At 41.8% G+C, this 57,671-nt stretch carries 50 protein-coding genes, 3 pseudogenes and 1 riboswitch (1 of these 54 running past the window's edge); of the genes and pseudogenes, 20 read left to right on the forward strand and 33 right to left on the reverse strand.

Annotated elements, in window-relative coordinates; all coding sequences use genetic code 11:
- Positions 1-128: 128 nt before the first annotated feature.
- Positions 129-1,742: a methionine--tRNA ligase gene (metG, locus tag H6G48_RS18280; RefSeq protein ID WP_190722756.1), complete on the reverse strand. Its 1,614-nt coding sequence runs from the start codon at positions 1,740-1,742 to the stop codon at positions 129-131.
- Between the two features lie 156 nt (positions 1,743-1,898).
- Here metG and H6G48_RS18285 point away from each other — a divergent pair, with 156 nt between their 5' ends.
- Positions 1,899-2,615: a lysophospholipid acyltransferase family protein gene (locus H6G48_RS18285; protein ID WP_190722757.1), complete on the forward strand. Its 717-nt coding sequence runs from the start codon at positions 1,899-1,901 to the stop codon at positions 2,613-2,615.
- A 149-nt stretch (positions 2,616-2,764) separates the two neighbouring features.
- Here the strand turns inward: H6G48_RS18285 and H6G48_RS18290 are convergent, their stop codons facing one another.
- A complete protein-coding gene (locus H6G48_RS18290; RefSeq protein ID WP_190722758.1) occupies positions 2,765-3,457 on the reverse strand; it encodes a Rho termination factor N-terminal domain-containing protein in 693 nt (230 codons plus the stop codon).
- On the reverse strand, positions 3,454-4,788 hold the full coding sequence (locus H6G48_RS18295; RefSeq protein ID WP_190722759.1) for an AAA family ATPase: 1,335 nt from the start codon (positions 4,786-4,788) through the stop codon (positions 3,454-3,456). The genes H6G48_RS18290 and H6G48_RS18295 overlap by 4 nt, the downstream gene beginning before the upstream one ends.
- Positions 4,789-4,872: 84 nt before the next feature.
- On the opposite strand from H6G48_RS18295, the gene H6G48_RS18300 reads away from it, so the two are divergent.
- Complete coding sequence (locus H6G48_RS18300; RefSeq protein WP_190722760.1) at positions 4,873-5,286, forward strand: GAF domain-containing protein; 414 nt, start codon at positions 4,873-4,875, stop codon at positions 5,284-5,286.
- On the opposite strand, the gene H6G48_RS18305 is transcribed toward H6G48_RS18300, so the two are convergent.
- The 6 genes from H6G48_RS18305 to H6G48_RS18335 all read right to left on the reverse strand — a co-directional run bounded on the left by H6G48_RS18305 (position 5,283) and on the right by H6G48_RS18335 (position 10,723).
- The gene (locus H6G48_RS18305; RefSeq protein WP_190722761.1) at positions 5,283-6,053 is read right to left on the reverse strand and encodes an FkbM family methyltransferase; all 771 of its coding nucleotides are present in this window, start codon (positions 6,051-6,053) and stop codon (positions 5,283-5,285) included. The two genes, H6G48_RS18300 and H6G48_RS18305, sit on opposite strands and share 4 nt — an antisense overlap.
- A gap of 200 nt (positions 6,054-6,253) precedes the next feature.
- Positions 6,254-6,982, reverse strand: a complete 729-nt coding sequence (locus H6G48_RS18310) for a hypothetical protein (protein ID WP_190722762.1) — start codon at positions 6,980-6,982, stop codon at positions 6,254-6,256.
- A gap of 109 nt (positions 6,983-7,091) precedes the next feature.
- Positions 7,092-8,285 (reverse strand): NAD(P)/FAD-dependent oxidoreductase, encoded by a 1,194-nt coding sequence (locus H6G48_RS18315; RefSeq protein ID WP_190722763.1) that lies wholly within the window; start codon positions 8,283-8,285, stop codon positions 7,092-7,094.
- Positions 8,286-8,849: 564 nt separating this feature from the next.
- Positions 8,850-9,140, reverse strand: coding sequence for a circadian clock KaiB family protein (locus tag H6G48_RS18325; protein ID WP_002752661.1), 291 nt, complete (start codon positions 9,138-9,140; stop codon positions 8,850-8,852).
- The gene (locus tag H6G48_RS18330; protein ID WP_004162829.1) at positions 9,137-10,003 is read right to left on the reverse strand and encodes a response regulator; all 867 of its coding nucleotides are present in this window, start codon (positions 10,001-10,003) and stop codon (positions 9,137-9,139) included. The genes H6G48_RS18325 and H6G48_RS18330 overlap by 4 nt, the downstream gene beginning before the upstream one ends.
- A 420-nt stretch (positions 10,004-10,423) precedes the next feature.
- Positions 10,424-10,723, reverse strand: a complete 300-nt coding sequence (locus tag H6G48_RS18335; RefSeq protein WP_002786792.1) for a (2Fe-2S) ferredoxin domain-containing protein — start codon at positions 10,721-10,723, stop codon at positions 10,424-10,426.
- Between the two features lie 186 nt (positions 10,724-10,909).
- Here H6G48_RS18335 and H6G48_RS18340 point away from each other — a divergent pair, with 186 nt between their 5' ends.
- From H6G48_RS18340 to H6G48_RS18385, 10 genes are all read left to right on the forward strand, one after another.
- Positions 10,910-11,611 (forward strand): NnrU family protein, encoded by a 702-nt coding sequence (locus H6G48_RS18340; protein WP_190722764.1) that lies wholly within the window; start codon positions 10,910-10,912, stop codon positions 11,609-11,611.
- Between the two features lie 88 nt (positions 11,612-11,699).
- Positions 11,700-12,041, forward strand: a complete 342-nt coding sequence (locus H6G48_RS18345) for a thioredoxin family protein (RefSeq protein WP_190722786.1) — start codon at positions 11,700-11,702, stop codon at positions 12,039-12,041.
- A gap of 450 nt (positions 12,042-12,491) precedes the next feature.
- On the forward strand, positions 12,492-13,148 hold the full coding sequence (locus H6G48_RS18350) for a vWA domain-containing protein (RefSeq protein ID WP_190722765.1): 657 nt from the start codon (positions 12,492-12,494) through the stop codon (positions 13,146-13,148).
- A 13-nt stretch (positions 13,149-13,161) separates the two neighbouring features.
- A complete protein-coding gene (locus H6G48_RS18355; RefSeq protein WP_190722766.1) occupies positions 13,162-13,920 on the forward strand; it encodes a PP2C family serine/threonine-protein phosphatase in 759 nt (252 codons plus the stop codon).
- Between the two features lie 115 nt (positions 13,921-14,035).
- Positions 14,036-14,245, forward strand: a complete 210-nt coding sequence (locus H6G48_RS18360; protein WP_190722787.1) for a BrnA antitoxin family protein — start codon at positions 14,036-14,038, stop codon at positions 14,243-14,245.
- Between the two features lie 113 nt (positions 14,246-14,358).
- On the forward strand, positions 14,359-14,592 hold the full coding sequence (locus H6G48_RS18365; RefSeq protein WP_002783562.1) for a FitA-like ribbon-helix-helix domain-containing protein: 234 nt from the start codon (positions 14,359-14,361) through the stop codon (positions 14,590-14,592).
- A 214-nt stretch (positions 14,593-14,806) separates the two neighbouring features.
- A complete protein-coding gene (locus H6G48_RS18370; RefSeq protein ID WP_190722767.1) occupies positions 14,807-16,606 on the forward strand; it encodes an SUMF1/EgtB/PvdO family nonheme iron enzyme in 1,800 nt (599 codons plus the stop codon).
- Between the two features lie 370 nt (positions 16,607-16,976).
- Entirely contained in the window at positions 16,977-17,366 is a 390-nt protein-coding gene (locus H6G48_RS18375; protein ID WP_190722768.1) for a nucleotidyltransferase family protein, read from the forward strand.
- Positions 17,353-17,697, forward strand: a complete 345-nt coding sequence (locus tag H6G48_RS18380) for a HepT-like ribonuclease domain-containing protein (RefSeq protein WP_061431994.1) — start codon at positions 17,353-17,355, stop codon at positions 17,695-17,697. Before H6G48_RS18375 ends, H6G48_RS18380 begins: the two co-directional genes overlap by 14 nt.
- A 129-nt stretch (positions 17,698-17,826) precedes the next feature.
- Positions 17,827-18,075: a type II toxin-antitoxin system HicB family antitoxin gene (locus tag H6G48_RS18385; protein ID WP_002795687.1), complete on the forward strand. Its 249-nt coding sequence runs from the start codon at positions 17,827-17,829 to the stop codon at positions 18,073-18,075.
- A 380-nt stretch (positions 18,076-18,455) separates the two neighbouring features.
- On the opposite strand, the gene H6G48_RS18390 is transcribed toward H6G48_RS18385, so the two are convergent.
- From H6G48_RS18390 to H6G48_RS18400, 3 genes and pseudogenes are all read right to left on the reverse strand, one after another.
- Positions 18,456-18,734, reverse strand: a complete 279-nt coding sequence (locus tag H6G48_RS18390; protein ID WP_159296268.1) for a hemolysin XhlA family protein — start codon at positions 18,732-18,734, stop codon at positions 18,456-18,458.
- 224 nt (positions 18,735-18,958) lie between these two features.
- Positions 18,959-19,927 carry a cysteine synthase A gene (locus tag H6G48_RS18395; protein WP_002755861.1) on the reverse strand — a complete coding sequence of 323 codons (969 nt, stop codon included), beginning with the start codon at positions 19,925-19,927 and terminating at the stop codon, positions 18,959-18,961.
- Between the two features lie 24 nt (positions 19,928-19,951).
- Positions 19,952-20,152, reverse strand: a pseudogene (locus H6G48_RS18400) (PhoH family protein); the annotation flags it as partial.
- 166 nt (positions 20,153-20,318) lie between these two features.
- Here H6G48_RS18400 and H6G48_RS18405 point away from each other — a divergent pair.
- A complete protein-coding gene (locus H6G48_RS18405; protein ID WP_190722770.1) occupies positions 20,319-21,239 on the forward strand; it encodes a hypothetical protein in 921 nt (306 codons plus the stop codon).
- A 272-nt stretch (positions 21,240-21,511) separates the two neighbouring features.
- Here H6G48_RS18405 and H6G48_RS18410 read toward each other — a convergent pair whose 3' ends face one another.
- The 6 genes and pseudogenes from H6G48_RS18410 to H6G48_RS18435 all read right to left on the reverse strand — a co-directional run bounded on the left by H6G48_RS18410 (position 21,512) and on the right by H6G48_RS18435 (position 28,791).
- Entirely contained in the window at positions 21,512-22,318 is an 807-nt protein-coding gene (locus tag H6G48_RS18410) for a formylglycine-generating enzyme family protein (RefSeq protein ID WP_190722771.1), read from the reverse strand.
- A 203-nt stretch (positions 22,319-22,521) separates the two neighbouring features.
- A pseudogene (locus H6G48_RS27650) lies at positions 22,522-22,773 on the reverse strand (PIN domain-containing protein); the annotation flags it as partial.
- A gap of 82 nt (positions 22,774-22,855) precedes the next feature.
- The gene (locus H6G48_RS18420; RefSeq protein ID WP_016515782.1) at positions 22,856-23,107 is read right to left on the reverse strand and encodes a UPF0175 family protein; all 252 of its coding nucleotides are present in this window, start codon (positions 23,105-23,107) and stop codon (positions 22,856-22,858) included.
- A 330-nt stretch (positions 23,108-23,437) separates the two neighbouring features.
- Positions 23,438-26,323, reverse strand: coding sequence for a formylglycine-generating enzyme family protein (locus H6G48_RS18425; RefSeq protein WP_190722772.1), 2,886 nt, complete (start codon positions 26,321-26,323; stop codon positions 23,438-23,440).
- Positions 26,320-27,279 carry an AAA family ATPase gene (locus H6G48_RS18430; RefSeq protein WP_190722773.1) on the reverse strand — a complete coding sequence of 320 codons (960 nt, stop codon included), beginning with the start codon at positions 27,277-27,279 and terminating at the stop codon, positions 26,320-26,322. The genes H6G48_RS18425 and H6G48_RS18430 overlap by 4 nt, the downstream gene beginning before the upstream one ends.
- A gap of 6 nt (positions 27,280-27,285) precedes the next feature.
- Positions 27,286-28,791: a VMAP-C domain-containing protein gene (locus H6G48_RS18435; protein ID WP_190722774.1), complete on the reverse strand. Its 1,506-nt coding sequence runs from the start codon at positions 28,789-28,791 to the stop codon at positions 27,286-27,288.
- A gap of 158 nt (positions 28,792-28,949) precedes the next feature.
- Between H6G48_RS18435 and H6G48_RS18440 the strand changes: the two genes are divergently transcribed.
- Both H6G48_RS18440 and H6G48_RS18445 read left to right on the forward strand, forming a co-directional pair.
- Complete coding sequence (locus tag H6G48_RS18440) at positions 28,950-29,132, forward strand: hypothetical protein (RefSeq protein WP_071590363.1); 183 nt, start codon at positions 28,950-28,952, stop codon at positions 29,130-29,132.
- 63 nt (positions 29,133-29,195) lie between these two features.
- Positions 29,196-30,311 (forward strand): fatty acid desaturase, encoded by a 1,116-nt coding sequence (locus H6G48_RS18445; RefSeq protein WP_190722775.1) that lies wholly within the window; start codon positions 29,196-29,198, stop codon positions 30,309-30,311.
- Between the two features lie 180 nt (positions 30,312-30,491).
- Here the strand turns inward: H6G48_RS18445 and H6G48_RS18450 are convergent, their stop codons facing one another.
- From H6G48_RS18450 to rpmI, 3 genes are read right to left on the reverse strand one after another with little or no spacing between them, the layout of a single operon-like run.
- Positions 30,492-31,448 carry a PhoH family protein gene (locus H6G48_RS18450; RefSeq protein ID WP_002772048.1) on the reverse strand — a complete coding sequence of 319 codons (957 nt, stop codon included), beginning with the start codon at positions 31,446-31,448 and terminating at the stop codon, positions 30,492-30,494.
- Between the two features lie 13 nt (positions 31,449-31,461).
- A complete protein-coding gene (rplT, locus tag H6G48_RS18455; RefSeq protein WP_002791991.1) occupies positions 31,462-31,809 on the reverse strand; it encodes a 50S ribosomal protein L20 in 348 nt (115 codons plus the stop codon).
- A 31-nt stretch (positions 31,810-31,840) separates the two neighbouring features.
- Complete coding sequence (gene rpmI / locus H6G48_RS18460) at positions 31,841-32,044, reverse strand: 50S ribosomal protein L35 (RefSeq protein WP_002781071.1); 204 nt, start codon at positions 32,042-32,044, stop codon at positions 31,841-31,843.
- 209 nt (positions 32,045-32,253) lie between these two features.
- On the opposite strand from rpmI, the gene H6G48_RS18465 reads away from it, so the two are divergent.
- Positions 32,254-33,429 carry a transaldolase gene (locus H6G48_RS18465; RefSeq protein ID WP_061432004.1) on the forward strand — a complete coding sequence of 392 codons (1,176 nt, stop codon included), beginning with the start codon at positions 32,254-32,256 and terminating at the stop codon, positions 33,427-33,429.
- A gap of 47 nt (positions 33,430-33,476) precedes the next feature.
- Here H6G48_RS18465 and H6G48_RS18470 read toward each other — a convergent pair.
- A pseudogene (locus H6G48_RS18470) lies at positions 33,477-34,312 on the reverse strand (RNA-guided endonuclease InsQ/TnpB family protein); the annotation flags it as partial.
- Between the two features lie 86 nt (positions 34,313-34,398).
- Positions 34,399-34,495: riboswitch (TPP riboswitch) on the forward strand.
- Between the two features lie 8 nt (positions 34,496-34,503).
- On the opposite strand from H6G48_RS18470, the gene thiC reads away from it, so the two are divergent.
- Entirely contained in the window at positions 34,504-35,886 is a 1,383-nt protein-coding gene (thiC, locus tag H6G48_RS18475) for a phosphomethylpyrimidine synthase (protein WP_190722776.1), read from the forward strand.
- Positions 35,887-35,972: 86 nt separating this feature from the next.
- Here the strand turns inward: thiC and H6G48_RS18480 are convergent, their stop codons facing one another.
- Entirely contained in the window at positions 35,973-36,512 is a 540-nt protein-coding gene (locus H6G48_RS18480; protein WP_002757172.1) for a phycobiliprotein lyase, read from the reverse strand.
- A 549-nt stretch (positions 36,513-37,061) separates the two neighbouring features.
- On the opposite strand from H6G48_RS18480, the gene H6G48_RS18485 reads away from it, so the two are divergent.
- A complete protein-coding gene (locus H6G48_RS18485) occupies positions 37,062-37,982 on the forward strand; it encodes an NAD(+) kinase (RefSeq protein WP_190722777.1) in 921 nt (306 codons plus the stop codon).
- Between the two features lie 239 nt (positions 37,983-38,221).
- Here H6G48_RS18485 and H6G48_RS18490 read toward each other — a convergent pair whose 3' ends face one another.
- From H6G48_RS18490 to H6G48_RS18520, 7 genes are all read right to left on the reverse strand, one after another.
- A complete protein-coding gene (locus H6G48_RS18490; protein WP_190722778.1) occupies positions 38,222-39,289 on the reverse strand; it encodes a ribonucleotide-diphosphate reductase subunit beta in 1,068 nt (355 codons plus the stop codon).
- A 53-nt stretch (positions 39,290-39,342) separates the two neighbouring features.
- Complete coding sequence (locus H6G48_RS18495) at positions 39,343-39,795, reverse strand: DUF29 domain-containing protein (protein WP_190722779.1); 453 nt, start codon at positions 39,793-39,795, stop codon at positions 39,343-39,345.
- 11 nt (positions 39,796-39,806) lie between these two features.
- Positions 39,807-40,259 (reverse strand): DUF29 domain-containing protein, encoded by a 453-nt coding sequence (locus tag H6G48_RS18500; protein WP_190722780.1) that lies wholly within the window; start codon positions 40,257-40,259, stop codon positions 39,807-39,809.
- An 11-nt stretch (positions 40,260-40,270) separates the two neighbouring features.
- Positions 40,271-40,723 (reverse strand): DUF29 domain-containing protein, encoded by a 453-nt coding sequence (locus tag H6G48_RS18505; RefSeq protein WP_190722781.1) that lies wholly within the window; start codon positions 40,721-40,723, stop codon positions 40,271-40,273.
- Between the two features lie 3 nt (positions 40,724-40,726).
- Positions 40,727-41,203 (reverse strand): DUF29 domain-containing protein, encoded by a 477-nt coding sequence (locus tag H6G48_RS18510; RefSeq protein ID WP_147069396.1) that lies wholly within the window; start codon positions 41,201-41,203, stop codon positions 40,727-40,729.
- A 38-nt stretch (positions 41,204-41,241) separates the two neighbouring features.
- Positions 41,242-41,733 (reverse strand): DUF29 domain-containing protein, encoded by a 492-nt coding sequence (locus H6G48_RS18515; RefSeq protein ID WP_242034693.1) that lies wholly within the window; start codon positions 41,731-41,733, stop codon positions 41,242-41,244.
- A 62-nt stretch (positions 41,734-41,795) separates the two neighbouring features.
- Entirely contained in the window at positions 41,796-45,155 is a 3,360-nt protein-coding gene (locus H6G48_RS18520; RefSeq protein WP_190722782.1) for a ribonucleotide reductase N-terminal alpha domain-containing protein, read from the reverse strand.
- A 485-nt stretch (positions 45,156-45,640) separates the two neighbouring features.
- Between H6G48_RS18520 and H6G48_RS18525 the strand changes: the two genes are divergently transcribed.
- The gene (locus H6G48_RS18525; RefSeq protein WP_190722783.1) at positions 45,641-48,634 is read left to right on the forward strand and encodes a plasmid replication protein, CyRepA1 family; all 2,994 of its coding nucleotides are present in this window, start codon (positions 45,641-45,643) and stop codon (positions 48,632-48,634) included.
- Positions 48,635-48,659: 25 nt separating this feature from the next.
- Here the strand turns inward: H6G48_RS18525 and H6G48_RS18530 are convergent, their stop codons facing one another.
- Complete coding sequence (locus H6G48_RS18530; RefSeq protein WP_012266995.1) at positions 48,660-49,151, reverse strand: GNAT family N-acetyltransferase; 492 nt, start codon at positions 49,149-49,151, stop codon at positions 48,660-48,662.
- Between the two features lie 158 nt (positions 49,152-49,309).
- Complete coding sequence (locus tag H6G48_RS18535; protein WP_190722784.1) at positions 49,310-55,447, reverse strand: translocation/assembly module TamB domain-containing protein; 6,138 nt, start codon at positions 55,445-55,447, stop codon at positions 49,310-49,312.
- Positions 55,448-55,905: 458 nt separating this feature from the next.
- On the opposite strand from H6G48_RS18535, the gene H6G48_RS18540 reads away from it, so the two are divergent.
- Positions 55,906-57,096, forward strand: a complete 1,191-nt coding sequence (locus H6G48_RS18540) for a DUF3747 domain-containing protein (RefSeq protein WP_190722785.1) — start codon at positions 55,906-55,908, stop codon at positions 57,094-57,096.
- Positions 57,097-57,452: 356 nt separating this feature from the next.
- Here H6G48_RS18540 and tnpA read toward each other — a convergent pair whose 3' ends face one another.
- Positions 57,453-57,671 carry the 3' portion of an IS200/IS605 family transposase gene (tnpA, locus tag H6G48_RS27555; protein ID WP_423202550.1) on the reverse strand. The gene runs 186 nt beyond the window's last position, so the window shows 219 of its 405 coding nt (coding positions 187-405); the start codon falls outside the window, past its right edge; it ends in the stop codon at positions 57,453-57,455.

A 57,671-nucleotide genomic window follows, 5' to 3' on the forward strand; every position in this document is an offset into this window, starting at 1 on the left:
AATGGCAGAGTTGGAAAAACAGATTAATCGACTTCCCCATTTGCCAAAGTGGTTTGTGGAAATCCCTTATCAAACCACTTGACTATTGGATCATCTTTTTTATGGAGTTCTCTTATTAAAAAATTCCTTTAGGAATCGTTTAACGGCAGTTCTAGTTTAGAAAAGATCGGTTCAGGTGTTCCTAGTTGTGGATTTGTGGGTAATCCCCATTGACAGTGTTGGGAAAAAGAGACACGCTCAGGGGAGTTTTCTCCGTCCTCCGACCTGAAAGTATTAAAATCAATAACAAAACCCAGTTGTTGATAAATTTTACTGCTCAAGGTCGGTATTATCGGTGAGAGTAGGTAGGCAGAGAGTCTTACGGATTCCAAAACTGCGTAGAGAACCTGTTCTACCGCTGCTTGTTGTTTCTGTTTAAATAAACTCCAGGGCGCACTCTCATCGATAAACTTGTTACTAGCGCGAATTAACGCCAATATTTCCTCACAGGCTTGATTAAATTGTAGCGCATCATACTTCTGTTCAACAATGACCCCTAGATTGATCCCCATATTCTTAAGATGATTGTCGTTGGGGATATCTACGCCAGTCAACTGGGGGGGGATATTTTGGCAGTATTTTTTAACCATGCCTAGGGTGCGATTGAGGAGGTTGCCTAAATCGTTGGCTAAATCCGCGTTAAGAATATTAACAAATCTGGTTTCCTGAAAATCGCCATCCTGTCCTAATTCAATCTCTTTGACGAAATAGTAACGGACGGCATCGGCCCCATAGCGCTCAACCAAATCGAAGGGATCGAGGGTATTACCGAGACTTTTGCCCATTTTCCGCCCGTCTTTGGTCAAAAAGCCATGGCCGAACACTCTTTTGGGCAAGGGTAAACCCGCCGACATTAGCATAGCCGGCCAATAAATGGCATGGAATCTTAATATATCTTTACCGATCAGATGCAGATCGATCGGCCACCATTTGGCCAAGGCATTTTCTAGGGTGGGTTGGTCTTCGGGGTCGAGAAGGGCGGTAACATAGCCAAGAAGGGCATCAAACCAAACGTAGATGGTATGCTGACCATCGTGGGGAATGGGAAACCCCCAAGCGACATTAACCCTAGAGATGGAGAAGTCCTGTAGGCCTTGGTTGACGAAGTTGAGAACCTCATTACGTCGGCTTTCCGGTTGAATAAAATTGGGTTGTTCTTGGTAAAGTTGTTCTAGTTGTGCTTGGTATTTAGAGAGACGGAAAAAATAGTTTTCCTCGTCGCGCCATTCGGCGGCTAGGTTAGTATGAATGGGACAACAGCCATTATCTAACAGTTCTCTTTTTTCCTTAAATTCTTCACAGGCGACGCAATACCAACCCTGTTGGCGATCGAGATAGATATCGCCCTTTTCCCAGACTCTTTCAAAAAATTCGTTAACAATTGCCTGATGACGGGGGGCAGTGGTGCGACTAAAGCGATCATACTGGATGTGTAGCTTTGCCCAGAGATTGGCAAAACTGGTGGCAATGCGATCGCAGTGTTCCTGGGGATTGAGTCCTTTGGCCGCCGCAGTCCGTTCGATTTTCTGTCCGTGTTCGTCGGTTCCTGTAATTAAGAGGACAGAATTGCCCTGTAACCGCTGCCATCGTGCCATAACATCCGCTACGATCGTCGTGTAAGCACTACCGATGTGAGGGATATCGTTGACATAATAAAGAGGTGTTGTCAAAGCAAATGTTTTTCGCTCATTCAAATCATTCATGAAATTTATTTTTTTTAAATAGACGAGGCTGCCCCGAGGCTGATCCGTAGATGATTGGGACATAATCCCTATATTTTATGATCCTCTAATTCTGTTTTATCCTTTAGTTGTGATCTAAGTCAATAAAAACAATCTTAAGGCCGATTTTTTTTTTCCATGAAGCTGCTTACCCCCCTATCCACCTCTCGTTTAATTCTTGATACCACGCGCACGGGTCTGTTTACCGTCGGTCAAGAAAATCTACCCGGCCAAGGAGTGGCGATCGTGGTAAGTAACCATCGTAGCTTTTTGGACGCGCCGATCTTAATTCAAGCTTTGGGCAAAACTCTCCCGATCGCCTGTCATCACTACATGGGAAAAACGCCGCTTTTGCGGGAATTAATCGGAGAATTAGGCTGTTTTCCCTTTGATACCCCCGAAAAACGCCACCAGACTTTTTTTCGGCAAGCAACGGATTTTTTACAGTCCGGACGATGGATCGGTTTATTTCCAGAAGGTGGATCGCCGATGTTAAATTTGACTCCTCCTCGTCAAATTAGCCGTTTTCAAAGCGGATTTGCCCATTTAGCCCTGCGTTGTCCCGTGGAGAATCTATCGGTCTTACCTGTGGCTATTCTCTCCGAGTCGGAAACTGCTATTAGTCCTTTTCCCGTGCGTTTGCTACGCTGGTTAGATACCACGGAACCTTTATTCGATCAAGATGGTTGGCATCCCGTTGTCTTTTATCATCGTGTCAAGGTGGCGATCGGTCGTCCCTACGGAATTACTGAGAGCGATCGCTCAGATTATCAAGGTAAACAAGGAAAAAAAGCCCTTAATCGTTTAATTAGTCATTGTCAGTCGGAAATTAGCGATTTATTGCTGAAGGGGTAAGTCAGGAGTCAGGAGACAGGAGACAGGAGACAGGAGACAGGAGACAGGAGACAGGAGACAGGAGACAGGAGACAGGAGACAGGAGACAGGAGACAGCTTTTTTTCTCCCCACTTCCCCACTTCCTAATTCATAATTCATGCTCCTTTTTCTATTGCGCTAATATTCTGACTAGCTCTGCTTTCTTCATCTTGCTTAAACCAACGATTCCTTTTTCTTTGGCTAGAGTCTTTAATTCAGAAACAGTCTTGAGTTTGAGAGTTTCTTCTGAAAACTCCTCAATCACTGCATCTTGTTGAGATTGAGGAGTGAGATAAAAGACAGTTTTGAGTAAATCTAATCCCTTCCCTTTTGTAATTCCACACTTGAGGGCAACAATTGAATCTAAACTCTTCCAGAATTGACGGGGAGCCTCATCAATCCTAGCAGTAGCAGTAGCTAATTTAACTGTTTTTAGGGGGCTATTCGGTTGTTCAATTAAGAACTGTAAAGCAGATTTAATTTCTTCTCTTGAAGCTGTTGACAGATTTAGTTTTGGGGTTTCTTCTCTTGCCAAAGCTCTGGATATATTCCTAGCATCTTCTGTTCCATCGGCAATAATACACCAAATTCTTTCTAGTCCAGCCCTTTCAGCCACAGCATAAACAAATGAGTTGCCGATAACTTCATAGCGATCCTCTGATAGTTCTTTGACGATTACAGGCAGCCAATTGCGTCCACCTGTCTGCTGTAATAGTTTGGCAGCAACTTCAATTAAAAAACTATCAGCATCGGTCCCATTGGTAATTTCTATTTCATCTAAGTAGAGATACTTTAAAGTACCAATATCGGTATATTCCATCATTGTAAAAAATACTCCTTTGCTAAGTCTTTGTAGTAGTCATAAACGGAACGATGTTTATAAACGGCTGGCACGCGCTCAAAAGCAGCACTGGCTATAATAGCGTATTCTGGCAGGTGATGAATATGTAAATCTTTTTTGGCATTAGTATATCTGGGATAAAAATAGTGTACAAGGTTTTTGTCATTTTTTAGTATTTGATTAATTTCTTTTTGGGCAAGTTCTAACTGTGGTTGAGTAATCTTCTCACCGTTGAAAAAAATTGGTAAGGCTATGGGAGTCCCATCTTTTTTTAATTCTTGCATTTGCGGCAGAAACTCCTTGATGGCAGTGGCTGCATTATTAAGGGAGAATGAATTGTTATGTTTTGTGGGTAAGAGGACAACATCGGCAGCATAAACAGCCAGCCGGCTAGTAAATCGCCAATTGGGAGCTGCATCTATAAAAATGTAATCATATTCATATCTAGCTAAGTCTAATTTTCTATGGAGAGTGGATATTGTCATTTTAGCATTATACTCCAATTCCACATACCCTGCTATTTTAGGATCAGCAGGAACAACATCGAAAGTAATTTGTCGTTTTGAATTCTTAAAAATATAGGGAATGATCACTGATTTTATATCAATATTGCGGTCAGTTAAAGCCTTTTCTAGTAGTCCATCTTGTGGTTTTATATTTAGGAGAGAGCTAGTTAAATCTCGTTGATTAAAATCAAAGTCTAAAACTAGAACTTTTTTACCTAAAAGGGCAAGGAAAGCTGCAAGATTTACGGTTGTGGTGGTTTTGCCTATACCGCCTTTATTGTTGTAAACAGTAACCGTTAGTGCTTTGGGAGTGCTGTCAATTTTTGTCTTGATCAGAGCTATAGTATCATCAATGTTCTCAGGAGTTAGCTCTGTGCAAGTAGTAGCAGGAAAAATGGTTTTACCATGTTTTCTAAATAACTGGATGTGTGAACTATTATTGATAATTCCCCATTGGGCTGCTTTACAGTTATTCCCTAATAACTGACGCTTTAACTGATTGACAGTTGCCTTATAACTTGGACTATTTTCAGTTAGGTTAATATCTCTACCCTTTAACTCTATCAGCAGAAAAGGATTACTCTTTGTCTGCAAAAAAATATCGTTTGCTAGGTTTCTCCGAGTGGCAAAGTCGGTAATCCCACCGCCTCCCGTGTCGTACTGTGGGATTATCTCCGTGGTTGAAAATCCTAAATATGATATCAGGTAACGTGCAAAGTTGGTGCTAACGATCGCTTCCGACGCATCTTGAGGCAAATGCTGAAGATAAGATTTGAGACTTGTTACTCTGGGGGTGTTATCTTTCATTTGAGTTCACAAACTATAGACTAAAGTTAATGAATCGCTGTTTTTTTGAGTATAACACTCTATTTCCTCAACCCCTAACCCATTATGGAAAAATTAACTAATCTCGATCGCATTGCTGAAGAAATTTTAGGTTTAATTCCAACAGAAACGGTTATCATTGCCGAATTTGACGGTGATAGTATTGATTATCGTGCGGGTGCAGGTAAAAACACCGGGGCAATTGTCGGCAAAAGGGGTGATATTGCCACGTCGGGATTGTGTGCGGTGGTTTACCGGGGTAGTTGTCCGGTGGTGGTGGGACAAACCCTAGGAGATAATCGCATTCGTCAGGATATAGCGGTCGCTTTGGGGATAAAAACGGCTTTAGCTGTGCCAATTAGAGTTAATAATCAGTTATTTGGCGCAGTAATGCTTTTAAACCGTCTCGATGGTCAGGGATTGACCGATCGAGATAGTTTGTTAGTGGAGGAATATCTTTGTTCTTGGCCAGATTTTTAGTAAAAGCGATTTTTGATCAGATTGGCATTGACGAATAAAGCGTTACAGTAAATTAGTCCTTCATAGGGATAGGGAGACCAATAGGATAAATCGTATAGACCATTAAAACGAAAGCCTTTTTGATACAATTGGTCGTAAATTTTTGTAAAAAATGTATGGCGAAAATCGGAGGGACGAAACCCAACTTCTGAAAGAATCATGGCAATTTTTCTTTCTTCTAGAAAATTGGTTGCTCCAGCTAAAACCTGTAGCTCATAACCCTCTGTGTCCATTTTAAGCAGGTCTATCCTATCTATCCCCTGAGCTTGACAAAAATTATCTAAGCTATCAATTGTAATTGTTTCTGTTTTGTCGGTGGATTGGCCTTGATTCTCGTCTATAGGCCGGTTTAAGGCCTCGGTGAGGGAGTTTTGTTGAGAATTAGAGTTTAAGATAATTGTTTTTTCTGAAGGTTGCTCGCCGAAAGCGATCGGAAAACAGCGAATTCGCTGATTATTAGCAAATTTTTGAGATAATTGGGTAAAAGTTTCCTTGATTGGCTCGAAACAAAGAATATCAGCTTGAGGAAATTTTTGATGAAAGTAACTACCTGTTTGTCCAATATTAGCCCCGACATCAAAAATAATCTTTGGTTGCTGGTGATGACAAATTCTTTCTATATCTGAGGCTACATCCCAACCAGCAGGGAAGGAATCGGGGGAAACTTTTTTGTAAGTCTCAAGACTCAATTCGTGAATCAAATTTTTCAGCCGGCTTTTAATGCTCATAATTCTTTTGTAAATTAGGAGGGTAATTGATACAGCCAATATAGCAATCAGAGTGACAAGTAACTAAAGTAAAAAAAGCCACTTTAATTCTCCCCCATCCCTGCAACTGCTACTCAGAGATGAGGGATAGAAGCGGTTGGGTAATCCAGTTGAATGCTACGGCGATTTGATGGTTGAGGGTGGGCAGACGGAGGCCCCTGCTACGAGGCGATGCGATCACCCTCTAAATTCGAGTCCGACCCCGATTTTTTGCTCCGCTGGCGCTGCCACGTTCGATAGACCAGAACCGAGACACCACTCAGGCCAAGCAGGCCAACTAAGCTGGAGGTGGATGGTTCAGCTACTGGTTGGGCGGTGGTAAAGGTGAGCAAGCCATCATACTGGGCAGAACCACCCAAGACATTATCGTCAAATTCGAGGATGGTTGTAAAACTATTATTTGCTGTAGGAAGTTGCACAAGTTGCAAGATTGATCTTGCGTTGATTACTTGCAGGGTAACAGAGATATCCTGGCTCGGAATGGCAGGAGTGAGACCTGTAAAGACAGAGGAAAATGTCTCGACACGGATCTCGTCGGGTGGAGGCAGGGGCCAATCAGGAATCCAGTTCACATGATCCATGACGAGGGTACCGTTGAGCGTTGTCCTAATGATAGTGGGTTCGTTGCGCCCTGAGTGACGGCCCACGGCAGCAAAATCAAAGTGATGCCACTGCAAAGTATCACCCTGAATGATTAATCGGTCTCGGCCATCGATCAAGGCCGAAATCTCCAGTGTAATGGAGCCGGCAAGCACCTGTCCCGCATGACTCAGGATCACGGGTAAGATCAGCACCGACCATCTTAAAGGGAAGGAATCGGGGGAAACTTTTTTGTAAGTCTCAAGACTCAATTCATGAATCAAATTTTTCAGCCGGCTTTTAATGCTCATAATTCTTTTGTAAATTAGGAGGGTATTTGATACAGTCAATATAGCAATCAGAGTGACAAGTAACTAGAGTAAAAAAAGCCACTTTAATTCTCCCCCATCCCTGCAACTGCTACTCAGAAATGAGGGATAGAAGGGGTTGGGTAATCCAGTTGAATGCTACGGCGATTTGATGGTTAAGGGTGGGCAGACGGTAGAGATAGACTAAGCGACGGGTAAGATGGGCAAGGGGACCGGCTAATTCTAGTCCTAAACCGCTAATCGTAGCTTCATCGACTCCGAGGGTCAACATTTCGCCTAAAGGTTGATAACGGAAGGGTAAAGCTGGTTTATCGTGGAAACTCGCCCAAATATTCCAAGCGCAGTAGTCGGACTGTTGAAGGGCCACTTGGGCCGTGGCAGCATAGGGTTTATCCTCTTGGTCGCGACTATCGGCCGCATCGCCGATCGCGTAGATGCTGAGGTTTTCGACAGTTTGTAAATATTGATTAACTTTTAGTAATTTGCGCTCATTATGTGCTAGAGGCAAATTAGCGAGCAGTGGAGAGGCGATCGGACTAACGGTCCAGAGAATTAGATCAACGGGGATATTGTCGATCTGTCCCTTGTAGTCAAGGGAGAGGCGATCAGCTTGAATGTCGGCGACGGTGGTTTCTAGGTCTAACCAAACCAGACGTTTTTCCAGGGCTTTTTTGGCGGTTTCGCGGTTAAATTGGGGTGAAAGGGCAATTATATCGCTATTTCTTTCGATCAGACGAATTCTTCCCCTTTCTCCGAGGCGATCGGCCAGCTTACAGGCTAATTCTACGCCGCTATAACCGCCCCCGATAATGGCGACCCGAATTTTATCGCGATCGGATTTTTCTAGGGTTTTGAGTCGATCCCGAAGACGATAGGCATCCTCGATACTACGAAAGGGGATAGCGTGGGTTCTGGCCCCGGGTAGGAAGTCAAGGGAGGATTGACCACCGAGGGCGATCACGAGGCGGTCATAGCATATATCGTTTTTATTGTCAAGGGTTATTTTATGATTATTAACATCGATCGCCGTGACGGTTCCCTGTTGGAAGTCAACGGGGGTATTAGCGAGCAATTCGCTGAAAGGGGGAGCTATTTCCCAGGATTGCAGTTCTGAGGTGACTAATTCGTAGAGAAGGGGAGAAAATAAAAAGCGATCGTTTTTATCAATTAAGGTAATTTGGGGGGGGTGTTGATCGGGCCAAGGCAATTGACTCAAACGTAAAGCAGTATAGAGTCCACCAAAACCACCACCGAGAATACAAATTTTTGGGATTGAGTCAGTCATATCGATCGCTGAGGGTTTTGTTTCTTATTTTGACACTCCCTGCCGTAAAATGGACGGGGAACCTTAAACCCAAATTTTCGGTAAAGCGAGGAAAGAAAAATAGTTTTTATTTATCTACTCAGCCAAATCGTCAGCAAAGCCATAATTGTAGCCAGAAAAAGGATATGATTCATCCAATCGTCGAAAGACCAATTTTTAAACATAATCACTATTAGCGTAGAAAACTTTTAAACCTACATCCAATCCTACACATCTTTTAGTCGGTTCTAGCGGTTTTGCATATTCCCGAATATCAACGCTTAGACAGAATTGGACATAATAAACATTTGAACGATTATTTTTCTGAAACTTAGGATAATCATTGTTTATCGACCTCAAACAACTACTTATATGCTAACCTATACAGCAGAGATTGTCAAGATTTAAGTCGTGCTTCGCTGTTTTATATTGGTTGGGGTTTCATCTCGTTAAAAGCGAGAGTCTTCACCCCGACATTTGAGATAAAATTAAGATTAGAGCCTATTAGAGAGGAAAAACCTAACCAGAAGAATTTTTAGGTGAATCCTAATTGAGATGGGAGTCTTTGGGAATAACATCCAAACCGAGGAGAACCTTTTGAGTATTGGACATATCGCCGATAATTCTTTGTAGGGGTGGGGGAAGTTGTTTGACTAAAGTAGGAGTTACGAGAATTTTATCCTGTTCCGCTAATTGGGGCTGTTCGAGAACATCAATTATTTCTACTGTATAAAGATCGGATAACTCCTCGCGACAGATACGAAAAATATTGGCGATCGCCCTCTGGGATTTACTTGAATCGCCCATAATGTAGAGTTTGAGAAGATATTGACTCATGATTGCGTGTTATTGAACAGTTTAATGTTGCTGAGACCGATATAGTATTTACGATAGAAAGAGACGAGATAACCCATCAATTCCAAGACCATGAGACGACCTTCGCTAACGTAGGCCTGCGCTTTGGCCAGGGTGACATCCTGATTTTTTTGGCGTAGGGTGGTGGTATGAATATCCACCACATCGCGAGGACTAGCTTTTAAGAATCCTAACTTATCGGCCAAGCTTCGCAGTCGTTCCGATAGATTATGTTCCACTTTGTATGCTTGTTCTTCTAAAGCTAAGTCTAATAACTCTCCGTAATTTTGGACTAATTCTTGAAAAATATCGGGAATACTCTGCTTTATTGCCTCAGAACCGAACATTTTCGCCGTGATGCTAGTTTGTACTCCCTTGATTAACTGTTCCAGTTCGCGAAATTCCTCTTCCTGTTGTTGATGTTTAAGATTGAGGATATATTGCTGACGTTCGATCGCCACACGAATTTGATAGACTAAAAGACTACTATCGATATTATTTAACTGAATATAACCGTCAGCACCCAGTTGAAAGGCTTTAACGACTAATTTCTCATCATTGCTAGTAGTTTGAACCACTATCGGTATATCAGAGGCTAATTCTCTGGTTTTGACTAGAATATTTAAGCCGGGGGGGACAGAGATTTCCAAGCTTAAGAGGATGAGATCAAATTTCTCCCCTGCTAGTTTTTCGGCAGTTTGCTGTAGATTCTGAGCTTGGGTGAGGGTAAAAGTCAACCCCCCGGCCAGGGAACATTGGGGGGCCTTTAACAGCAATCTCTGGATTAATTTAACAGTCGTCGGTTCATCCTCTATCAATAAAATCCTACAGAGATCCCTAGTCATTGTTAATTGATCGCTAAAATTATCTTTTTTCCCCTACTTTCATAGTACGCCCATCTTTGGGAAACGCAAGGACAAAATCACCATCTAGCAGCTGCTATCTCGAAGTCTTAAGTAGGGAGGCAAAATTATTTGTAGGATGGGTTAGCGGTAGCGTAACCCATGCAGGCGTTGGGTTTCATGCTTCAACCCAACCTACGTTCATCTTATATTTAATTCCACCCACCCACTTAAGTAGTCGTGCAAAATAAATTTCCTAGTGAAGAAAGGCACTCATGCACTCATGCAAGAGGCAAGGGGGGGGGTTAGATATGTGTAATTAATTTTGCTTAGGTACTTATTCTACCGCTTAGGCACTCGCTGGGGGTTTTCTGTGGCCCTAAGTCGTCAAGTGAAGCATCACTTAAAAATTGATGATCAAGTTTACTGCCATTGAGCGTGAATGCGTGGATGGAGTAAACGCTCAACCGGTTGACCGTTTTTTAAATGTTCTTCGACAATCTGATTGACATCCTCTGGTTTAACACGACAGTACCAAGTTTCCTCGGGAATAATTCTCACCGTGGGGCTAGTGCTGCACTGTCCTTGACAACCACTGGTCATAACGATGACATCTTCTGGGAGAGCTGCCGTTTGCCAAGCTAAAAGAAGCTCGGACGCACCCTGCACCAAACAGGAAGAATGCTGACAGACCATCACAAATCGCTTTTGGGGATAAGACATATTACCTAAAAAGTTGCAAAATTGGATAGTTCCCTGGTTATATTCTTGGGGGTCGCTTTGGGGAAGCATAGTTTTATTTTGCCCCGAATCCTCGATACTGGCAATACAAAAAAAGGGGGCGAAAAATTAACCATCAATCTTTAAAATAGAGTTCGGAGAAAAATTTAGTCAATCAAGAGGGTAAAAGTGGCATTCGCTAGTCATTGGATCATGTTAGGTTTATTACTGGGTTTTGCTGTTGCCCATAGCGGATTAGCCAGTTTACGAACGCGGGGAGAAGCTATCATCGGTGCGCGACTGTATCGGGTATTATTTGCCCTTGTGAGTATCCCTCTAGCGGTAATTTTAGTAGTTTATTTCTTCAATCATCGTTATGATGGTTTGCTTCTCTGGCAAGTACAGGGAGTAACCGGAGTAAAAACCCTAGTTTGGATACTTTCGGCCATTTCTTTTTTCTTTCTCTATCCTGCCACTTTTAACCTGCTGGAGATCGCCGCTATCCAAAAACCGCAGGTTCATCTCTACGAAACCGGCATCCTGCGCGTTACCCGTCATCCCCAGATGGTAGGACAGGTGATCTGGTGTATTGCTCACACCCTCTGGTTAGGGACAAGCTTTACCCTATTGACTTCCCTAGGTTTAATTGCCCATCATCTTTTCGCCGTCTGGCATGGCGATCGCCGGTTAGAAGACCGTTACGGAGAGGCATTTTTAAAGATCAAAGAACGCACCTCGGTGATTCCCTTTTTAGCGATTATCGATGGTCGGCAAAGCCTAAAATGGCAAGAATTCCTTCGTCCTGCCTATCTAGGAGTAACAGGGTTTATTTTACTCCTCTGGTGGGCGCATCCTTGGCTAATGCAAGCAACAAGTAAAATTTATTGGTGATTTTGCTCCCAACCCCTTTCTTATTGATCCCGATTGGTGTAGAATGGCTTCTATATCAAAATCAAGTTTTCATAAAATCCGTTTAGACATGATACTATCTGTCACTGAAAAGGGCTTCCCTAAGCTGGTTTTAGAGTCTTCTCGTCCGGTTCTCGTGCATTTTTGGGCTCCTTGGTGTGGTTTATGTCGTTTAATCCAACCCACCCTCTGTTCTTGGCAAAATGAGTGTCAAGATGCGATTCAATTAGTCGGTGTCAATGCCGATGAGAATTTTCAATTAGCTAATAGTTTTCGTCTGCGTAGTCTACCTACGTTAATTCTCTTCGATCAAGGTGTTCCAGTTCACCGTCTGGAGGAAATTCACAGTCGCGAGGAATTGCATCAAACCCTGCGACTAATGGCCAAAAATCAAATCCTGCGTTCAGCTTAAGGGAAAGATATCTTTTCTGATGGGTTCTGTGGTTAAAATGTATTCTAAGATACGGTAACGCCGGTGGGTGAGTGGAACGAACCACTCCAGACACAGAGAACACAAAGATCGATCGCTCCTATTGGGACTTAGACAAAAAACAAATCGAGAAAAGCCTCAACTCCAATCCCCGCTTGGGATTTACTTCGAGAAGCCCAAAATCGCTGAAACCCAGATATATCAAGGAAAATCATAAATCGAGGTTAACCCTTTGTCCCGTAATGGTTTGAGCCTTTTTTGCTGACCGAAAACGCCTAAGTCCCACTATATCAATTAAACTTATCACACAAAGAATAAGAGAGCCTCTGATGGGACTGGCAGAGATAATATAATAGGACAAAAAGTAGATAATCCCAATTCCTAAGATACCCATAGTTCCCCCAGTTCAAAAAATTAGGAGGCTTGCAAAAAATGCCGATTGGTGTGGCTGAATTTGTCGAAAATCAGGAAAATCGCTGTCCTGTGGTACTACTACTAGATACCTCTGGTTCAATGGAAGGGGAACCGATTAAGGCTCTCAATGATGGTATCAAAACCTTTCAGGAGGATGTGATGCGGGATATCCAAGCGACGTTGAGCGTAGAAACCGCCATTGTCACCTTTGGTAAGGGAGGGGTTAAAACCGTGCAAGATTTTGTCGGGATTGACCAATTTACGCCACCGACTTTAACCGCAGGAGACTTAACTCCGATGGGAAAAGCGATTGAATTGGCCTTAGATTTAATCGAAGATCGTAAAGCGATTTATAAAAATTATGGTATCCAATACTATCGTCCCTGGATATTTTTAATTACTGATGGTGCGCCTACGGATCAATGGAATCTGGCAGCGCAACGGGTAAAACAAGCCGAAGCAGAAAATCGGGTTTTATTTTTTTCTGTAGGTGTTCAGGGGGCCGATATGGAGAAGCTCAAACAGATTTCTAATAATCCCCCCGTGTTACTCAATGGGTTAGATTTTCGGGATTTATTTCAGTGGTTAAGTAACTCAATGAAACGAGTTTCTGGTGGTAAAATTGGAGAGGCGATCGATTTACCACCCGTGAATTGGGGACAAATTACCACCTAGAGGACAGTTAATTATGTGGAGAACATTATGTCAGTCGGTGGTCGGTAGTTTTCACGTCCAAACGGGATTACCCTGTCAAGATTACGGTGCTTATAAATTATTGGGTCAGGATGTTTTGATTGGAGCCGTGGCCGATGGGGCCGGTAGTGCCAAACATTCGGATTTGGGGGCGAAAATAACAGTTAAAGCAGCGCTGCAATTTTTAGAGGAAAATCTCAAAAAAACAGCATTTGCGGCAACTGAAACTGAAGCAGAATTAGAGGAAATATTCCGGCGACTGTTGGCTTATGTTCAGCAAATTCTCCAAGAAAAAGCCGAAAAAGAACAGTTAGATATTAATGATCTGGCGACAACTTTACTGGTTGTTTTGGTTACTTCAAAACGATTAGCGGCGATGCAGATAGGAGACGGTTTTATTGTGTTCAAACCTCTGGGAGGAAATTATCATTTATTGTTCCAGCCTGACAAGGGGGAATACATCAATGAAACCACTTTTGTTATTTCTAGTAATGCTTTGGAGGAGATGCAAATAAAAGTTTTAACCGAGCCAGTTGCGTTTATTTGTGTGGCGACAGATGGAGTGGAAAAGGTATCGATCGATTATAAAAATTGGCAGCCTTTTCCGCCTTTTTTTCAGCCATTAGAGGAATATTTGCAACAGACAGAAACGCCATTGCAAGAAGACCTCAAAGAATTTTTAATGCGGGAGGATTTAAATAAGTTAACAACCGATGATAAAACCTTACTCCTAGCTTTTTGTTTAAGAAACTGAGGGGTTTAAGAAACCGGGTTTGTTTGACAAACCCAGTTTCTGGATCATAGCGTTCCCAGGTAAAACAATCGTGAGCAAAAAATCTATCAAAAGCGACTTGAAGAGAATTGATGCGATGACGGATGAGAATATCGATTATTCTGATATTCCGCCGTTAGGTGATGAATTCTTTACCCAAGAAACAGTATCTTTTTCGCCATCAAAGCAGCAATTAACCATCCAACTAGATCAAGATATCTTAGAATGGTTAAAAGCCCAAGGAAAAGGATATGAGACACAAATTAACTACATCTTGCGGGAAGTGATGGAACAGCAGCGGCAGTAAAAAACAACGAACCTGATTTGATTACAAGGTTTGTTGTTGCGCTTCAGCGCTCAACTCTGGCGAAAATTGGGCTAAAGTGAATTCGAGTAATCTGTATAAAACGGAGGTCGTCTATGGCAGATTTAATCGTCCGCAATATCGATGAAGCCATCGTCAAAGCTCTCAAAAAGCGAGCCAGCCAACACGGGATCAGTGCCGAAGCCGAACACCGCCAAATCTTAGAAAAAGCCTTGCTGCAACCGCAACGAAAATCCCTAGCAGAGGTGCTACGCCAGATTCCCAACGTTGGCAACGATTCAGACTTTGATCGCGTTCAAGATGACACAGCCAAACCAGTATTTGATTGATACTAAGTAGGTAGGCGTTAAAAATTATCAGACACCCCCGTTATCAAGGGTAGGGTTGATTCATGAATCAACCCTACCTTATCAAGGGGGGATCAAGGGGGGATTAAAGGCAAAATCCATTTTTAATTTAATTATAACCAGCTACTTATATCTAACTTATTAGAAACGACTAGATAAAATTTTCTGAACAGCACAAATACTCGGAGATTTTTTGATGTCTTTAACTTATCGCTGTCAACTACAAAATCGCTGGATTACGCTGACGCAAGAAATGGCCGACAGTGGCGAAGCGAAAGTATGGCACACTAACTTTAATGGGTACTTAGCGAAAATCTACCACAATCCCCATAATGAAAGGGTTGATAAATTACAGTTAATGGTGAGAAATCGTCCCAGTGATCCTAATGCTCATCTTAACCATATTTCCTTCGCTTGGCCCTATTCTATCTTAGAAGATAACCAGGGAAAAGTCGCTGGTTTTTTAATGCCAGAAGTGGTGGGTTCAGAAACATTATTAAAGCTTTGTACGCCCATAATGAGAAGAAAATACAAGTTAGAAACTAATTGGTATTTTCTTCATGTAGTAGCGCGGAATATAGCCGCTATTATCCAAGCAATTCACCTTAAAGGTTATGTTTTGGGAGACATCAAGCTAGAAAATATCTTAGTGAATAATCGGGCGTTGCCTACAATTATTGATACAGATTCATTTCAAGTATCAGATCCCTATAGCGGTAAAATATATCGGTGTTTAGTTGGCTCAGAAGGATTTACACCGGCGGAATTAATCGGAGTGAATATAGCAGATGTAGATCAAACAGAAGTTCATGATCGCTTTCGATTAGGAGTTGTTATTTATTATCTACTATTTAGCGGGCCGCCGTTTCGGGGATTGTGGCAAGGAGGAGGAGATTCCCTGGAACAGTCGGAACTAATTCGACTGGGACTCTGGCCTTTTTCTGGGGATAAATTGCTTGTACCTAGTAATACAACAATCCCATTAAATATTTTACATCCCGACTTACACGCCTTATTTTTGCGCTGTTTCAATGAGGGACATAAATTCCCCGACAGACGACCGACGGCTAAGGAATGGCGTGGTACTTTGGAAGCTGCACTAAAAGAGGTTATACGCTGTGGCAAAATTGATAATCATTACTACAACCGCAGTTACGGAAAGTGTTATTGGTGTGAGCGATTTAGTGATTTAAATTTTGATATTTTTCCGGGGAACAGTATCGCTACTGTGACATCTACACCGTTACCTAAAGTAGCGCCAACTCCACTGACAAACTTTACCGAAAACCTACCCAAGGGAATAACACTGGAGATGGTGAGCTTACCAGCAGGTCAATTTCTCATGGGATCTCCTGACAGCGATCCCGATGCTAGGGATTTTGAAAAGCCTCAACACCAAGTTCAAGTCAACAGTTTTGCGATTGGCAAATATCCAGTGACTCAGGCACAATATCAAGCGGTAATGGGAACCAATCGCTCTCATTTTTCAAATAATCCCCAAAATCCGGTAGAAAAGGTTAGTTGGGATGATGCTCAAGCCTTTTGTCAGAAATTGAGTCAAATAACCGGGAAAACCTATCGCCTACCGACAGAAGCGGAATGGGAATATGCCTGTCGTGCGGGAACTACTACTCGCTATTATTTCGGTGATGATGCTAGTCAGTTAGGAGATTACGCTTGGTATGGCGGAAATTCTCAGCAGACAACTCATCCTGTGGGCCAGAAAAGGCCCAATGCTTGGGGACTGTATGATATGAGTGGCAATGTTTGGGAGTGGTGCGAAGACAATTGGCATGATAACTATATCGGAGCGCCGACGGATGGCAGTGCTTGGCTAAAAAATGGTAATGATAATCGTTCTCCATTGCGGGGCGGTTCCTGGGGCAGCTATCCTAGTCTCTGCCGTTCCGCGATTCGCGACGACGGCTCCCGCCGCGGCTACCGCAGCTACAATTTCGGTTTTCGGGTGGTGTGCGGTGCTGGGAGGACTCTGTAACCCTTATTCTCTTTTTACCCTTTTTTACCCTTTTTCTCTTTTTCCCGCCCTTAGGCGGGTCGATTTTTTTGAAAAAATTGAGGTAGTGTTAAATTTTGTTAAGGACAATGAAAAATGAAACAGTTATCGGTTGTTAAAAAGCCGTGGGTTGGGTTTCGTTCCTCAACCCAACCCAATGATTTAAAAATGTTGGGTTTCACTATCGTTTGGCCTAACCTACGATCAGACTACGGACGAAAAAGTGAGCGCCGATCTCCTAGGGTGTGTTAATGTTGGTGTAGCCTACCAGCCGACTTTACATGGCGGGTTACTGTAACCTTAAGGATCTCAAGTGTTTTGTCAAGGATAATTTGGGGGATTTTGCTCACCAATGAAACAAGCTATTACAGCGAAGGTTGTTAAAATAACCACCAACAAGGCCGAAAAAATCTTGTTAAATTCTGGTTTTAAGAAAAAAAAAGCTCAAGTTATCTTAAGCAAAATTACTAATTTTTGTCAACATTGGAAAATTCTTGAAATGTCTTTATTTGGTTCAGTATTAAGGGAAGACTTTCGAGTTGATAGTGATATTGATGTTCTTTATAAGTTTGCTCCCAATCATGGCTGGGATTTGTTTGATATTGTTCAGATGAAAGAAGAATTAGAGGAGATATTCGGACGCAAAGTTGACTTGGTTAATCAAGAGGGACTGAAAAACCCCTATCGTCGTTACGAAATTTTAAAAACTCATCAGCTAATTTATCGTCATGAACAGTCGTGAGGCCGGATATCTTTGGGATATGGTCGAAGCTATTACTAATATCCAAGAATTTATTCAAGATATTTCTTTGGAAGAATATTCCAAGAGTCTTTTGTTACAAAGTGCTGTGGAAAGACAATTAGAAATTTTAGGAGAAGCAGCCCGTAGAATTCCTGAGACTTTTCAACAAAAACACACCAAAATTGATTGGAGGGGAATTATTGGCCTCAGAAATATTATTAGCCATCAGTACGATCAGGTTCAACCAGAAATTGTCTGGAATATTATTACAGTAAGACTTTCTCCTTTGCTAGAACAATTGCAGTCTCTATTGCCACCATTGCCCCAATGATAATAATTTAAAAAATTAAGTTAATGGCAGATTATGACTGCTATCCTTTCTGGGGAATCGATCAAATAGGTGAGATAGATTTCTCGGAATTACCCTTTAGCAGTGAACAGTAAACAATTATCACTTAGAATGAATTGTAAAGGTTACGAAGCAGTAGTTTTTTTTGATGACGAGGCGGGTATCTTTCACGGTGAGGTGGCCAACGTCCGAGATGTTATCACTTTTCAGGGAGAGAGTGTAGCGGAATTGCAGCAAGCTTTTGCTGATTCAGTGGAAGATTACCTAGCTTTTTGTGCCGAGCGCGGGGAAAAGCCAGAAAAACCTTTTTCTGATAGTTTTCTGTCACAGCCACACCCGAAATTACACCAACAAATTTAGCAATAAGTAGGCTGGTTTGAGGAACGAAACCCAACCCAATTATTTAAAAGTGTTGGGTTTCACTATCGTTCAACCCAACCTACGCTCTTTATTCTCTGAGATAAAATAAAGGTTGAATGATGCAATTCATCTGCCTAAAAACGTGCCATCACCTAAACTGCCTGATTCTGCTCAATCAGCCGTAGGTTAGGTTAGGTTGTAGGTTGGGCGTGGTGGCGTGGTGCGTGGTAGATGGGAAATTGATGGGTAGGGGCGAAGCATTCGGATAAAAAATCTAGGATTTCAGCGATAGGTTATGCCCAAATGCTTCACCCCTACAGTGATTTTCTGTAATTGAGGAATAACTGTTGCAAAAGGCGGTTCAAAATTCATTGTCTTAATTATGATTGAGGAAAAGGGAGAATAATATAGCGAATAACTGTTCCTAGTAAAGCTGTTCCCAAGATGCCGATTAACGTCCAAATCTGGGCTTTCTGAGAGCCTTTTAATTCTTTTGTATCTTCTTTTACTCCTTCAATATCTTTTTCTAAACTATCGACTTTTTCCTCTAATCTCGCCTGTACTATTTTAATATCCATAACATCTTTTTGCAGATTATCTAACTTCTGATTAATTGAACCTAAAATTTCTTTGAGGTCTTGTTCAATAGTAACTGACATCTGATGATTCTCCTAATAATGATAGTTATCAGTATTATTGTCTATCTTGTCTCAAGTGCTTGCCAAACATTGCGCCTCATTTTCCCCTGCTGCCTTCTCTAATTGTTGCCCTACCGCTACCATGATCTCCACTAATTTATGAGCCGATAATTTCTGATTTTCCTGTAAAATTCCGGGTTCATCACCTTAATCTAGCTGACAGATGACTTAACCCTAACAAGAATTTAAGCCAATCCTTTCTCAGCCAACCATTGAGGATTATATAAACGAGATTGATAACGGGACCCACCATCACAAAGAACAGTAACTATGGTGTGGCCCGGTCCCATTTGTTTAGCCAAAGCCACGGCAGCACCGACATTAATACCCACAGAACCCCCCATAAATAAACCATCTTTTTGTAATAGTTGATAAACAACTTTGATGGCAGTGGGATCATCAATTTGAATGGCATCATCTATGGGTGCGCCTTCCATATTAGCCGTAATACGACTATTACCAATCCCTTCAGTAATTGAACTACCTTCCAGGGTAATTGTCCCGGTTTTCACATAACTATATAAACCGCTACCCATCGGATCCGCCACCACACAACGCACCTGGGGATTTTGGTCTTTTAAAAACATCGCCACCCCCGCGTAGGTTCCCCCGGTTCCCGTGGCAGCCACCCAAGCATCAATTTTACCGTCGGTTTGTTCCCAGATTTCCCGGCCGGTGGTTTCGTAGTGAGCGCGACGATTAGCCAGATTATCGAATTGATTGGCCCAGATAGCATTTTCCATCTCACTGGCCAATCTCCCCGATAATTTAACGTAATTATTGGCATCTCGGTAGGGAACGGCGGGAACAGTACGCACTTCTGCACCCAATGTTCTCAATAGGTCGATTTTCTCTTGGGATTGGGTATCGGGAATGATAATCAGGCATTTATAACCTTTAGCATTGCAGATATGGGCCAAACCGATGCCAGTATTGCCGGCGGTTCCTTCGACAACGGTTCCCCCCGGTTGGAGAGTACCGGCTTTTTCCGCTTCTTGAATAATATATAAAGCGGCGCGATCCTTGACCGAACCACCGGGGTTAAGAAATTCGGCCTTACCGAGAATCTCGCAGCCGGTTTCCTCGCTAAAACTATTGAGACGAATTAGAGGAGTATTACCCACCGCATCGACGAAACCATTTTTAATATCCATAATCTGTTATTTTTCGTGCTGTTCCTAGGTTGAGACGATTTTTTGTACTAAGGGATGACGCACCACATCGGCCCGCGATAGGTAAGAAAAAGCGATCCCTTCTACTGATTTTAGGATTTTTTGAGCGGCAATTAACCCCGATTCCTGTGGTTGCGGTAAATCGGTTTGGGTGACATCTCCAGTTACTACCATGCGCGAACCGAATCCCAAGGAAGTTAAGATCATTAATGCGATCGCAATTTCTCCACTGGGGAATTGAATCGTTGGCCAATTTCTACCACTTTAGCAAAATTGTTGTCTTTGCTGAAAATATTGATTAAATTGGAAGTTTTTTAGCTGTGATTAGTTACCTAACCTAATATAGTGGTGGCATTCTGTAAGGAGTCCCACCGTGACTAACAATTCCATCGAGCCTTTGAATATTGGCAATACGATTAATACTGCCTTCCGTCTTTATCGTGATCGCTTCCCAACTTATGTATTCTTTGCTGTCCGCGCCTGTTTGTGGTCGCTTCTTCCCTTAATTTTGCAATTAATTCTCAGTCAATTACTTTATCAAACAATTACCCCCGAAGAAGGCAGCGATATCGGTTTACGTTTATTTCTTTTCCCAGTACAAATTTTCTCGGCCGCTAAGTATCTTTTCAATAGTGCGGTTATCTCACGATTAGCTTTTCAAGACATCATTTATCAGCCGGAAACTGCCGGACAAGCGGAAAAAAAAGTTAAGCCGAAAATGTGGCGCTTGTGGTGGATGCAGGTTTTGCTTGGTTTGTTGGGAGCGGCAATAATCTTGGCGATAACGCTGTCTCTGGCGCTAGTAAGTTTGATCCCCATCCTTGGTGTATTGCTTATTTTACTGGCTTCTTTCTGTCTTCCTGTTTTCTTCCTTTGGTTATCTGCTCGCATTTGCATTGCCGAATTGCCCTTAGTAATTGAAGATAATTTAGGCAGTTGGCAAGCAATCAAGAGAGGTTGGCATTTAACTAAAAACTCGGCTTGGAGAATTGTAGGAGTGATATTTATTGCCAGTTTATTAATTATTCCAGTTTATATTCTGTCATGGGCTTTGGCTTCAATTCCCTTTTGGGTCAATTTTTCCTCTTTTTATAGTAGTTTGGAATCGGTAGAGGACTGGCAAACGCTCGCGGAAAATCCTCTTTTTTTCCGACAAATGGCGATGTTTTCCTATGGTCTGACTACTATTTTCTTACTTCTGAATATTTTATTAGTTCCTTTTTGGCAATCTCTCAACAGTGTGATCTATAATCATGTTTTAGACCAGAAAAAAAATGATGGGGGAGAATACTAATAACTGAGCAGCTGTTGATGTAAGCTAAGACGCATTTAAACCGCTTATTCTTAAGATTAGTTGAACTTCCCCCAATCCCTTTACTATTGCCTCTTGTCTCGTCTCAACAAGCAATTTATCCTAAATCCGTTGAGTAACCCACAGAAAAAGGGTTTCTCGGAGAAACCCTTTTTCTACTCATGATAATTCTCTCAATCCTTTTATAGTACATATATAGTACATTTGCTCAAAAAAATCGAAAAAGGGTAAAAAGGGAAAAAAGAGAAAAAGGGTTACAAAGTCCTCCCAGCACCGCACACCACCCGAAAACCGAGGCTGTAGTAGCCGTCGTCGTTGCCGCGGCGGTAGTTGAAGAAGCGGAAAGCGGAACGGCAGTAACCAGGAATGTTGAACCAAGAACCGCCCCGCAGAGCTTTATATGCTTGATTTTGCTGTTTTTTGCTCTTTTTTATCTCCTCATAATTTTCGCGCCAATCATCTTGACACCACTCCCAGACATTTCCGTGCATATCATATAAACCAAAGTCGTTGGCGTAGAATTGCCCAACAGGGGTGGTTTTTTGGAGATTTTCATTATAGTTGGCTAAATCTGGGGTAAGAATTTCCCCAAAGTGATAGGGGGGGTAGGTTTCTCCTTTGTCGAGATTTAAGGGTTTGGTTTGCGCTCGACAAGCGTACTCCCACTCAGCTTCCGTTGGGAGCCTATATTTTCTTTTACTTAATTTAGAGAGCCTTTGGCAAAATTCTACGGCATCTAACCAACTTACCATTTCAACGGGGTTTGTGCTGCCTTTAAAATGCGATGGCTCTGGGTTTAAATCTTGCTCTACTTTTAAATCTTTTCTTTCGGCAATATATAACCATTGAGCTTGGGTAATGGGGTAGATACCCATCAAGAAGTTTTTCAGGGTGACGTTGTGTTGCGGCTTTTCACTTTTATTACTACTTTCTTGTTCTGAAGAACCCATTGTAAAGGTTCCCGATGGTATTTTGACTAATTCTATTTCTAGGTCATCGGTGAGTTTTTCTCTATAGATTAAAAGACGTTTTTGGGTCTTTTGGATGATTATTGTAGGCATAAGTAGGGTTGACTGAATAAATATAAAATATAGACGAGGTAAGGGTTTTAGTGTTCTGTATCGGCCCGCGTCCTGTAGGGGCGAAGCATTCGGGCATAACCTATCGGTGAAACCGTAGATTTTCTATCCGAATGCTTCGCCCGTACTTTTTCAGCAAGCCCTAAGTAAGTGATTATAATTAAATTAAAAATTGATTTTATACTCTATCCTTCACCAGCTAATTTTAACACAGAAGTACGAGTAGTGGCATCTAAGCGAAACTTCAGCAATTCTAGTTGATTAAGAATTGGCTCAATACGGTGTAGATAACCATTTTGTTTAGCCTTTAATAATATTCCCATTGTGCCAGTGAGTTTTATTCCTAATAAATTTGCATATCGTCTCGCCAAGCTATCATCAAGTAAAGCGAGAGAATCGGTAATTTCTATTGCTAAAGCTAATACTTCTTTTTCTCCTTTTCCTAAATCAGTGACAGGGAATCAGTCAAGTAAGTTAGTCTGATAGAGGTATTGAATCGGTGATGTATCGGCAATGACGTTAGGCATTAGCCAGATCCTCGATTAATTCTGCTTCCTTGAGTCGGAAGGTATCAACTCCATAGTCTGCAAGTTTAGAGAGAAAAACAACTCGCGGAATACCTGCTAAGTTGGCAGCACTGCCAGAGGAAAGTTTTCCCAATTCATAAAGTTTAATGGCAGCAAGAAGAGAGATTTCCTGTGCTAGTTGTTCTGGGGTGAGATGTAAAGCGAGAGCGGTTTCATCGGGTAGGGAAAGAGTGATTTGGTACATGATGAATACTAGGATTAATTGATTGTAGGGTTGATTGTAGGGTTGATAGGTTTGATTCTAGGTTTGATTGTAGGGTTGATTCTAGGTTTGATTGTAGGGTTGATTCTAGGTTTGATTGTAGGGTTGATTCTAGGTTTGATTGTAGGGTTGATTCTAGGTTTGATTGTAGGGTTGATTCATGAATCAACCCTACCTTGATAAGGGGAAAACCTAAAACCCGTCTTCAATTTAATTATAACCAGCTACTGATCAGCCAACCTCATATAGTACATTTGTTCAAAAAAATCGAAAAGGAGAAAAAGGGTAAAAAGGGAAAAAAGAGAAAAAGGGCTACAAAGTCCTCCCAGCACCGCACACCACCCGAAAACCGTAGTTGATGCAGACGTCGCGGCGGTTGTAGTAGTTGCGGTAAGCGGAACGGCAGTTATACGGATAGTTGTACCAAGAACCGCCCCGCAGAGCTTTATTTGCCTGATTTTGCTGTTTTTTGCTCTTTTCTTGCCGAGGACTACCATTCCTAGGTGCGCGTCGATAATTTTCCCAGAAGTCATCCTGACACCACTCCCAGACATTGCCGTGCATATCATACAAACCAAAACCATTGGGGGGAAATTGCCCCACGGGGGTGGTTTTCCCGCGACGTTCTCCTGCTGGTTCCTTAGCAAAGCGTTTCCTAGCATCGTAGTTAGCTAAATTTGAGGTGAGGGTTGCTCCGAAGTGGAAGGGGGTGGTGGTTCCAGCACGACAAGCATACTCCCATTCCGCCTCACTGGGTAGCCGATACTGTTTCTTGGTCATTTTAGAGAGCCTTTGGCAAAATTCTACGGCATCTAACCAAGATACATTTTCAACGGGGTTTGTGCTGTCTTTAAACTTCGATGGATTTGGGTTTAAATCTCGCTCTACTTTTAAATCTTCCCTTTGGGCAATATATAACCATTGAGCTTGGGTAATCGGAGCTTGACTTAGGTAAAACGGAGCGATTTTTACTAAATGTCTGGGGGATTCTCGTTGGAACCAATCCCTATTGTATTTTTCCACTAGCCGCGCTATTTCCTCCGCTTCGGTTCCCATCCAAAACTCCCCCGAAGGAATATAGAGCATTTTTAAGCTGGGGGGATTTTCTTCAAAGTAGAAGGCTCTCACGGGTTCTTTGGCGGTAATTTGTCCCCTCTCATCCACAAAGACGGTTTCAGACTTGAACAGGGTTAGGTTAAATTTCTGGGTGATGATTTCTTCTTCTGTGTTATCCAAGACTTCCCTAAACTGGACTGGCATTGTCTCGGCGGTTATTTCTTCGCTTGCCAAAATTTTAAGCTGCTCAGGGGTTAAACGAAGACGCTGATACAGTTCCCCATCTTCTACGCTGAAATCCTTAAGTCTATGCTTGAGCAGTTGAAACAATATTTCCTCTCCTCCCGTAAGCTCTTTTACCTTAGCTATGGTTACGGTTTTATATTTCCTCAGCCACTTTTCCTCAACCGGTGGGGGTGGAGGTGAGTCAACCATAGATTGCAGCTTTTGGCTAATTTCTTGGTACTTTGCTTCCCCTAGCTTTTGGAAAACCTTAGCAGACACCTTGGCAAAGGCGCGGACTAGATTAGCTGCTTCTTTGCCGAGGAGAACTTGGGGATTGGTAAGAATAAGACCAAAAAAGGTGGTGGTACTCAGGTTAAGTTTTTGGGCGATGTATTCCGAGAGGACAAAAATTACCTCTAAGGCGCGGCTATTCCCTAGTTCAGTGAGCAGAAGCTCTCTGTCCTCATCATCAAATTCAAAATCTAGGCTGTTGGGGGGAGTATGAAAGTTAAATTTACCTCCCTTGTCCCACTTCACTGGTTCCCCTCCTAGATAGACTTTAAGAAAACCGCTAAGGATGACTTCTGCTATGTTTAGGGGGTTAGAGGCGCTTAAAAGTTTGCTTTGAATAAGACGGATGATGGGAAGATTTACCGGGGCTGCGGCTAATTTTTTCAGTAATTCCCAAGCTAGAGGTGAGGCGGTACTAGCGAATAGTTCTAGAGCTTGCTTCCCAGACATCTCCGGAGAAATAGTTGCGGGTATTTCTCTGTTTTGGGGGGATTTTTCTAGTAGTACCCCCGCACAGGTGGCGTTGCTGTCACCACTGACAACAAGCGCCCAAGCTTTTAAAGATGAAGGGGTTAGGGAGATGGTGGGTAGGGGAAAGTAGGTTTTTTGGATTGTTTCTCTGAGAATATGTTGATTTTCCTCTTCCTTCTCAATTTGTAGCAGCAGGGGGATAGAGGTAAATCTCCAGTTTTGTGAAGGTTTCCGGGGGGTTTGGTTGACTAGGGAGACGAACCAACCTCGACTAAGGGCGGTTCTTTCCCACATTGCTTCCGGGAAGGGAGAAAGCAGGGTGACGATTTGGTGTTTTCCCCAGTCCTGAAGAGCTTGGTTATAGCGTCCTTGATACCAGTCTGGGGAAGTACAATCACTGTAGAAGAGGATAAGTCTTTCGCCGCGAGGATGGATGAGATCTTTTGGGTGAATTGAGCAAGTATCGTTAGAGTAGGTACGGATGGCTAAATTTTGCCTATCTTCGTCCCATCCTATGCGGTAGAGTTTGACATCCCGAAAGGCCCCGATTTGTTCTAGCCAATCGCGGATTTCCCCGGCCATTTCTTTCCAAAAGACCATGGAGGCCCATTCTTCAATCAGTAAAACTACCTCTAGGGAACGGACTTTTTGGGCTTGGTAAACGGGTATTAGGGCTAAACTGCCATCTTTCTTGCCGATGCTATACTCGGCCGATTTCTGTACGGTGCTGTTTAGGTTTATTTGTCTTTGGGTGGCTGAGTCTATCTTTTGGATGAGGGGACGCACTGCCCGCCCTAATTTTAGGGTTTCTCGCCAGAATTTGGCATCGGGGATGCTAATGGGTAGGGTATCTGCGCCTATCTTCTCAGGCTGTTTTTGTGCTTCTGTCTCGCGTATTAAGGGAACTTCATCGGATGGGGCTGCTGGCTCTTGGGTTTTGTTTTTACTCTCCTGGGGGGGGTTTTTAGCGGGAGGGGTTTCTTTCTTTTCTTCCCTAGGCTCTGGACGGGGTTGGGGTTTTCCTTCTTCTTCTTGGGTGAGAACATACCACCATAAACTATCAGCTATCTGGTAACTGTCTAGGTCCCATCCCCTGCCCTTGACAAAGGTGATAAATTTATCAATCAGTTCTGGTGTGGGAAGGGTTTGGGTCATGTATTGCCTGTGTCGGTGAGATAGGTAAATAGTAGGTTGGTAAGGGACTTTAATTCTGCACCTGTGGGTTTATCTTGGCCCATGCTCAAAAAGACGGCGTTTAAAAGCTGGTCTGTTGCTAGTTCCCCTTTTTCTCGTTTTTTAACATATTCTGCGATCGCTGCTTCTATTTTTTTACTTTCGGGACTGGCTTCTTTATAATCAAAATGGCTTTTTACTATGTCTTTTAGTTCCTCTGGGGTGGGGTCGGGAATTTCTAAGAGCAGACATCTACGTTTAAAGGGTAGGGGAAAATCCCTCTCGCCGTTGCTCGTCATAATCACTATGGGGAACTGTTGGCAGCTTACCTTACCTTGGGGGATGGATTCCCATTCACCGTCATGGGTTTGTACTGGTATTGGTTCGTTTTCGGTATCTTTCGCGAGTCGGGAAAGTTCGGTGATTTCAAATTTTCCCTCTTCAAAAAGGTTTAAGAGGTCGTTGGGTAAGTCGATGTCACTTTTATCTATCTCATCGATAAGCAGTACCCGGGGATAATTTCTCGGACAGAGGGCTGTCCCCAAGGGACCCAAGCGGATATACTGCCCTATGTCTTTTTTTTCTTCTAATTGGTAATCTTGCAAACGTGCGATCGCGTCGTAGTAGTATAATCCCTCTTGTAGGGTGGTGCGGGTATTAATTGGCCAGACTAATACTTCTTTTAAGTCTAATTCGTAGGCGATTGCGTAGGCTAGGGAGGTTTTCCCTGTACCCGGTTTCCCTGTGACTAAAATAGGCCGGCGTAGGTGAATGGCTGCGTTTACGGTTTCGATGGTTTTATCGTTAACTATGAGTTGTTTTCCCCGCTCCTCGGATTTGTTGGTGGCGAAGCTTCGCCAAGGTGGGATTTCTGGCCAAGTAATCTTATCCCTTGAGCGTTTTTGATGATTGCCTTGAAAGATTTTCCATGAACTCATAGTTAGTTAACCTAGGTGCTGAGATGTTAAGTAGTGGAAGGGGGGCATCCGATTAGGGTCTTCTAAAAAGCATAATAGATGATGTCCTAGATGTTCTGGTTCATCTTCTAAATTATCTGGTGATTGTCGCCTCACCTCTTGAACTTTTGTGGACAATTGATTAATTTGAATACCCTGTAAGAGTGTATTAATTTCTGTTCTGTGAATTGCTTCCTGAGCATGACAGCGCGACCCAACGGCTAAAGGTATGCCATATTTTAAGCTTCTTTTAAAGAATTGCTCTAAATCCTCTTGAGTTGAAGCGCAAAGATTGCTCCATAGAGTTGTTTCTTGGCACAAATAGGACTCGCTGTTAGTAACTGTTTGTGTATCTATAGAATTTGTTGTTAATCTCTCCCATCTACTTTTCCAATTTTTATAAACTGGTTGATTCCGATATCTATTCTCCAATCTCATAAGAGAGCGAACATTAACAAAATATACTCTCTTAAGTTGAGTTAGGCTATCAAAGCAATTGTATTCCCAAGATTCAAAGTTAGTATATAGTAGCTTACCATTGGTGAAAAATTCAATATTTAAGTTTGCACCTCCTCGCTCATGACAATCTTCAATAATTTTTGTTAAAATGTTCGTTATATCTTTTTGAGTATAAACATCTTTGCTAACGCTACTATCTACAGGAAGATGTATATAATTATTTTCTTGACTTTGAGATGTATTTAACTGTAGAAACCACGCAGCAAATTTATATTCAGGGGAAGTATTTACTTGACTTTTACTCTCCTCTATTTTGATACATAGATAGTTGTTAATATTTTCTCGATTGTCAGGTTCCGGATTAATTACTGGTATCTCTGCTATCCAAGCATTGTAATCTGTGTCAGTAATATTTAATAGTTTCTTTAACTCCTGTATTGTTTGTTCAATGTATGAGCGATTGTAGCTATTAATTCTGCTATCTTGAGTAAGTCTAAAAAGTATTCTTAATGAATCTTTATCATCTCGAAGATTTATGATTTTATCGATGATTTTTTCAAAATTAGCATTGTCATTATCTGGCAAGTACGACTTTATGATCAGATTCAGTTCTGATTGTTGTTGTCCAGACAAGTTATTTTTAAGCTCTGTAAATATATTAATTTTTGTCTTGCTTTTAACAAAACTATTTTCTACAGAGATACCCTTGTTATCGATAGCATTCCAATGCTCAATTAATGTAATAAAATTGGTCTTTTGAACTTTTATAGGCGTTTTCATAGCTTCTGTGAGAGCTTTAGAAATCAAGGGAAATAATTTTTTATTTGCTTCTTTCCTAAGATTTTCTGAATTTAAGTAATTTTTCTCTGCTATCTCATCATAAGTTAAACCTTGACGAAATCCATTTACTAAGATTTTTTGTATATCAGATAATCCCTTATTATCTACTTTTATAACTAACTGCATTACAATGCCCAAAAAATCTGATTCATTCAGATCACTTGGTTTTTTAGACTTAGATTTTCTATCTCCCATTTGTACTTGTGGTTCTCCTTTTAAGAATACAATTCACAAAATGCTACTTTTAGCTACTTAATGATACTTTGGCAAATTGACTACTAAATGCTACAAAAACTACCTCGACAATTAAAAGGTCTAGAAATAAGCTAAAAGTGTAGTCTAATTCAGAGCTTATGTACATCTCAAACTACCAGATTAAATCACTAACCCAGAGGCTAAAAAATCGCTTGGGGTATGTACCCAAAGAAGCTTGGGTAATTAATCTTGCCATCGAGATAGAAATCTCTCCAAAGCCGTTTTTTAGTGATGGGCAATTAGTTCAGCACTACCGAGAAATCGAAAAGCTGCACAGCTAATAAAACCGCCTGAATTTGGTTATTTAACCATTTTCAGGACAGTACAACTTATTTTCTACTGTCATGATACTGAAAAAACCCACCCCAACACAAGCATCGGCTTTAAGGGATAATCCACGCCTAGGGATGCTCCAACTCAGCGATAATCGTCTCGTACAAGCTTTCTTTGACTGGCTAACAGGCTACTACCTTACCCCCCCTCTCTGGAAAAGCACGCCCTCCTTAGAATTACTCTATGGCATAGTCCAGTATATAGGAGGATTAGCGATCGCTCTTAGCCACTGGCAATTAATACCCCTAGGATGGGTGTTATCCGTAGCTGGAGCGGCTCAATTGCAAGAAATAGCCCACTTTTGCGCCCATAATGCTTTTTTCCCTCAATATCCCACTTATAACCATCTTTTAGGTTGTTTACTCACCTTAATTACTGGGAAAAAGCCCTTTCCATTGTTCAAAAAAGATCACCTATTAATTCACCACCCGCCGAAAAACCTAGCTACCATGAATGACAAGGGGAATACCCCCTACCTAGTAGAAGAGTTAGGTTTTGAATTTTGCCAAGAAGAGGCCTTCTATTGGCAAAATTTGGGCAAGTTATTACTCTCTCCCAAGTTTTACGGAGAAACCTTCCTTGCTCGTCTGACTAATCTCCTTAAAGCCCCCATTAACTACCAAATAGCTACCCTGATTGTGCTTTTCTTGGCCTCTGTTTGTGCGGGTTTAACCCATTCTTGTTTAATCTGCTTACTCTGGGCAGTATTTACCCAACTCGGAACCTATGCAGCCGCACTCTTGCAACAGCTACCGGAGCATAATTGGGCCTATGAAGCCGATGAGAATGAGGGAGCTAAATCTCAGGTAATTGGTAAATCTTTTGCCCTATATTTGGGTGCTTATCCTCCGCACTCGGACCACTGGTTAGAGTGGTTAAAATGGTACATAGAATTAGTGGGAGCAGTCTTTATCCGGCTAATCATCCTTCCAGTTAGCCTAGGGGCGCACTGTGTTCACCATGCTACACCAAACGATCACAACTGGGCTAACCAACTATATACCCTAAGAGCTTTTCAGACTGGCTCGGTGAAAGGATGGCAGCGTTATCAATTCCTTGAGGTTTGGGGATACCGAAACGCTTTAAACTACGTCTTTGTCGGTTTTAGTTTAAGGGGAAAAAGCTAAATTAAACTCGGTGTGCAACTATATTTTTAGTCTTGATTTACAACAAGGCTTTCAGAAATCAGCAGAGATAAAGTATCCTCTGGAACCCTGATTCTGTCGTTTTTAGTTGCACATCGCGTTAAATTAACCTAATTCTATACTCTCTCGCAAGAGTACAAGAGCGACTATCTCAACAATCGGTTATTTTTCGTGCTGTTCGTAGGCTGAGACGATTTTTTGTACTAAGGGATGACGCACCACATCGGCCCGGGATAGGTAACAAAAAGCAATCCCTTCTACTGATTTGAGGATTTTTTGAGCGGCAATTAACCCCGATTCCTGTTGTTGCGGTAAATCGGTTTGGGTGACATCTCCGGTTACTACCATGCGCGAACCGAATCCCAAGCGAGTTAAGACCATTTTTAACTGTGCTGGGGTGGTATTTTGGGCCTCATCAACGATAACAAAAGCATTAGCTAGGGTTCGTCCCCGCATATAAGCTAAGGGTGCGATTTCGATTTTACCCCGTTCCATCAGGTCGGGAATTTTGGCCGCTTCGATAAATTCGTATAAAGCATCGTAGAGGGGACGCAAAAAAGGATCGACTTTTTGCTGTAAATCCCCCGGGAGAAAGCCTAATTTTTCCCCCGCTTCCACGGCCGGCCGGGTGAGGATAATCCGTTCTACTTTATCTTCTAATAAAGCTTGTACGGCTAAAACGGCGGCTAAAAAGGTTTTCCCCGTGCCAGCAGGTCCAATACAAAAGGTGATATCGTGACTTTGAATCGCTTGGATATATTGACGCTGACGGAAGGTTTTTGCCCGAATTAGCTCCCCGCGACGGGTACGAGCGAGAATATCCTGCTGTAGTTCTTTATACTCGCTAGAACGCCCCGTATCGAGGGCATGGATAGCGGTCATAATATCGGCTTCGGCGATTAACTTGGCCTCTTGCCATAAAATACTTAAGGAGCGCACAATCGCTGTGGCACGCTCCACCGGGGTCGGTTGCCCCGCAATCCGCAATTCCATGCCTCTGAGGACTAAATTCGCCCCAGTTTGCCTGGCTATCAATTTGAGGTTAGCTTCTTGATGACCCGCTAAAGCGATCGCACTTTCTGAACTGGGGAATTGAATCGTTTGCCAAGTTTCCGTCATGCTCGGGGCTAAATTATCCTTTGGCTAGTTCTACCACTTTAGCAAAAGCGACGGGATCGAGGACAGCTAATTGGGCCAACATTTTCCGATTGAGGAGGATATTAGCTTTCTTTAATTGTCCGGTCAGTTGGCTGTAACTGATGCCCTGTTGACGAGCAGCGGCATTAATGCGGGTAATCCAAAGACGACGAAAATCGCGTTTACGTTTGCGACGGTCTCTATAGGCATTCCGCAAGGCCTTCATTACCTGTTGGTTAGCGGTACGGAATAAGCGCGAGTGGGAACCGCGAAAACCTTTGGCTAATTTGAGAACTTTTTTGCGTCGCTTGCGGGCGACATTCCCCCGTTTTACTCTAGACATGATGATCCTTTAGACAATTTTTCTGGAAAATTTACAAATAGGGCAACATTAAGCGCACTTCCTTCTCGTCGCGCTCGTGTACCAGGGTAATCTGGGACAAACGACGGCGCTTGCGTTCGGCACTTTTATGATCGAGTAGATGATTTTTGAAGGCTTTGCGACGTTTGATTTTTTTGCCGCTTCCCGTGGCCTCGAATCGTTTGGCCGCCGCCTTTCGCGTTTTTAGCTTGGGCATAAACTCCCTTTTATTAAATCGACACAATCACTAATACTATCACAAATACAGGACTTTGGGCAAGGAGTGGCCAAAAGATTCCCCGGCTTATCCCCACTTTGGCAAGGTCTGTGGGTGGGAATTAAATCAATCGGGAATTTTCCCCTTCCTCTCGATCGAATCGCTAAGATCCGGATAAAGTCTTGCGTTAACACGCATCTGGAGAAGTTATGGCTAAAACCCTACTAGAACAATTACGCCAATTTACAGTGGTTGTTGCCGATACCGGCGATATCCAAGCGATCGAAGCTTTTACACCCCAGGATACCACCACTAACCCCTCCCTGATTACGGCCGCGGCCCAAATGCCCCCATATCGGCCGATTGTCGATCAAACCCTGCAAGCGGCCAGAAAAGAATTGGGAAAGCAGGCCACCCCGGAAGATGTGGCCAAATTAGCTTTTGATCGCCTAGCGATCGGTTTTGGTCTGCAAATCCTGCAAATCGTCCCCGGCCGCGTCTCCACCGAAGTAGATGCTCGTCTTTCCTACGATACCCAAGCTACCATCGACAAGGCCCGTTATCTCATTTCCCAGTATGAACAAGCGGGTATCTCTAGAGAAAGAGTCTTAATTAAAATTGCCTCGACTTGGGAAGGGATTAAAGCCGCAGAAGTCCTCGAAAAAGAGGGAATTCACTGTAATTTAACCCTATTATTCGGGTTCCATCAGGCGATCGCCTGTGCGGAAGCGGGAGTAACCTTAATTTCTCCCTTTGTCGGTCGGATTCTCGATTGGTATAAAAAAGAAACCGGTAAAGACTACGTTGGCGCTGAAGATCCCGGGGTCCAATCCGTTACCCAGATCTATAACTACTATAAAAAGTTTGGCTATAAAACCGAAGTTATGGGGGCAAGTTTCCGCAATATCGGCGAAATTTGCGAGTTAGCTGGTTGTGATCTTTTAACCATTTCTCCGAAACTGCTCGAACAATTGCAAGAGACAGAAGCCGATTTACCCCGTAAGCTCGATCCAGCACAGGCCGCAACCCTTGATATTGTCAAAATTGCCATGGATCAAGCGACTTTTGAGAAAATGCACGCCGAAGATGCCATGGCTTCCGAAAAACTAACGGAAGGTATTCAAGGTTTTACCAAAGCTTTAGAATTATTAGAACAATTGCTGATTCAACGTTTAACCCAGTTGGAAGGTCAGTCAACCCTAGAACACGCCGCCGAAGATATTTTCCGAGTCTATGATCATGATGGGGATGGTTTCATCACCCGGGAAGAATGGGCGGGAACCGATGCGGTATTTGATGCGATCGATATTAACCATGATGGCAGAATTTCTCCCGATGAGATCGCTGTCGGTTTGGGTGCGGCTTTTCGTTTAGTGGAAGCTTGACTCTCCCCCGCTAAACCGCTCGCGCGGTTTAGCGAGGGATTCTTGGTTCATAGGCTCTTGACTAGATCAAACAGGTTTAACTGAACGACCCCCAACCGACCGCCTCCGCAAGCGTTTTCTAACACGGTCAGTCCGACCGCATTTTTTCCTCGGTTCCCGATTACCTTTGCTGATGCCGTATCTCTTGGTTCGATGTTACCGCAAGAATTACATTGGTGAACTCTTTCCGATAACTCTTTTTTACCAGTAATTGCGCCACAATTCGGACACTCTTGCGAAGTTCCGTTTTTATCGACTTTAAGATAATATTTTCCCCGTTTCCAAGCGACAAACGGTAGTATCTCGTTAATAAAACTACCGATACCCGAATCTAGAGATTGTTTTCTAACGATCCCTCTAGACCAGGAAACGAAGTTAATATCTTCAACGAAGATATTATCGGCATATCACAAAGATAATGAGCTAGTTTAAAGTGCCAATCTCTACGGGTATTAGACACTTTTTCGTGTAATCTTGCTATCTTCTCCTGAAGTTTTAACCAATTGCTAGAGCCTTTATTTTTCCGTTTCAAGCGTCTTTGTAGCAATTTAAGCTTACTCTGTACTTTCAACAAAAATCGAGGGGCTTTGATTAAATCTCCCCGTGAAGTAGCGACAAAACTTTCAATTCCCGCGTCAATTCCTAAACAGGTCTTCCCAACTGTCATATCGGGAACTAATTCCGTAGATTGGAAGGAAACCGAAACGTAAAATCCCGACGCTTTTTGGATAATTCGAGCTTGTTTAGGCTCGAACCAGGGCGGGTACTTTCTGGATTTCCTAATCCGAATTTTTCCCAATTGTGGAAAATTTAAGTATTCGTCACCTAAGAAGTTTATTGTAGGGGGTCTAAGTGGGTTTTAGCCTAACTGCCCAATCAAACAACAATCTTAAGCTTTATCTCCTCAGTCCTCAACAGTGATACAATTGCCGTCATAGCTAGGGGTGTCTGAGGCAATCAGGCTGAGAAAGACCCTTAGAACCTGAGACTGGGTAATTCCAGCGTAGGGAAGCTGTTTACAGAGGAAATAAAATTATGAGACAAGAATGGGTTGCCCCCCGGCGCGGACAAGCAAATGTATCGCAAATGCACTACGCCCGTCAGGGGATAATTACCGAAGAGATGGCTTATGTGGCAAAACGGGAAAATCTCTCTCCCGAATTGATTCGCAGCGAAATCGCCCGAGGAAGACTGATTATTCCCGCTAATATCAATCACCTCAACCTCGAACCTATGGCGATCGGTATTGCTTCTAAGTGTAAAGTTAATGCTAATATCGGGGCTTCCCCTAACTCCTCGAATATTAACGAAGAACTGGAAAAATTACACCTAGCGGTCAAATACGGCGCAGATACGGTGATGGATCTCTCCACCGGTGGCGGTAATTTGGACGAAATTCGCACTGCGATTATCAATGCTTCTCCTGTCCCCATCGGTACTGTACCCATCTATCAAGCGGTGGAAAGCGTTCACGGCAATATTGAAAAACTCACCCCCGAAGATTTCCTCCATATTATCGAAAAACACGCCCAGCAAGGGGTAGATTACATGACGATTCACGCGGGAATCCTCATCGAACACCTGCCTTTAGTCAAAACCCGTCTGACCGGGATTGTCTCCAGGGGTGGTGGTATTATTGCTAAGTGGATGCTGCACCACCACAAGCAAAATCCTCTCTACACCCATTTCGATGAAATTATCGAGATTTTCCAGCGTTATGACGTTTCTTTTAGTCTCGGTGACTCCCTGCGTCCTGGTTGTACCCACGATGCTTCCGATGCGGCCCAATTAGCGGAATTGAAAACCCTCGGCCAACTGACGCGCCGCGCTTGGGAACACGATGTACAGGTGATGGTGGAAGGGCCTGGCCATGTTCCCATGGATCAAATTGAATTTAATGTGAAAAAACAAATGGAGGAGTGTAGCGAAGCACCTTTCTATGTTCTTGGTCCCCTTGTCACCGATATTGCTCCAGGGTACGATCATATCACTTCGGCGATCGGGGCGGCTCTGGCGGGTTGGTACGGGACGGCGATGTTATGTTATGTCACCCCGAAAGAACATCTCGGTTTACCCAACGCTGAAGATGTGCGAAATGGCTTAATTGCCTACAAAATAGCGGCTCATGCGGCAGATATCGCCCGTCATCGCCCTGGAGCGCGCGATCGTGACGATGAACTCTCCATTGCTCGTTATAATTTCGATTGGAATCGTCAATTTCAGTTATCCTTGGATCCCGATCGCGCTAAGGAATACCACGATGAGACTTTACCCGCAGATATCTATAAGACGGCGGAGTTTTGTTCGATGTGTGGACCGAAATTCTGTCCCATGCAAACTAAAGTCGATGCCGATGCGATTACGGAATTAGAGAAGTTTCTCGCTAGTCAGAATCAAGACAATTTAACCCCGGTTTAAAGGGGAGTTATGGGAAGGGCTGCTTGATTTCAGCCCTATTCCTAGGATAAAGGTCAAAATTCGGGGAATAGCCGCCGATTTTTTGACTAATTGACCCGTTTTTCTAGATATTGACCGATCATCAATTCTTGACCGGCGCGAGAGATAATAGTTTGTCGGGTGCGATATTGTTGACCGATGAGTTTAATTTCTTCTTCAAAGACAGAACCGGCGTATTCTGTTCTCAGACAGAGAGTAGAGGGGTTAGGAAAGGTATAAATGGCACTAACGGGTTTATCCGTCGCAAATCCCCGATCGCGATAGAGAATATTATCTAAAATACCGAATATAGTCGAACCGTTGGAGGGTTTTTTACTCTGGGGACGCAGATAATTACTTTGCCAAGTGACTTCCGTACCACCTAATAAAGCTGTATCTTCCAGATTATGTAAACGGGCAAGTTGAATTAATGGTTCGCTGCCTTGGGGTAAATATTTAATCTCGATGGCGCTGATAACTTCTTGGGGTTCCGTTTCTTGGGTGAGGGTGTAATAACGTCTCTGGGATTGCCAGCGTCCTTCTGTCTGCTTAAAAAAGGCTAAAGCCGAGGTTTCCAGCGATAATTGGGCGGTTTGAATTAATGTCATAGAAATAAAACCTTTCCTGTTTTTTGGGAGAGCAGATTTGTTATCCTTTGTCAAGAGATTGCCAGAGAATTGTTACACATCTTAATACAATTATAACCCTGCATGGAAATTAAGTGGTAGGGGTGTTGAGGGAGATAATTGGGAAAAAGTCGCACAGATACAGCATTTACAGGGAAAAAACGGGATAAAATTGCTAAAACCTGCGAGCTTATCCTAGTTACTTCCATTTACCCCTATCTATCGATTAATTCTGTCAAATTGGCTACAGAGAGGCCGAGGTTCTTCCCCCAACCCCTTTTTTACCTTTTAAGTACCTAAGCAAAATTAATTACACATCTAAGCCGTCAGCTTTTTGCTGTGATCAGTAAACAGTGAACTGAAAACTCAAATCCGATCCCTGATAGCTGTCTCCTGTCTCCTGACTCGGAGACTCCTGACTCCTGACCCCACCAACAAACTTTTTGCCGCAAACCCTACTTACTTTTCACCCGATCTGCCCGGTCTTGGTATTGTTAAAAATATAGAACCTCCGAACAAGGTCTCAACTCTGTGCAGTTAAAACAAGTCATCATTGCCCATAAGGCCAATCATCCCCAAAGTAAAGCATGGGCGGAAAAATGCGCTAAACAGTTAGAAGCCCGTCAGTGTAAAGTTTTAATGGGACCCAGTGGCTTTAAAGATAATCCCTATCCGGTATTTTTAGCCTCAGCATCGGGAAAAATCGACCTCGCCATCGTTTTGGGGGGAGATGGAACCATTTTAGCCGCTGCTCGCTATTTAGCTCAGGAAGACATTCCGATTTTAGCGGTGAATGTCGGCGGCCATCTGGGGTTTTTAACGGAACCTTTGGAGATTTTCCAAGATACGGAGACGGTCTGGGAGCGTTTACAATCCGATCACTATGCGGTACAACAACGGATGATGTTAAAGGCCAGAATCTATGAAGGGGATAAAAGAAATCCGCAGCCAGTGAGCGAGGCATTTTATGCCCTGAATGAGATGTGTGTGAAACCCGCTAGTATCGATAGGATGCCCACCTCGATCCTCGAAATCGAAGTGGACGGGGAAATAGTAGATCAGTACCAAGGCGACGGCCTATTAGTGGCCACTCCCACGGGATCCACCTGTTACACCGCTTCCGCTAATGGCCCGATTATACACCCCGGCATGGAAGCGATCGCTGTCACCCCGATTTGTCCCTTGAGTCTCTCCAGTCGGCCGATTGTCATTCCCCCGGCATCTCTGGTCAGTATTTGGCCCCTGGGAGACTACGAATTAAACACTAAACTCTGGATGGATGGTGCTTTAGCCACTTCCATTTGGCCTGGGCAATGGGTGGGAGTTACCAAAGCTGAAAAATTCGCCCAATTTATTATCCTGCGGGAAAGCTATTCTTTTTATCAGACTCTACAGGAAAAATTACAATGGGCCGGGGCGAGAATTCATTATGATGGCAATCGTCATAATTAGGAATGGCTCAAGAGCTTCTGGGAGTGGTGTCTGGGGGATGATTGAGTATATCTTCTAAAATTGGTCATTACCTCCGATTTTATCAGTCAATCCCAGCTTTTGCGGGTAGAACCCCCCAAACCCAGAAGCGCATTTACTGATTGTCGGTATTTCTGCAAGAGAGGGTCAAAAGTTGTCAAAATATTTGACAAAGTTGCCCCTTTGTGGTAAGAAATTGGGTTATTCTTGTCCCGTAAATTTTAAATTTCATCCCATCCAGTTAAGCCAGAAGACATAACATAACTGGTCACGGTTGCTTCAAAAAAGTTCGCTTTGGTGTGGCCTTCTTTTTTGGTATCGGAGAAGCGTTCCAGATGGTTATAGGGACTTTTGTTATACTTTTCTTCCCTGTATAAAGGCTCAAGTCCGATCGCTTTCAGCCGAATATTAGCGAGGTATTTAGTGTACTGTTCGGTACTGTATTCGGTAATACCTAAAATGTCGTTGCCAACAATGTGATTTGTCCAGCGACATTCGTGTTTAACGGCAGTATCGAACATCTCATAAATCTGTTCAACGGAATGGGAAAAAGTTGCCATGGCTTCGGGAATAAGTTTCTGATACAAACGGACGTGACTTAATTCGTCCCGGTTGATCATTTTGAAAACGTCAGCGCTACCAGACATTAGCTGTCGAGAAGCGAGATTATAGAAAAAGATAAAGCCGTTATAAAAATACAAACTCTCCAGTAAATAGTCGGCAAGAAGAGCGATAAAATAGCTTTCAGTAGTTTGTTTGTCGATGTATTGCTGGTAGAGACTAGCGATAAATTGACAGCGATCTTTGAGAACTTTATCGGTGCGCCAAAAGTCATAAACTTCACCTCTGCGATCCGAGGGAATAATCGTTTCAATTAAGTATTGATAACTTTGATTGTGCATGGCTTCTTGAGAAATTTGTTCCGCCATACAAAGACTAATTTCTGGCGCAGTGACGCTACCTTTGAGGTGGGGAATATTACAGGTTTGCACGGAATCAAGAAAAGTTAGATAGGACAAAATACCATCATAAGCATATCTTTCTTCGTCGGTAAGATGCCCGTATTCAGTCACGTCTTGAGTGATATCTAAGCGTTGCGGGATCCAGAAATTTTCCCGCATTTGTTGATATAAACCCACCGCCCAGGTGTAGCGGACATCGTTTAACTGCATCAGGTTGGTGGTGTTACCAAACCAGATCGAACGGTTTTCGATCGCATCATCTCCCTCTGGATTGAAGATCGGGGAAATGGGCATCGAATGGCAAGAATTAACTAAATGTAAGGACATGATTACTTGGATATTATGGCACTTTTAGGTTATAAGAGATTTTCGGTAAAAAGTCAAATGTTTTGATTTTGATTAGGAATAAATTCAAAATCTAGGGCTTCTGCCAAAGTCAATGGGCAATCCTTCGGGAATTTCTCTAGGTTTATCCCTGTTTCAATAGCGGCTTTTTGTCTGGCTTTATTATAGCATTTTTTTAAATTATCTTCTGTTAAAAAACTCTTAAGACTAGGGCTATTTTCTAAATCTTCTTCGATTCTCTCGCGATGCTCAAAAAGGGTTAATGCCGAGCTTCTGGTTTGTTTTTCTGGCTCTTGTAAGTATTTTAGTAAATGCCATAAAATCACAGTTAGATTGCTTTTTAATGCTTTCTGTTGCCTGATAGACATAGATTTTATTTCGTCAATTAAATTCTCTAAATCTAAATCATAAAATTGATGATTTTCTAGTAAAGATATGGTTTTCTCTAGCCAGAGATAGTAGTCTTTTTCGTATAAGTTCTTTTCCATAATTATCCCCATTATTTTGATATTTCAGGAAACCAATCCTCATTTAAAGCCTGTTCTATAGAGCAAATTGGAGCTAAACTGACCAAATTTTCAGCCATTCCAGATAATTCGAGCCAAGAAATACGAGCTTCTTGAAAAGAGTTATCAAAAATTTCAATGAGATAAGGCTGTAAACTGGGACTATCGGCAATAATTCTTTTTATGGCACGACGGAAATTCCTAATTTCATTTTTCCATCCTCTTTGATTATATTCTAATTCCGATTCCCAGTAAGCTAGTTTCAGCAAATGTTCTAATAACCGAGTTAAATAACTTTCTAAACTTCGTTTCTCACTTTTACCCATGCTACTAATTTCGTCAATTAAATTCTCTAAATCTAAATCAGAAAACCGATGATTTTCTAGTAAAGATATGGTTTTCTCTAGCCAGAGATAGTAGTCTTTTTCGTATAAGTTCTTTTCCATAATTATCCCCATTATTTTGATATTTCAGGAAACCAATCCTCATTTAAAGCCTGTTCTATAGTGCAAATTGGAGCTAAACTGACCAAATTTTCAGCCATTCCAGATAGATCCAGAAATAATTTACGAGCATTTTGATAACAGGGCGAGAAAATTTCCGATAGATAGGGCTTTAAACTGGGACTGTCTTCAATAATTTGTTGAATTCCTAGGCGAAAGTTACGAATTTCATTTTTCCATCCCCTTTGATTATATTCTAATTCCGACTGCCAGTAAACCAGTTTTAGCAAATGTTCTAATAACCGAGTTAAATAACTCTTTAAGCTTTGTCGTTGGCTTTTGCCCATGTCGCTAATCTCCTCGATGAGATTATCCAAATCTAAATCGGAAAATTGATGATTTTCTAGTAAAGATATGGTTTTCTCTATCCAGAGATAATAATCTTTTTCGTATAAATCACTCTTCATTGCTTAATCCTCTCCGAGAAACTCAGGAAACCAATTTTCATCTAAAATTTGGTCGATTGCTCCCATAGGTGTAGCACTTAAAAGTCTTTTATCGATGCCAGAACCTTCGACAAATAGATGGCAAGCATCCTCATAACATTGCTCAAGAATCTCGGTGAGGTAAGATGCTAAGTTTGTATTATAAGTTCCATCCTTTTTGTTGCTAATAATTCTTTTTATTTGAATGCGAAAATTTAAAATCTCCCGTCGCCACTTGTTTTTATTGTAATCGCGCTTAGATTGCCAATAAGTTAATTTAAGTAAATGTTCCAAGAGTTTAGTTAGTAAACTCTCTAACTTCTGACGTTCTCTTCTGGACATATCTTTGATTTCTTCAATTAAATTTTCTAAATCCAACTCAGAAAACTGGCGATTTTCTAGTAAAGATATGGTTTTCTCTAACCAAAGATAGTAATCCTGTTCGTATAAGTTCGTTTCCATAGTCCCTCACCTTAATTAACTATAATCCAACCAAATCATCAGTTATTATTATCCTCATATTCAGGAAACCAATCATCATCCAAAGCTTGGGCAAGAGTGAGAATTTTTTCCCTAGGCAAAGTATTGATTTTTACTCCCATTTTTCTAGCTAGGATACGAAGGGCTGACTGATAACATTTATCAAAACTATTCTCTAGATAGGACTTTAAACTTGGATTATCATCAAGAACTTCCCATAAATCAATTCTAAAAATAGTAATTTCTCCTTTCCAGTGATTAGCATTATATTGGCTTTCCGATTGCCAATAAGCGAGTTGCAGCAAATGTTGGATTATTCTAGTCAATAAACTTGTTAAGGTATGTTTTTCCTTGATACCCATACTTTTAATCTCCTCGATGAGATTATCTAAATCCAACTCAGAAAACTGATTATTTTCTAATAAATGAATAGTTTTCTCTATCCAGAGATAGTAATCCTGTTCGTATAAAGTCTTATCCATAGCTGTGATTAGGTGATCAATAAAACTCATTTTATCAGTCCTAATCTTTGATGTAAAAAAATTAAGGTGGGCATTGCCCACCGAAGTTAACCTTAATTAGCGCAACTAGAACAACTATCGTCAGACTCTCGAAAATTGTCCTTTTGTACGGTACGGATATAATAAATCGCTTTACACCCCAATTCCCAGGCCATGATTAGAGTATCAAAGATATCTTTAGCAGTGAGACAACGGTTGGGTTCTGCGGGGAAATAAACCCCTTCATTGAGGTTGAATAATAACTCCATAGAAATCCCCGTATCGATCCATTCTTGCATAGTAGCGATCGCTTTCACCACTTGCTGCTGTTCGAGATTTTTGTTCTCTGAATAAAACCAGAAAGCTTCTTCAATAAAAGGTGGTGCGATGGGAACGGTTCCCTTTGCCCATTTATCGTAGAAAAAGCGACTATAAACCGGCAAAACACTAGCGGTACATCCCTGTACCAAACTAGAGGAAGTATTAGGAGCAATGGCGGTAATATGGGAATTACGGATGCCAAATCGTTGAATATCTTCGGCTAATTGTTGCCATCTTTGCGGTTGCACCGCATTATTTAAAAACCATGCCACTGGTTTTGCTCCGATTAATTTACCTTGACTCCATTCACTACCCAAGAAAGCTTGATAAGCACCGCGTTCTTTGGCTAATTCCATCGAGGAATAGGTACACCAATAGCCAATTTCTTCAAATAAATTACTAATTTCTGACAGGTTATTGTAGGATAATTTCCGTTTAGCTAACCAGTCAGCCAATCCCATCGCCCCTACCCCAATAGTGCGATATTTATCGTTGTGGTTTTTAGCATTATCAAAGGGAGGATTAGTGATATCGATGGTATTGTCGAGAATCCTGACAGCGATTTGACAATTAGACTCGATTTCTTCCCTGTCGATATTGGCTAAATTAAGGCTAACTAAATTACAGCAATGGGCAGTTTTATCGGGGGTGACATTGCTAAAAGATTCGGTGCATTGTCCTGTTAGAATGCCGTTAAACATTCCCAGATGACGCTTGGGTTCTGTAAAACAGTAGGTGTCATCTCGACGACAGGTTAACTCTACCGATTCAATGCGGATAAACTGAGTGGCCGAACGTTGGGGTTCTTTTAAAGTCCATTGTAAGCGATGAGTTTTAAGTCCCAATTGACCAAGTTGAAATAGTCCGACAGAATTAATCAGTAAACGATATTTTGGTTGACAGAGATATTCTTGATAATTTCCCTTTCCATTTGGCATCAATTTATAGCCACCGTCATCCATAACAGTAACTTTGGAATCAACTCCTAAAGTCTGTAACATTAGGCGAATATCGAGCAAAAATTGCCGGTTAACAGCAGCAATCTGGAGAGACTCGTTAGAACCATTGCGGGCAACTGTTCCATCGGCATCAAGTAAACCAGCTAACCATTCTAAACGAGATTTAATTGTGTAACCATTGAGAGGAACTGTAAATTTACTGGGAATATCTAACGGGAGTTTACAGACGATCCGATCTTGTTTACTGTCATGATAGACCGCTAGGGTATCGGTTTCTTTTCTCCAAAAAGTACCTTTTTCAATAGAGCCATTTCCCTGATATTTGTTACGAATAGCCAATAAGGGAAGTAACTCTTTTTTAACTCCGTATAGGTCAACTTCAGGCATTCCATTGTTCCCGTAACTCCTATCTCCAGAAAAGAATCCTGCGGTGTAGGCGTAGGGAAAGTCAAGATCATTTTCTGACTGGATGAGAGGCAGCTGGTATTTAATTAATTTATCCCCTTGTTTGAGGTCTTTTGCCTCCACAATTTCCACGGTTCCCTTGTAGTTTTTCTGAACGTAAAACTTATGGTAGTAAGTACATTCCAAGGACTCTCCGTTAGAGAAATTGACCTTTAATAAAGGCTGGTTTTCTCCAGTCTTTTTAACTAATACTTCTGACCACTCCAATCCATTCCAGACATTAACATATTCCCCCACCAAATCAGCGATTGCTATTTGTCCTCGGTCAGTGAGAATTTTTGTTTCTCCCGCGACGCATAAATTTACACCGGGGATATAGCCATCGTGTTTATTAGGATTAGCGCGATTGATGGTATCTTTGAAGGCAATGTAGGGCATTCCTGTTTCTACTTGGGAACGCATGATACTTTTAAATAAGTCCCGGGCATTGATTTTTTTATAGAGGAGAATCTCTTGATCTAAATTAGCTTCTACTAAACGATAGGCCTCTTCAAATTCTTCCCCCCATAGTTCCGCTAATTCTATACCTAATTTATTGCGAACTTCGTAGGGATCTACTAATGTCCACTCGGCTTTATTTATCACCCGACGCATGAATTCATCGGTGATAACTAATTGGGGAAAAACATCATAAGCTTTACGTCTTTGATCACCGTTTTCTGTCTGCATTTCCAGAAATTCTGGCACATCTAAATGCCAGATGTCAACACCGATAGTTACTGCCCCGGCGCGTCTTCCCCCCTGATTTACTGCAATAGCTGTATCGTTGAGTAATTTAATCCAAGGAATAATCCCCCCGGAAGCATTAGCTTTCCCCATTACCCAGCTACCAGTGGCGCGAATTCTACTCACATTCACCCCGACACCGCCACCATTTTTTGAGATGCGGGCAGCATTAGTAATCTCGTCGAAAATGCTTTCTAAACTGTCGTCAATGGAGAGGATAAAACAACTGGTTAAGGAACCTTTGGGAGTGCGTAAATTGGCTAAAATTGGGGTGGCGAGAGAGATTTTTCTTTGAGCAATCGCTTGATAAAATTTCTTCGCCCAGGGGAGTCTATTAGCTGGTTCTTCCACAGTGGCAAGCAGCAAGGAACAGGTTAATAATGCCTCTTGGGGTAACTCATTTTTGAGTAAATAACGGCTAGTGATTAACAATGCCCCGGCGTAATCATAATCGATGTCCCAATCAGGATTAATCCAAGAACCAGCTTCTTTTAATTCTGCCTCGGAATAGATGAGAATCCTTTCGTCGTATAGCAACTTTTTAACTTGAGTTTTGACAGTTTTCTCGTAATTTCCGTACTGATAACCCCGGGCTACTAAGGTATCTTTCCAAAGACTCCAAATATGCAATCTTCCCGCCACATAGCGCCAATCCGGTTCCTCTGGACTACACATTTCTAGGGCGCAATTAATTAAATTATCCTGTATTTCCCTAGTGGTAATCCCATCCCGCAGGCGTGTGGTTAAACCCGCTTCTAAGGCGATTGAATTGACTTTTTTGCCCTCACAAGCCCACTCTACCACGTCGCGAATTTTGCCGATATTTAAGCTTGTGGTGGAACCATCGCGCCGAATCACTCTAATTCCATGGCTGCCCATATTAGCTAAAGGGGTAGAACGAAAGGGTATTACTTCGTTATTTTTGTGAATGGAGACGGCAGTAGTCAAGGGCTTCGATTGCATAATTAGGAAATTGCGGCGTTAAAAAATTTGACAAATTAATCTATTTGTACTAGAGTATTCTATCAGATTTTCTGGGAAAACACAACATCTAGCGTGTTAAATAATCCTATCACTCTATATATGGTATAGCCAGGATTATTTTGTTCCCTAAAAACAGTGTTTTGGATGACATTTTCTGGAAAAAATTCTTGATTTTTCCCAGAAAACAGTTCTTTTGTATGCTTGACAAAAAAACTATTCTTTGATAGCAAAAACAGATTGACAAAATACTTTTGATCCGATTCTGCTTGACTGCTGAGGAGGTTGTGGTCAGACTTTATTTGTTCTTAACTTTTCGATAATTTAAGACAAGAGTGGATTAAAAGTCAAATTTCCTCTGAGAACCTCTGAGAGAGTGAATTTTCTCTTTTCGCTATTTAGTGGCTTACCGCTAGAATAATAGGACAAAAACGCTATATATAGCGTCTAGCCAGTAGAGGACAAGGATGAAATATTTAGAAGAATGGCGTGATAGCGGGGTGGATGCGGAGTTAATCGATCTCAATGTCACCGGTTTAGCGGGGTTATCTCCCAGTGAATACCTACTCTACTCCCAAGAATTACCGCGACGCAATGATGGCAGAGTTAGGGATGATATTCTCAAGCGTTATGAACATATCAGTCAAGGCGGTTGGTGGTGTTCAGGAATTGACTTATTAACGGGTAATTATGACCTTTGGGGCTGTTTTAAGCCCGATTTTCCCCGTTTAAGCCTTGATAAGGCTAAACCGATTAAGTACGAACATCCCCCCCAAACCCCTACGGGAGTCTTTGCCTTGCGGGTTCCCCTGAAAATTTGGCAAAGGATAGCCCAGCATATCAGTATTAATATTTTAACTGAAGAAGTGGATAATAAGCAAGAGGATCTCGGTTTTTGGTCCTGGGTAATTAAACATCCAGAGATACCTATTTGTCTTACAGAAGGAGCGAAAAAAGCGGGGGCATTACTAACAGCAGGTTATGCGACAATTGCCTTACCTGGAATTCACAACGGTTATCGTACTCCCAAGGACGAATTAGGTAGAAGAATCGGCAAATCTCATCTAATTCCGCAGCTAGAAAAATTAGCTAATTCCGGACGAAAGATTTATCTAGTTTTTGATCAAGAAACTAAACCAAAGAACCAACAAGCGGTTAATTTAGCTTTACAGAGAATGGGTTATCTATTCAGTCAGGCTAACTGTCAGGTAAAGGTAGTTACTTGGGATGCTGCTGACGGTAAAGGGGTGGATGATTTACTAATCAATCGAGGAGAAGATTACTTCCAACAAGTCTATCAAAAAGCTACCTCTTGGGAAATTTGGAAGGCAGCGAGTTTAAATAGTTTAACTCTCCCACCTCATCTAGAGTTAAATAGCCGTTACTTGCCAGATATTGCTATCCCTACATCAGCGCAGTTAATGGCGATTAAATCGGCTAAAGGTACAGGAAAAACTGAGTTTTTAGCTAAGATAGTTAAACAGGCTATTGCCAATCAACAAAAAGTTTTAGTTATTGGTCATCGAGTCAAACTGGTAGAGGAGCTATGTCAACGCTTTGGTTTAAACTATATCAGCAAAATTAGGGATAATCCTGCGGCACAAATTTACGGTTATGGTTTATGTATTGACTCTCTCCATCCCCAATCACAAGCTAAATTTCAAGCGGAAGATTGGCAAGAAGCTATGATTATTATCGATGAGATCGAACAAGTCCTATGGCATGGGTTAAATGGGGATACTTGTAAAGCTAATCGAGTAGCAATTTTAAAGTCTTTAAAGTCTCTGCTACAAACTGTGGTCAGCAGTGGGGGAAAAGTCTTAGTTGCCGATGCTGATTTAAGTGATATTTCCCTAGAATATCTAACTTCTTTAGCGGCTATTAAACTAGAAACTTTCTTGATTAGTAACGAGTGGAAACCTAATTATCAGCAAGCTTGGCAAGTTTATAACTACTCTGATAATACTCCCCAACAGCTAGTTAAGGATTTAGTTAAACATATTAAAGAGGGAGGAAAACCTTTTGTTTGTCTATCAGCACAAAAATTAACCAGCAAATGGGGGACAATTACCCTAGAATCTTATCTAAGAAAGCAATTTCCTCAGAAGAAAATTCTGCGGATAGATTCAGAGTCATTGCCAGATTCTAGTCACGCTGCCTATCAAGCGATTGGCAATTTAAATCAGTTGTTGCTTAACTATGATATAGTTCTAGCTAGTCCTGCGATCGAAACGGGAATTAGTATTGATATTCAGCAACACTTTACCTCGGTTTGGTGTTTAGCACAGGGAATTCAAACTCCCACTTCTATCGCTCAATTTTTAGGGAGAATTAGAGAGAATATTCCTCGTTATATTTGGTCAGCAGTGTACGGATTTAATCAGGTGGGTAATGGTTCCACTTCTATCCCCAAACTTCTCACCTCTGGACACCGATTAACGGAGGTTAATATTCGCTTACTACACCAATCAGATTTAGAATCTCTTGAGGATTTAGATACAAATTTTCAAGCGGAATCTCTCCTCTGCTGGGCAAAAATGGCTGTGCGAGTAAATGCTTATATGCTTAATTATCGTCAGTCAATTCTAGGTATTTTACAAGCAGAAGGTCATAGAATTAAAGAACGGACTCAGGAAGAAGAACTAGAAATAAATAATCAGTTAACGGAAGCAATTGAAGAAATTAGGGAACATAATTATCGTTCTGAATGCGAGGCAATTGCCAGTGCTTCTGAGATCACGGAATCAGAATATCGTTGTCTTAAAAAACAGTTAATTAAGTCAGTGAAAGAAAGGAGAATTATCAGGAAATATGACCTATACAAACGCTATGGAATCCCCGTCACACCGCAATTAGTGATTAAAGATGATCAAGGATGGTATCAAGAACTACGCTTACATTACTTTTTGACAATTGGGCGACAATTTTTGTGCGATCGAGATGCTTTAATTGCCCGTAAACTGATAGAATCAGGTCACGGAAGTTTATTTATTCCCGATTTTAATAGTAGTCAATTAGGAGTGATTATCGGGACGTTAGAAGTGTTGGGAATTCCCGTATTATTAGCTAACCCTGAAAGAGAATTAACTAATCATGATGCCGATTTACAAAAAATGGCCGAAATCGCCATTAAAAACCGCAACGAGATTAAAACTATCACCAAGATTAACCTCTCTAATACTTCCCGTCCTCTGACGATTATTCGTAATTGTTTGAACTTGTTAGGTTATCAATTAACCAGCAAGGGCAGCCAGAGAATTGCTAAAAAATCTCTAAAAGTTTATCAGATTGTTGCCCCTCAGGATGGGAGAGAACAAGTGTTTCAACAATGGTTATTTAGAGATGAAAAATGTGCGGGAAGTTCTGAGATTTGGTATGAGGACTATCTCTTTTCTCTCCCCCAGAAACCATCTCTAGGCGAACCGGAAAATGCTTATATTCAATTAAGTCTAGAATTATAGTCTAGCTATGGGGAAAATTGTCTATTTAAGCGACTTTTTTGCCTAAAATGACCACATCAGCCAGAAAATTGTCTAGATCGGCAATTTGAGGTAAATAACCCCATCGTTGAAAGCCGAATTTTTCAAAGAGACGAATACTGGCTTGATTGTGGGCAAAGATAATACAGATAAGATTAGATATACCCAATTTGGGACAGCGATTCAGGGCATATTCTACTAATAATTTACCGATTCCACGACCTTGATAATCGGGGGCAATATATAAACTAACCTCTGCCGTTTTTTGGTAAGCGACACGACCATAAAACATCTGTAAACTCAGCCAACCCACCACCCGACCTTCGATCGCTATTACCCAGATGGGATACTGTTCAGGATTGTGCTTTTTAAACCATTCTCGCCGACTTTCCAGGGAAATAGGCTTTAAATCTGCGGTTGCCTTGCGAGTGGGAACAGCAGCATTATAAATCTCGATAATTGTTGGTAAATCTGTTTCTTTAGCCTCGCGAATAATCATAGAATATCAAGTAAAAAGTCAAAAGTAAAAAGTAAAAAGTAAAAAAATAATATTTCTTATTTTCTACCTACCTATCGGGTTGATTCTCAGGATGAAGTATAACCTAATTTTGCCTTGTCTCCTAACTTCAGAATTCTGCTAGATCTCTCAATCTTACTTTAAAATTGAGTTTGATAGCGGACGGTAAACTCATTCAAATTGTAATCGTAGGAAAAGCGGATAAAAGACTGGGAATTGACTCGATAGACGGTTTCCAAATTGGGAAGAATATTAAAATCCGTTGCCCTGATCGCATTACTAACCGCATTCTCCACATCATACACGACTCCTTGGGCTAAGAGGGGAATCGCCAACTGAACCACTCCAAATTGAATTAATTGTTCTGTATTTTTCCCCTGTAAACCATTAAAAACCGACAGCAATTGTTCCCCCAAAAGTCGAACGATTTCCCCTTGGCTGCGGGGGGGAGTGCTGGTTAATTTAACTAGGGGAGTATTAAGCAATCCCTCATCTTCACCTCTAGCAAAAGCCACTGCTTGTAAACAATTAGCAGCTTTTTGTAATTCTGTATCTGTATAGTTTTCCTCTAGGGGAAAAGGTGGACTATCGGGACGAATTTGGCACACTTCATTGATATTACGTCCTAAATTTGGTAGCAAGCGGTTTAATTCCCCTTCAACGCTGAGGGTGACATCGATCCTTTGAATGCGATTGAGGCTATCATCGGGAATTTCATTGCTAGGAAAATCCCCCCCCGGACGGGAGATAGCAAAATCGCGAGATTGAGAAAATTCGCTGAGAATTGTTCGCAGTTGAATATCAACAAAGGGATTAAAAAGTCCCAACCCGCGACTAGAATCGAAAACAATAACATTTTGATTGCGTCGGTTAAGAAGAAAACGAGTATCGATGTAACTAACCCGTCCTCGATCGAGATTAATCACTCCATTGGTTTGTAATTTCTCCAGTGGAGTGAGCGGACCGTTCAAGGTTAAAGCACCACTAAAATCAAATTGATACAAAGGTTCTTGTTCAATTGATAATCCTGCTAAAGACACTTGGAAATTATTTAAAACTGGAGTAATATTTGTCGTCTGAGGAATGTTGAGAGGCTGCAGCCAGCGACTCACTGGTTTATCCGTTTCTTGATTAATTTCTGCGGTGCGAGGAAGAAAAACTTTACCCCTAGAAAGACGCACATTCCCCCCGATAATTGGTTGCTGAATTGTTCCCGTTACCATGGCATTCCCAGCAATTAATCCCCGATAAAGACCATTAATTGCTATATCTCCCTCTTGAATATTAACTGTTAAGGGATTAGGATTATTTTTGATGGCTTGAAAGAAAGGTAAAACTCCCACCACAGAAATTTGTCTGTCAGCGATCGAGCCTTGTAATTCCTCTACTGTTAAGCTTTCAGGGGTTAAACCAATGCGGCCATTTACGGTTAAAATCTCTGGAAAAGCAACACTGCGGATAGCGGCATTATTGAGAGTAACTATACCATTTGCTTCTAAATCTTTGATTTTTAAACCCTCTTTTATATCTAATCTTCCCGTCGCTGAAAGAACTACCTCTCCCTCACCGTTAACCCATTCGATGGCGTTTTGACTGATAGCTTCAATTAATTTGATTGCATCGGTTCCCAATTTTGCTTGGATTTTTAATTGATCATTACCCGGTAAGGGAGGATAGGGAATGCTGGCATAGATTTGGATTGATTCGGAGGAGGTTGTCCGCAAATCAAAACGATACTGATTATAGGTAAATAAACCAATTATATCCTGATTAATATTTTGGGCATTAATTGCACCGTCAATAAAGGCAAAATTACCCTGAATACGAGGATTTAATAAGGTTCCTGCAATTTGTCCTTGAGTTTTTAGACTACCGGATACATCCAAGGGAAACTGCACAAAATTTCTCAAGAGATCCAGAGAAAGATTTTCCACGGCAAAAGTTCCCTCTACTTTGTTTAGGGAAAAATCACCCGCTAAAAATACGGAAGAATCTCGTGATTTTAATCTAATCGGTTCTATCCTGAGCAACTGACGATTTAAGTTAAGATTAATTGTTACTTCATCAATCGGAATTAATTGGGTATCGGTGGTGACAATTCCCAGAGGGTTAACAATATTTACCGTCGGTCTTTGGGGTCGCCATTCCCATCTATTGCCCTGAAATTTTACGCTGAGATCGGGATTTTTTAAAGTCCCAGTTAAGGCTATATTTGCTTGATAACGGCCGCGAAAATCTAGTTCAGAAGGTATCCCGACTACCCCTCTTTCCCTTGCTAATTGCTGGATTATTTCTTCAATTTTTGCCCGCAAATTTACCTGTTGTGCTAGGGAAGCTTCGGGATTACCTACTTCTAGGGGACTAAGTTGAATAGCTGGGTTATTCTCGGAGGAGAAAAGGGTGATTAAACTGGTTAAATCATAGATACTAGCAACTGATAATAAATCTTGAATATAACCTTTATCTACCCTGAGTTTAGCTTCTATTTCCTGGGTTTGCCAATTAAATAAACCTTGCAGATTATATTGACTCGCACCCACTTGTAAACTACCTTCTTGCAGTTGAACTATGGAATCCCGATAAACCAAATTTGCCGTTAATTTTTCCCCGATTAAGTTACCTAAACTAGGTCGGTTAATCTCTATTTGTCCCTGTCCCTGTAAGTTAAATAAATTGATGTCTAGATTAGCATTCACTTGTCCAGCAATAATCCCCGGAACATTGTAGGCTGCCGTGGGAGATATTTTCAGGATTTCTAGGGGAAAATCGGCAATCTGAACATTTAAATTTTCTCCGCTTCGTTTAGCTGTGGCTAGAAAAGGAGTTTTATTTCCAAAAGCTTGGCGAATATTTATCCCTAAGGGAAGATAGGGCAGCAGACAATTATTTTGTTGGCAAGGATCGAAAGTTAGGTCAATAATGTCCTGATTTCCACGCAAATTTAAACTAATATTTTGACCTATTCCTGCTTGCATACTTCCTCTTAAGATAGGTTCAAAGGGTCGATCATTAATGCTAAAGTTAGCTAAATTTATATCTCCTTTGATTTGTATATTTCCCACTTTTTGCCAAGCAGTTAAGAGATTTTTTCCCGTGATTTGTCCTTGAAATTCTCCGCTCCCTGTCAGTGTCGATTCTCTGGGTTTCAAACGAGGATCGATCGGTAAAAGCGATATAATCTGAGTTAGCGGTACAGTAGCAAGGTCGGTTTTTGCCTGTAGATTTAAGTTAACCTCAGCGATATCGGGTTGACTGATAAGATTAGCTAAAAGAATATTTCCTCGCACATCAAAGCTATTTTCTCCCCACTGTGCCGAAAGATTATTAACCTGAATCGGTGTTACTCCCTGCCAAATTTCTTTAATGTTTCCCGCTAAATTGGCCCTAAAATCTAATTTTGGAATCGAGATTGATTTTATTGCTGGTAATTGTCTTAGTACGGCAGCGGGATCGAGATTAGCGGCAATAATATCACTTTGCCAGAAATTATTATTCAGTTGTGCCTTAGCTTTAATTTCTCCTTTAGCTAGATTAATACGAGAGTTAAAAACTGCTTTGATACTGCTTAAGTTGAGTCGTTTTTCTTGCAGGGAATCGAAAATAGTTTGGGCATTTCCTGCTGCTTGAAACCTGGTTTGGGAAATATGCAACGGTATGGGAATATTAGTCTGAAAATTCTCTAAGCTACCGAGAATATTAAAAATACCGTTGTTTAACTGAATATCAGTATTAATCGGATTATTATCCACTAACAACCGAGTATTTACCCTAGCATTGACGGTGGACAAATTAGGGATTTTTCCCGCTAGTAAATTATTGATTGCACTGGTGAAATTGACTTGGGTTTTCCCTAGACTAACAGGAATATTTATATTGGGTAAAAACGGATTTAAGTTAATGCCAGCCGTATTAACCATACCGCTTAAAATACCTTTTTCCAGTTGGGCGGTAGTTTTTAGGGATTGATTATTGACAAATAACTGTATATCTCCCTCTCCGCGCCAAGTTTGTAAATCCGTTAAAGTACCGCTAATCAGAGAATTTATCCTGCCAGCAAAGCTGATTTTTGCCCTGCCTAAACTGACGGGAACTGTTAAATTTTCCCCTAGAGGATTAAGACTAATCCCACTGGTATTAACTGTTCCTGTCAGGAAACCTTGATTCAGTTTGGCTGTGGCAATTAAAGGATTATTATCTACTAATAACTGCATATTACCTTGACCTTGCCAACTGCTGAAAATATTATTTTTATTATTTATTAATTCCCCTAAATAACCTTGTAAATTAATTTGCGATCGCAGTAATTTAACCTGGGTTGGTAAGTTAGGCAATAGGGAATTAATCGGCAATCCCGCTAAGAAAGCGTTAGCCTGAAGATTTCCTTGCAATACTTGACTATTGACTAAAATTGTGCCTTGTTTACCGCTAATTCTTAAGTTAGCAACTCCGTTTAAAGTATTAATATTAAGTTGGTCAATTTTGCCACTAACTTGAATATTAGCTGTCTCTAAATTTAAGGGTTCTAAGGTTTCTAGGTAGGGGCAAATGCTATCTAAATATTGACAAACAAGAGGCACAAAAGGAGTCAATAAAAAGTTATTACCCGTGATTTTTCCCCGGACTAATTTGCTAGTAAAATCACCATTACCATTAACCTGTAGTTTGCCGCCATTTGTTTTAATGACCGTATCGGTTAAATTTATTTTGTTGCCCCCTAAAAATACTTTACCCTCCCCGGCAACATTGATTAATCCTGACTGATTAACCCTGGGTATTTGCCAATTAATTAATAATTGTGGCAGTCCTAAACTACCCCTAGCTTTAATATTAGCTTGCAGATCGTTTATATTAATTTTAGCGGGAATTGTTGCCAGTTGAGATAAAATTTTTCTCGTGGGAAAATTGGCTTGTAAATTCAAATCAATCGGCATTTTTGTCCCGTCAAGAGGTTGATTTTTTTGCAGGGATTGCAGAATATTTAACTGCAATTTTCCTTCTCCTTTAATTTCTCCACCTGCGACGGGTTTAATTTGAATTTTATCTAAATTAAGACGATTGAGATTTGTTTGAAAATTACTGGTTATTGATTGAATAGGAATTTGCTCAAAAATAATCGGTTTGCTGTTGCTAACGGTTCCTTTAATTAGAGGTTGATCTAGTTTTCCCGTCACTTGAAAAGTAGAGCGTGCTTCTCCCCGTAAATCTAGAGGTGATTGCAGATAAATAATTCTTAAAAGTTGTTGTAAATCCACCGATTCTAGAGCGGCATTGAGATGATAACCAGTTTGCCAATTTACTTCTCCTCTCACCTCAGTTTTAATCTTGCCAATACTTGCGTTCGCCTGTTCAACTAATACTTTATCTCCCTGTAAATTTAACTTAGTTGTTAGCTTAATTGGATAGGGGAAAGGGTGGAATTTTCCCGCTACTTCCGTCACCTGAAAATTGCCATTACCTTGACTTTGATTTAGCTTTGCCCAACTGGGAATATTGAGAGCAATATTAGCATTTACTTGTCCTTGATTTAATTGAAAATTGCGATTAGGAATTAAAGTTAATAGTTCACTTAAGTTTAAACGGTCGATCTGAAGATTAGTTAGGCTTTCACCCGTTTTTAACGCCGTTTCTCCTTGAATTTTTACTTGACTTTTGAGGATTTCTGCGCTAAAATCGTAGGTGAGAGGCTGCCTTTGATTATCAATAAATCTTCCTTGACCATCAGCCTTAATTTCTATCGGTTTTTTCAGGGCATAGGGTTGGATATTAATAGCTGCCTTCTCCACCTGAAAACCCAGATTTAACCTAATGGGTGCCTCCCGATCAAAGTTACTAGCTATGTTTTCTAAATTATCGAGCCATTGACCATTTTTATCCTGATCGAGATAAATACTGGGATTAATTAACTTGACATCAACCGGCAGCGGCAGACCTAAAAGTAAGGGCAGCGGATTTAATCCCAATTCGATCGCATCAATAGATAAACTATCAGCAGAATTGGCCGTAGCTGGAATTTGCGATTTACCGATACGAATGCGATTAAAATAAAAACCTTCTATCTTACCTACCCTGACGGGTCTGTGCAGCATTTCACTGAAGATATTATCTAAAATTGGGGTGAGACGTTCATAAACTAAATAACGAGTCGTAAAATAGCCAAGGGAGGTAATTCCTAGGAGAGTAATTCCCCCGACAATTAAAGTAGAAGGCCGGCGTAAAAATCGACCGATACTCAGAAAAAGATTAGGACGAGGAGAAGGATCGCCAGGGGAGTTACTCATAATTGTTTACCTCACACACACCAAAGAAAGGGCAATGGCTCACCAGAGCTAATGAACTATGATAATTCACCGCAGCACTGATAGCCCTCAATCGATTAATTGCCATTTTTTAGGCAATTATTGGGCTTAAATCCTGTGAGGAAGTCAAGGGCTGCGGCCAATTAAAAGCCTCTCTCCCCATCTTAGCCTAAGACTCGAATGGCTGGCTAAAATTTTCAACAATTCGCCAAAATCTCCCCAGTTTCAACAGCTAACCGAATTAATATTGATCAACCCACCAGTTCCATCAGAATATTGCCAGGATAAATAGGTTCGGAAATTGAAGATTGAGAGAAAACTTGTGCGGACAGACAACAATCCGGCGCAGTCTGGAACAACGACCAAAAGCATTCAGTCATAGAATATTGGGATTAGCACGTCTATTTTTACTGCAAAAATCGTCTGATAGATTAAAGATTATGAAAGCCAGATTATCGATCGCCCTAACCGCCCTAATGACCTTGGGCATAACTGCCACACCAGCGGCCAACTTTGACGAACAGGACATCGAGCAGACCCAGGTAGTAGCGATCGCTCGTCCCTACGGAGGTAATAAATTTGACCTGCTAGTCTTGGAACAAATCCAGGGAAAACAGAAGTGTTGGAGCGAAAGCGGCTCAAATCCCGTCATGATCGACCCTCTACTCCTCAACTTTGACTTTACCGGCATTTGTCGCCGCGCCACCGATAGTAATGGTTATTCTATCCGTCTGGATGGCCGGGATTTTGGGCTAGATTACATCCTGCGTATTGTGGAACGCAATGGCGAATTATACTTAGTGGGAACTCCCCGGGATGCCCGCAGACCGGAATTAGTGGTGGGAAGAACCCGAGGAATGCAAACAGGATTTATGAAAATTATCCTCGAACCGGGTTGGAGATTTAGCCGTCGTACTTTCCAAGGCAAAAGTTTAGGCCACTTCTACTTTAGCGGCAAAGAAGCGGAAGTTCTCGCAGCCACCGGCAGACCTCCCCTCAGCGAAACCACTCCTCCCCCCAGTTCTGGGTCTAGTTTTCAGGATATTAGCGGCGATATCTATAAAACTGAGATTGAAAAAGCGATCGCGCTTGGGGTAGTGGCCGGTTTTAAAGAAGATAACACCTTCCGCCCCGAAAATCCCGTCACCAGGGAACAATTCGTCTCGATGATTATTGAAGGGATGGGAACTGTCACCAAAATTAACCTAGAAGAGATTCCCCCCGGCAGCGGCAGTTTTAACGACGTAGAAGCGACGCGCTGGAGTGCCAAAAAAATCCAATGGGCCCGGGCCAATGGTATTGTTGCCGGCAAAGCTAACGGCGAATTCCGTCCCACCGACCCTATCACCCGGGCCGAATTGATGGCGATTCTCAAACAGTCCGCCACCTACCTGAAAACTCAGCAAAAACAAGCCCCCGATTTAGCCCAAACTAAAACCCCCGTCAATTTTTCCGATACTTCCGGCCATTGGGCCGCCAGTTTAATTACCCAGATGTCAGGATTTTGCGGTGTGGCCTCTCCCTTGAACGAACGGGGTAGTTCTTTTGTACCAAATGATCCCGCCCGTCGTAACTACGCAGCAGCCGCCATCGTCCGTACCCTCGATTGTGTTAAAACCGCCAAAAAATAACGGCCTCTCCTCCATCAGGGTTTGCGGCAAAAAGTTTTTCCTAGGGGTAGGATGTGGGGTGTGGGGTTTTATCCATTTTTAGGAAGTCAATTACCTAATTTTCAGGGAAAAAGTCCCCCCATTTTCCCCCCGCTCACTCCCATGCCCGGCACTGTTTGATCTCAAAAAGGCCTAAAGATATTATCCAATTACCGATGATTGATGACTGATTACTGATCACTGATTACTGATTACTGATTACTGATTACTGATGACTGATTGTGGTTGTTAATTTTTACCTTAAATGTCGGTTTGAAGGAACCCTCGGTTTCACTGACGAGATGAAAAACCGACCAGCATAAAACAGCGAAGCACAACTAATATTCAGGGGAATCCTGATTCTCGACATATTTCTTAAGTTGGTCTATTGTGACACCGCCACAACTAGCCACAAAATATGCCCCTGTCCACAAAATTCTCTTATCTTGACCATATATCTCTTTCAAGTGGTCTGAAAAGTTATCCCACATCAGCTGGCAAGAAGTTGATTTTAAGTTAGCGATTAGACTACTTAACAGCTTATGGGGTGGGTAAGT

The sequence above is a fragment of the Microcystis flos-aquae FACHB-1344 genome (assembly GCF_014698375.1).
Taxonomy (GTDB): domain Bacteria; phylum Cyanobacteriota; class Cyanobacteriia; order Cyanobacteriales; family Microcystaceae; genus Microcystis; species Microcystis aeruginosa.

What these genes read in the sequence shown, in the direction of transcription:
- metG (WP_190722756.1), bottom strand. Translation starts at nt 1,742, where the DNA reads ATGAATGATTTGAATGAGCGAAAAACATTTGCTTTGACAACACCTCTT.
- H6G48_RS18285 (WP_190722757.1), top strand. Translation starts at nt 1,899, where the DNA reads ATGAAGCTGCTTACCCCCCTATCCACCTCTCGTTTAATTCTTGATACC.
- H6G48_RS18290 (WP_190722758.1), bottom strand. Translation starts at nt 3,457, where the DNA reads ATGATGGAATATACCGATATTGGTACTTTAAAGTATCTCTACTTAGAT.
- H6G48_RS18295 (WP_190722759.1), bottom strand. Translation starts at nt 4,788, where the DNA reads ATGAAAGATAACACCCCCAGAGTAACAAGTCTCAAATCTTATCTTCAG.
- H6G48_RS18300 (WP_190722760.1), top strand. Translation starts at nt 4,873, where the DNA reads ATGGAAAAATTAACTAATCTCGATCGCATTGCTGAAGAAATTTTAGGT.
- H6G48_RS18305 (WP_190722761.1), bottom strand. Translation starts at nt 6,053, where the DNA reads ATGAGCATTAAAAGCCGGCTGAAAAATTTGATTCACGAATTGAGTCTT.
- H6G48_RS18310 (WP_190722762.1), bottom strand. Translation starts at nt 6,982, where the DNA reads ATGAGCATTAAAAGCCGGCTGAAAAATTTGATTCATGAATTGAGTCTT.
- H6G48_RS18315 (WP_190722763.1), bottom strand. Translation starts at nt 8,285, where the DNA reads ATGACTGACTCAATCCCAAAAATTTGTATTCTCGGTGGTGGTTTTGGT.
- H6G48_RS18325 (WP_002752661.1), bottom strand. Translation starts at nt 9,140, where the DNA reads ATGAGTCAATATCTTCTCAAACTCTACATTATGGGCGATTCAAGTAAA.
- H6G48_RS18330 (WP_004162829.1), bottom strand. Translation starts at nt 10,003, where the DNA reads ATGACTAGGGATCTCTGTAGGATTTTATTGATAGAGGATGAACCGACG.
- H6G48_RS18335 (WP_002786792.1), bottom strand. Translation starts at nt 10,723, where the DNA reads ATGTCTTATCCCCAAAAGCGATTTGTGATGGTCTGTCAGCATTCTTCC.
- H6G48_RS18345 (WP_190722786.1), top strand. Translation starts at nt 11,700, where the DNA reads ATGATACTATCTGTCACTGAAAAGGGCTTCCCTAAGCTGGTTTTAGAG.
- H6G48_RS18350 (WP_190722765.1), top strand. Translation starts at nt 12,492, where the DNA reads ATGCCGATTGGTGTGGCTGAATTTGTCGAAAATCAGGAAAATCGCTGT.
- H6G48_RS18355 (WP_190722766.1), top strand. Translation starts at nt 13,162, where the DNA reads ATGTGGAGAACATTATGTCAGTCGGTGGTCGGTAGTTTTCACGTCCAA.
- H6G48_RS18360 (WP_190722787.1), top strand. Translation starts at nt 14,036, where the DNA reads ATGACGGATGAGAATATCGATTATTCTGATATTCCGCCGTTAGGTGAT.
- H6G48_RS18365 (WP_002783562.1), top strand. Translation starts at nt 14,359, where the DNA reads ATGGCAGATTTAATCGTCCGCAATATCGATGAAGCCATCGTCAAAGCT.
- H6G48_RS18370 (WP_190722767.1), top strand. Translation starts at nt 14,807, where the DNA reads ATGTCTTTAACTTATCGCTGTCAACTACAAAATCGCTGGATTACGCTG.
- H6G48_RS18375 (WP_190722768.1), top strand. Translation starts at nt 16,977, where the DNA reads ATGAAACAAGCTATTACAGCGAAGGTTGTTAAAATAACCACCAACAAG.
- H6G48_RS18380 (WP_061431994.1), top strand. Translation starts at nt 17,353, where the DNA reads ATGAACAGTCGTGAGGCCGGATATCTTTGGGATATGGTCGAAGCTATT.
- H6G48_RS18385 (WP_002795687.1), top strand. Translation starts at nt 17,827, where the DNA reads ATGAATTGTAAAGGTTACGAAGCAGTAGTTTTTTTTGATGACGAGGCG.
- H6G48_RS18390 (WP_159296268.1), bottom strand. Translation starts at nt 18,734, where the DNA reads ATGTCAGTTACTATTGAACAAGACCTCAAAGAAATTTTAGGTTCAATT.
- H6G48_RS18395 (WP_002755861.1), bottom strand. Translation starts at nt 19,927, where the DNA reads ATGGATATTAAAAATGGTTTCGTCGATGCGGTGGGTAATACTCCTCTA.
- H6G48_RS18410 (WP_190722771.1), bottom strand. Translation starts at nt 22,318, where the DNA reads ATGCCTACAATAATCATCCAAAAGACCCAAAAACGTCTTTTAATCTAT.
- H6G48_RS18420 (WP_016515782.1), bottom strand. Translation starts at nt 23,107, where the DNA reads ATGTACCAAATCACTCTTTCCCTACCCGATGAAACCGCTCTCGCTTTA.
- H6G48_RS18425 (WP_190722772.1), bottom strand. Translation starts at nt 26,323, where the DNA reads ATGACCCAAACCCTTCCCACACCAGAACTGATTGATAAATTTATCACC.
- H6G48_RS18430 (WP_190722773.1), bottom strand. Translation starts at nt 27,279, where the DNA reads ATGAGTTCATGGAAAATCTTTCAAGGCAATCATCAAAAACGCTCAAGG.
- H6G48_RS18435 (WP_190722774.1), bottom strand. Translation starts at nt 28,791, where the DNA reads ATGGGAGATAGAAAATCTAAGTCTAAAAAACCAAGTGATCTGAATGAA.
- H6G48_RS18440 (WP_071590363.1), top strand. Translation starts at nt 28,950, where the DNA reads ATGTACATCTCAAACTACCAGATTAAATCACTAACCCAGAGGCTAAAA.
- H6G48_RS18445 (WP_190722775.1), top strand. Translation starts at nt 29,196, where the DNA reads ATGATACTGAAAAAACCCACCCCAACACAAGCATCGGCTTTAAGGGAT.
- H6G48_RS18450 (WP_002772048.1), bottom strand. Translation starts at nt 31,448, where the DNA reads ATGACGGAAACTTGGCAAACGATTCAATTCCCCAGTTCAGAAAGTGCG.
- rplT (WP_002791991.1), bottom strand. Translation starts at nt 31,809, where the DNA reads ATGTCTAGAGTAAAACGGGGGAATGTCGCCCGCAAGCGACGCAAAAAA.
- rpmI (WP_002781071.1), bottom strand. Translation starts at nt 32,044, where the DNA reads ATGCCCAAGCTAAAAACGCGAAAGGCGGCGGCCAAACGATTCGAGGCC.
- H6G48_RS18465 (WP_061432004.1), top strand. Translation starts at nt 32,254, where the DNA reads ATGGCTAAAACCCTACTAGAACAATTACGCCAATTTACAGTGGTTGTT.
- thiC (WP_190722776.1), top strand. Translation starts at nt 34,504, where the DNA reads ATGAGACAAGAATGGGTTGCCCCCCGGCGCGGACAAGCAAATGTATCG.
- H6G48_RS18480 (WP_002757172.1), bottom strand. Translation starts at nt 36,512, where the DNA reads ATGACATTAATTCAAACCGCCCAATTATCGCTGGAAACCTCGGCTTTA.
- H6G48_RS18490 (WP_190722778.1), bottom strand. Translation starts at nt 39,289, where the DNA reads ATGTCCTTACATTTAGTTAATTCTTGCCATTCGATGCCCATTTCCCCG.
- H6G48_RS18495 (WP_190722779.1), bottom strand. Translation starts at nt 39,795, where the DNA reads ATGGAAAAGAACTTATACGAAAAAGACTACTATCTCTGGCTAGAGAAA.
- H6G48_RS18500 (WP_190722780.1), bottom strand. Translation starts at nt 40,259, where the DNA reads ATGGAAAAGAACTTATACGAAAAAGACTACTATCTCTGGCTAGAGAAA.
- H6G48_RS18505 (WP_190722781.1), bottom strand. Translation starts at nt 40,723, where the DNA reads ATGAAGAGTGATTTATACGAAAAAGATTATTATCTCTGGATAGAGAAA.
- H6G48_RS18510 (WP_147069396.1), bottom strand. Translation starts at nt 41,203, where the DNA reads ATGGAAACGAACTTATACGAACAGGATTACTATCTTTGGTTAGAGAAA.
- H6G48_RS18515 (WP_242034693.1), bottom strand. Translation starts at nt 41,733, where the DNA reads ATGAGTTTTATTGATCACCTAATCACAGCTATGGATAAGACTTTATAC.
- H6G48_RS18520 (WP_190722782.1), bottom strand. Translation starts at nt 45,155, where the DNA reads ATGCAATCGAAGCCCTTGACTACTGCCGTCTCCATTCACAAAAATAAC.
- H6G48_RS18525 (WP_190722783.1), top strand. Translation starts at nt 45,641, where the DNA reads ATGAAATATTTAGAAGAATGGCGTGATAGCGGGGTGGATGCGGAGTTA.
- H6G48_RS18530 (WP_012266995.1), bottom strand. Translation starts at nt 49,151, where the DNA reads ATGATTATTCGCGAGGCTAAAGAAACAGATTTACCAACAATTATCGAG.
- H6G48_RS18535 (WP_190722784.1), bottom strand. Translation starts at nt 55,447, where the DNA reads ATGAGTAACTCCCCTGGCGATCCTTCTCCTCGTCCTAATCTTTTTCTG.
- H6G48_RS18540 (WP_190722785.1), top strand. Translation starts at nt 55,906, where the DNA reads ATGAAAGCCAGATTATCGATCGCCCTAACCGCCCTAATGACCTTGGGC.